Source organism: Agrobacterium sp. S7/73 (assembly GCF_019355535.1).
Lineage (GTDB): Bacteria > Pseudomonadota > Alphaproteobacteria > Rhizobiales > Rhizobiaceae > Agrobacterium > Agrobacterium tumefaciens.
In genome coordinates this window covers 2987501-3045171 of the sequence record NZ_CP072136.1, presented here as the reverse complement: position 1 = coordinate 3045171, position 57671 = coordinate 2987501, and the positions used below count along the sequence as shown (strand labels likewise).

The following is a 57671-nucleotide window of genomic DNA, read 5'->3' as shown; positions in this document are numbered from 1 at the left end:
AACAAGCGCGCCGGCGCCTGATCAGGTGTTCCGTGGCCGGCAATCATGTAGGTTGCAACCGTCCAGGGCGCACCACAAAAACCGAGAAGCGTCGTCTCATCCGGTAAGGTCTGGCGCAAGCGTGAGACGGTTTCGAAAACGGGCGAAAGATGCGCAATGACATTGCTCGCATCCAGCCTGTCGATGCCATCCACATCGATCGGATCCATGGCCGGACCCTTTCCCTCGCTGAAGGAAACATTGCGATCAAGCCCATCCGGTATCACCAGAATATCGGAAAAGAGGATAGCTGCATCAAGACCGAACCGGCGAATGGGCTGAAGGGTCACTTCGGTTGCCAGTTCGGGATTATAACAGAGATCGAGGAAACTGCCGGCGTTCTTTCGCGTTTCCCTGTACTCCGGAAGGTAACGCCCTGCCTGCCGCATCAGCCATATGGGCGGAGGTGTGACCGTCTGCCCGTTCAACACCTTTAAAACCTTACGCTCGCTCATGCCACCCAACTTCCAAAAAATAAAATCTAAGAGATTTAAAAGATTTTCTATTTCTTAGAGTCGGTGAGTAGCAAGGATTAAAATCTTTCCAGTCGATATGCCGCAGCCGGGTGTAAGCGCCAAGACCCGAACACAGCATTTCATCGCTTCATGGCAATGAATTGGATAATAGATATTTATATAATAGTTTCAGATATTTAAGTTCTATCCTCTGAAGCCGTTGCCTGTGGATCATCTGTGGACAGTTTTGAACAAGTTCAGAGTTTCCAGACAATTCACAGGCATGCCTGATAGCAAGGACGCCACTTGCGGATTGTGGAAAAAACCCACTTTATCCACGAGGCGGCTCGGCCCGCGGAACAATTCGGAAGTTTGTCCCGGTTTATCAACAGCGAGAGAAAAACAGCGTGGAGAACAAAAAAAGTTTCTTCCATTTGCACCTGATTTCGGACTCAACCGGAGAGACTCTCATGTCGGCCGGTCGTGCCGTCTCGGCGCAGTTCCACGCTTCGATGCCGGTGGAACATGTTTATCCGATGATCAGGAACCAGAAGCAGCTCGCCCAGGTCGTGGATCTGATCGACAAGGAACCGGGCATCGTTCTTTATACGATCGTGGATCAGCAGCTGGCCGAGTTCCTGGATTTGCGCTGTCACGCGATCGGGGTGCCCTGCGTCAACGTCCTCGAGCCGATCATAGGCATTTTCCAGACCTATCTAGGCGCACCTTCGAGACGGCGGGTCGGGGCGCAGCACGCGCTGAACGCGGATTATTTCGCGCGGATCGAAGCGCTCAATTTTGCGATGGACCATGATGACGGGCAAATGCCGGAAAGCTATGACGAAGCCGATATCGTCATCATTGGGATCAGTCGAACGTCGAAAACACCGACAAGCATCTATCTCGCCAACAGAGGCATAAAGACCGCCAATATACCGGTCGTTCCAAACGTGCCGTTGCCGGAAAGCCTTTATGCCGCCACCCGTCCCTTGATCGTTGGTCTCGTCGCGACATCGGACCGCATATCGCAGGTACGTGAAAACCGGGAACTCGGCACGACCGGTGGATTTGACAGCGGCCGCTACACGGATCGCGCCACCATCATGGAAGAGCTGAAATATGCGCGTGCGCTCTGTGCCCGTAACAATTGGCCGCTGATCGATGTTACACGCCGCTCCATAGAGGAAACGGCCGCGGCAATCCTTGCCCTTCGCCCGAGGACACGATAATCCGGATCGCAACATTCGGAGCAGACAGTCGATGAAACAAGAGTTGATCCTCGCCTCGTCCAGCGCATCCCGTCAGATGTTGATGCGCAATGCGGGGCTGACATTTTCGGCGATCCCGGCGGATATTGACGAGCGCGCGCTCGACGAGCAGCTGGAAAAAAATGGCGCAAAGCCGGAAGAGGTTGCGTTGGAACTGGCGAGGGCGAAGGCGCTTGCGGTAAGTGCCCTGCATCCGCAAGCACTCGTTCTTGGATGCGACCAGACGATGGCGCTCGGTGCCCGGGTGTACCACAAGCCAAAAACCATGGCCGAAGCCGAAGCACATCTGCTCTCATTATCCGGCAAGGTTCATCGCCTGAACAGTGCAGCCGTTCTTGCTCGCGACGGTGATGTCGTATGGCAGACGATCTCCAGTGCCGAGCTTTCGGTGCGAACTTTGAGCGCCGAATTCGTCTCCCGCCACCTGCAACGCGTGGGTGAAAAGGCCTTGAGCAGTGTCGGTGCCTATCAGCTCGAGGGCGAAGGAATCCAGCTATTTACTTCGATAGAGGGGGATTATTTCACCATTCTTGGCCTGCCGCTTCTGCCTCTCTTAATGAAACTGCGCGACATGGATGTCATCGATGGCTGATTCACGTGAAACATTAACTATAAATGCCTTCGTTGTCGGTTATCCGATCAAGCACTCGCGCTCGCCGATCATCCATTCCTACTGGCTGAAGAAATTCGCGATACCCGGCTCCTATAAGGCCATTGAGGTTGCCCCCGATGACTTCCCCGATTTCATCACGGCACTAAAAGAACAGGGACCTGGTGCAGCGGTGGGTGGCAACGTCACCATTCCGCACAAGGAAGCGGCCTTTAAGTTGGCGGACAGTCCCGATGAGCTGGCGGAGGAACTGGGTGCAGCCAATACCGTCTGGATGGAAGAGGGCAGGCTGCATGCCACCAACACGGATGGCTATGGCTTCGTTTCCAATCTCGATGAGCGCCATCCCGGATGGGAGAAAACCGACCGGGCGGTGGTGTTCGGAGCCGGCGGTGCAAGCAGGGCCGTCGTTCAGTCGCTACGGGACCGCGGCATTGCCGAAATCCATGTCCTGAACCGCACGGTCGAACGTGCCCGTGAAATGGCTGACCGTTTCGGTGCACGGGTTTTTTCTCATCCTCAGGGCGCGCTTCATGAAGTCATGCAGGACGCCGGGTTGTTTGTGAACACGACATCGCTGGGTATGGACGGAATGGAAGCGCCCGAGATTGATTTTTCGCCGCTCGCTGCAAGTGCTGTTGTAACCGATATCGTCTATGTGCCGTTGAGAACCCCCATCCTCCAGATGGCGCAGACGCAGGGTATTGCGACGGTCGATGGGCTTGGCATGCTCCTTCATCAGGCAAAACCCGGCTTTAAAAAATGGTTCGGCAAAACGCCGGAAGTTGATGACACTCTTCGTTCCCTCATCATTGAGGATATGGAGAAACATTGATGATCGTCATCGGTCTCACCGGCTCGATCGGAATGGGAAAAACGACCACGGCGAAACTGTTTGCCGCGGAAGGGATACCGGTTCTCGATTCTGATGCGGTTGTGCACGACCTCTATTCAGCAGAAGCCGTGCCGATGATCGAAGCCGCCTTTCCGGGCACGACCATTTCCGGCACGGTCGACCGTCTTGAACTCGGTAACATCCTCAGGGAGAATCCGGCTAATTTTAGCAAGCTGGAAGCAATCGTCCATCCGCTTGTTCGTGAAAGACAGGAAGCTTTTCTCCGTAAGACGAGAGAGGAAGATCAAAATTTCGCCGTTCTCGATATCCCGCTACTGTTTGAAACCGGCGGGGAAACGAGGGTCGATAAAGTAGTCGTTGTTAGTTGCGCGCCGGAAATACAGCGCCAGCGGGTTTTGTCCCGTCCCGGCATGACGGAAGAGAAATTCGAAATGATATTGGCCCGGCAGATGCCCGATGCCGAAAAGCGCCGGCGCGCCGATTTTATCATCGATAGCGGAAATGGTGTCGAAGCTGCGCGGGATCAGGTAAGAGAAATTCTGCAGAGACTAAGTGCCGGTTCGGGCAACGGAGAGAAAAATGCGTGAGATCATTTTCGATACGGAAACCACAGGCCTTGAATCGAAACTGGACCGCGTGATCGAAATCGGCGGAATCGAGCTCAACAACCATTTTCCGACCGGCCGCACATTGCATATTTATATCAACCCGGAAGATCGCAAGGTTCACCCGGACGCGCTTGCGGTGCATGGCATCACCGACGACTTCCTGAAAGACAAGCCGAAATTCGCCGAAGTCGTCGACGAAATCCGCGAATTTTTTGGAGGTGCCCGCTGGGTGGCGCATAATGCGACATTCGACATGGGTTTTATCAATGCGGAATTTGCCCGCCTCGGCATTGCGCCGGTCTCATCTGAATTGGTGACGGATACGCTTTCGCTTGCACGCCGCAAGCACCCGATGGGTCCGAATTCCCTCGACGCACTTTGCCGGCGCTACGGGATCGACAACTCCCACCGCACCAAGCACGGCGCGCTTCTCGACTCCGAACTGCTCGCCGAAGTCTACATAGAAATGATTGGTGGGCGCCAGACAGCGCTCGGTTTCGGTGCCGGCTCCAAACAGCAAGCGGTCACTATCGAGGATGATGATGTTCCGCATGAGCCGCTGCAAAGGCCGCATCCTCTACCATCAAGACTGGATGCGGAGACCATCGCGGCGCACGGCAAGCTCGTTCTCGGCATGGGCGACAAGGCGATCTGGAACCGTTACCAGAATTAAGTGCGCCTGGCGCTTAGATGCGCCGTTGAAAAATGACGAGAACCGTCAAATAAAAAACCCGGGCGATGAACCCGGGTTTTGTTTTGTCTGAACTCTAAAAAGAGCGGCGTCGCGTGCAATTCAGTTCGGTACGGCCTGAACCTTGGCTCTGGCCTGTTCCTCGGCAACGCGCTGCGAAAACATCTGCGCGAAATCGATCGGATCGATCATCAGCGGCGGGAAGCCACCATTGCGGGTGACATCGGCTATGATCTGGCGTGCGAAGGGGAACAGCAGGCGCGGGCACTCAATGAACAGCACCGGCAGCATATGTTCCTGCGGGAAACCGGCAATGCGGAACACGCCGCCATAAACCAGCTCGGCTGCAAACAGAACCTTGTCGCCATCCTTGGCTTCGGCATTCAGCGTCAGCACAACGTCGAAATCCGAACCAGAAATCGGGTTTGCGTTGACATTGACATTGATGTTGATCGACGGCGCATTGTCACGAGCCTGAAGCGAACGAGGAGCACCCGGATTTTCGAAAGAAAGATCCTTGATGTACTGGGTAAGAATGTTGAGGGAGGGACTAACTGCGCCCTGTGCGCCATTTTCAGCGGTCATTACGTTTCCTCGCGGCGTGATTTCGTGGAAGGCGGTCTATCATTTCGACTTGAGCCTTACAACCCTCGTGCTCTCGGCTCTCTAACCCTTTGCCGTGCTTCAGGGTTTGGGCAGGTTGCGATCATCCGGCTTTTGGGACCAGGGAGAATCCTTGGGCCCTTCGCGGTGAAACTCCTGTTCGTCGAGGTCCACGACCTTGGAGCTACCCTTATTTCCCTGACCATTGCTGAACCCGGAAAAGTCACCGGGTTGCGGCCCGGTCTGGCCGCCGGGTTGACCCGACTGGCGAAAAGAACCGGCCACGACGACGCGGGGTCCGAGGATCTTCCAGAAAAAACGTCTCACCGTTTTCGACAGAAGCAGGAGACCGAGTATATCGGTGATGAAACCCGGGATGAACAGCAGGATGCCCGCCACGACGCGCATGGCGCCATTGACCAGCTCATCGGCAGGCTGGGCGCCGGTACGACCTGCGGCCTGAAGATTTCTCACCATGCCGATGCCGCCGAGCCGCAGGATCAGCAACCCCAGAAACGACGTGAACAGGACGAGCGCCAATGTCAGCCACAGACCGATTGTCTTGCCGACGATGATGAAACCGGCAATTTCCAGGATTGGCATCATCAGGATGACGATGGGGAGAAAGGAAAAACGCATCTTCTAGCCTTGCGTGTGCATCTCTGGCAGATTGCCGGTTCCCGAGAACACCGATGATTGAATCTGCACATTTGAATGATGATAAGATGCAGACTATATGATGTTCAGGTTTTTGAATTTAAATGGCGGTTTTGGTAAAAGATGGGCTTTAGCGACTTTATCACATTGTTTTTTCTCGTTGCAGCGGTGCTGATCTTTCTTCAGCTGCGCAGCGTTCTTGGTCGCCGAACCGGCAATGAGAAGCCGCCATTCGACCCTTACACGCCGCGCGATGTCGCGAAAGGCCCCGTCACGGACGATAACAAGGTCGTGACCCTGCCCAAACGCTCTGAGGCGGAGGACGAAAACCGCTTTGCCGAGGCGGATGCTCTGGCACCCGTCGATACTGCCTTGAATACATCCCTGCGCGAGCTGATGACCAAGGACCCGACCTTCCGCCCCAAGGAATTCCTGAACGGCGCCCGCATGGCCTATGAGATGATCGTCATGGGTTTTGCCGATGGTGACCGCAAGACGTTGAAGAACCTTCTGTCGAAGGAAGTTTTCGACGGGTTCGAGGCGGCCATTTCCGAGCGGGAAAGTCGCGGCGAGGTGGTCAAGTCCACTTTCGTGGGAATAGAGAAGGCCGATATCACCCAGGCCGGTATCCGCGATTCCGAAGAGCAGATCACGCTCAGAATAGTCAGCCAGCTGATTTCGGCCACCTATGACAAGGATGGCAAGCTGGTGGACGGCGATCCCGATGCGGTTGCGGAAGTGGACGACATCTGGACCTTCTCGCGTGATGTCCGCTCGCGCGATCCCAACTGGAAGCTGATCGCCACTGAATCCGAGCAATGAATACGCCCTTTTCGTTCGAAGAAGTTTCTTTCGGTGATCTGCCGGGATGGCAGGAGGATGATCCGCGTAAGCTGTTTCCGGCGATGCGGACGATCCTGTCACATCTTCGGAATTCAAAACCCTACAGGACCGGCGCGCTGGGTCTCACCGCCGGCGAACTGGCCTCGCTTCTGGAACTGGCCGATGAGGAACAAGCGGATAGTCCCCAGCAGGCCCGCCGGTTTTTCGAGACGAATTGTGTACCTTTCAAAATTTCACCACCCGGCGGAAAACGCGGTTTTGTAACTGCCTTTTATGAACCGGAGCTTGAGGTATCGTCAGTCCGCGACGATGTCTGGAAGTATCCCGTCTACCGCCGCCCACCGGAGCTGGTGGATATCGATGACGAAAATCGCCCGAGCGGTTTTGATCCGTCCTATGCTTTTGGCAGAGAGGGCGAGGACGGCATTTCCTATTTTCCCGATCGCCGCGCGATCGACGAAGGATATCTGCAGGGCAGGGGGCTTGAGATTGCCTGGGCGAGATCGAAGGTCGATCTGTTTTTCGTCCACGTTCAGGGTGCTGCCCGTCTTCTGTTTCCTGATGGAGAGGTGAAACGCATCACCTATGCCGCCAAGGCCGGGCATCCGTTCTCGCCGATCGGTCGGTTGCTTCTGGATCGTGGGGAACTGGATCCGAAAACGATCTCGATGCAGACAATTCGCAAATGGCTCGCCGACCATCCGGATGAGGTGGATGGGGTGCTATGGCATAATCGCTCCTATATTTTTTTCCGGGAGGCTGATGTTGCCGGTCTGGATATGGGACCGATCGCCGCCGCCAAGGTGCCGCTGGTCGCGGGGCGGGCGCTTGCGGTGGACAGGCTCATCCACACCTTCGGTTTTCCCTTCTTTATCCATGCGCCGTCATTGACCCACCTGGATAATGGCAAGCCCTTCGCGCGGTTGATGCTGGCGCTCGATACCGGCTCGGCCATCGTTGGCCCGGCACGCGGCGACATTTTCACCGGCTCGGGTTTCGAAGCCGGGGAACTTGCAGGCACAGTGCGCAACGACGCCGATTTCTATATGCTGCTGCCGCATGTTGCTGCGAAAAGGTATCGGCGATGAAGGGCAGTCGAAAGCTTGGCAAGGAAGAACGCATTCTGTGGGGTAAGGTCGCAAGAACAGCCAGACCCATCTCCGGCAGGCTGGAAGATTTGCTGGCTTTCGACGATATCGAGGAAGCCGCGGCGGAACCTGTCGTCCCGCAAACGGCAAACGCCGTCTTCCCTAGGATGCTCGCGGAGCCGGTGGACGTTTCGACCTTTACGCCGGACAAGAAGCCAAAAATTCATCAACCGATGGAAAAGCCGGTTAAGCGCAAGTTGACGCGCGGGCGGTTGCCGCTGGAAGGCCGTATCGATCTGCATGGCATGTTTCAGAGCGAAGCCCATGCGGTTCTGCTCGATTTTTTATTGCGGGCGCACGAACGGGGCCTCCGGCACGTGCTCGTCATCACCGGTAAGGGTCGCTCCATCGGCAGCGATGGTGCGCTGAAAAGGGCCGTGCCCATGTGGTTCGCCAAACCGGAATATCGTTACTTGATTTCATCCTATGAGGATGCATCCGCCAATCACGGCGGCGATGGCGCTCTCTATGTCCGTTTGGCGCGCCGCAAGGGTGAAAAATCATGACGCCCTTTGCAGAAGCCGTGCGGCTGCTTCGTGAGCGCAAGGGCGTGACTCAGAAGGAGATGGCAGCGGCAATCGGCGTTTCCCCCGCTTATCTCTCGGCACTGGAGCACGGCAAACGCGGCAAACCGAGCTTCGATCTCCTCCAGCGCATCGCCGGATATTTCAACATCATCTGGGATGAGGCGGAGGAATTGTTTTTTCTCGCCGGCTCCTCCGACCCCAAGGTGGCGATCGACACGGTCGGTCTGCCGCCGCAATATACGGCTTTTGCCAATCGGCTGGCGCGGGATATTCGCAAGCTGCCGCTGAGTGTGATAGAGGAACTGTCAGCGGTGCTACAAAAAAGCCGTTCTTGCGACTGAAACCCCTCTATCCCCTGCTTTATGCAGCGTTCTGAGGCATGTGGCCTTTGGGATTGAGTGTAGAATTTCTATAGTCGTATGTCGGATTTGAGTGATTCGCGGGCTTCAGGCCTTCTCACTGAAAACTTGGCCAGGAAATTTTGGAAAGAGTACTTATGACCGAAACATCGTCAAGCGAAGTCGGCGCCAACACTGAATACGGAGCCGATTCGATCAAGGTCCTCAAGGGTCTTGATGCTGTGCGCAAACGGCCCGGCATGTATATCGGCGATACCGATGACGGCTCCGGTCTGCATCACATGGTCTACGAGGTGGTTGACAACGCCATCGACGAGGCGCTTGCGGGTCATGCCGATCTGGTGACGGTGACGCTCAACGCCGACGGTTCGGTGACGGTAACGGACAACGGACGCGGCATTCCGACTGATATTCATTCTTCCGAAGGCGTTTCCGCCGCGGAAGTCATCATGACCCAGCTTCATGCGGGCGGAAAATTCGACCAGAACTCCTACAAGGTTTCCGGCGGTCTGCATGGCGTGGGCGTTTCGGTCGTAAATGCGCTCTCGGTTTGGCTGAAGCTCAGAATCCGCCGCAATGGTAAGCTGCACGAAATCGGCTTCACCCATGGGGTTGCCGATGCTCCGCTCTCGGTCATTGGCGAATATGAAGGCCGCTCCGGCACGGAAGTCACCTTCCTGGCGAGCCCCGACACCTTCACCATGACGGATTATGATTTTGGTACGCTGGAGCATCGCCTGCGCGAACTGGCGTTTTTGAATTCCGGTGTTCGTATCGTGCTCACCGACAAGCGTCATTCTGATATCAAACAGGAAGAGTTGCTCTACGATGGCGGTCTTGAAGCCTTCGTGCGTTATCTCGACCGGGCCAAGAAACCGCTGGTGGACAAGCCGGTGGCCATTCATGGCGAAAAGGACGGCATCACAGTTGAGGTCGCGCTCTGGTGGAACGACAGCTACCACGAAAATGTGCTCTGCTTCACCAACAACATTCCCCAGCGCGACGGCGGCACCCATATGGCTGGCTTCCGCGCGGCGCTCACGCGTCAGATGACATCCTATGCCGAGACTTCCGGCATCATGAAAAGGGAAAAGGTCAGCTTGCAGGGTGAGGACTGCCGCGAAGGACTGACGGCAATTCTTTCCGTCAAGGTTCCCGACCCCAAGTTTTCTTCGCAGACGAAGGACAAGCTCGTTTCGTCCGAAGTGCGCCCTGTCGTGGAAAGTCTCGTCAATGAGGCCCTGTCCACCTGGCTCGAGGAACATCCGTCCGACGCCAAGATTCTTGTCGGCAAGGTGGTGGAAGCGGCCATTGCCCGTGAAGCCGCCCGCAAGGCGCGCGAACTGACGCGCCGCAAGGGTGCGCTCGATATCGCCTCTCTGCCCGGCAAGCTCGCCGATTGTTCCGAACGCGATCCGGCGAAATCCGAACTCTTCCTCGTCGAGGGTGACTCCGCAGGCGGTTCGGCCAAGCAGGGCCGCTCGCGCGAAACGCAGGCCATCCTGCCACTACGCGGTAAGATCCTGAACGTTGAGCGCGCCCGTTTCGACAAGATGCTGTCCAGCCAGGAAATCGGCACGCTGATCACCGCGCTCGGCACGTCGATCGGCAAGGACGAATTCAACGCAGACAAGCTGCGCTACCACAAGATCATCATCATGACGGATGCTGACGTCGACGGCGCCCACATTCGTACCCTGCTGTTGACCTTCTTCTTCCGCCAGATGCCGGAACTGATCGAGCGTGGCCATCTCTATATCGCCCAGCCGCCGCTTTATAAGGTGACGCGCGGCAAATCCGTACAGTACCTCAAGGATGAGAAGGCGCTGGAAGAATATCTGATCTCGATGGGCATCGAGGATACGTCGCTGACGCTCGGCTCCGGCGAAGTACGCATCGGCGCTGACCTTCGTGAGGTCATTCTCGATGCGGTGCGCATGCGCACGCTGATCGATGGTCTGCATTCCCGCTACAGCCGTTCCATCGTGGAACAGGCCGCCATTGCGGGTGCCCTGAACCCCGAGCTTTCGGCCGATGCCGCCCGTGCACAGGAAACCGTTGCCGAAGTGGCCCGGCGTCTGGACATGATCGCGGAAGAAACAGAACGCGGCTGGTCCGGCATGGTGCTGGAAGATGGCGGCTTGCGCTTCGAGCGCATGGTACGCGGTGTCAAGGAAATCTCGACGCTCGATATGGGCCTGATCGGTTCGGTCGATGCCCGTCATATCGATCAGCTCGCGGCCCGCACGCGCGATATTTACGTCACTCCGCCGGTTCTGCAACGCAAGGACGGCACTATGGAACTGGCCGGACCGCGTGCGCTTCTGGATGCTATTTTCGCCGCCGGCCGCAAGGGTCTTTCCATGCAGCGTTACAAGGGTCTCGGTGAAATGAACGCCGAGCAGCTGTGGGAAACCACACTCGACGCCAATGTGCGTTCGCTGCTGCAGGTCAAGGTCAACGATGCCACGGATGCCGACGGTCTGTTTTCGCGCCTGATGGGCGATGAGGTGGAACCGCGCCGCGACTTCATTCAGGAAAATGCGCTCAGCGTTGCCAATCTCGACATTTAATCCTGTGGGACGTCTCGCGTGACGATTCACGTGAAACGAAACTTTAACGAAAGGCCCGGCGGTCAATTTCCGCCGGGCCTTTTGTCATCTGTGTTGTCGGATATCAATCGGCCTTGCCGGTGAACCGCCCCTTGAAAGCTACGTCCGAAAGGGGGAGGCGCTTGCTGGGCACTTCCCGTTCTGCCAGATCGTCAGGAAGAACAGCCTTGTCGGTCAATGTGCCGATGGCAACTGCGGCCTCCACCTTATATCCATCCGGAACATCAAGCTTTTCCACGATCTGGTCTTTAAATATGCCTGCCATGCCATGGGCGTGGTAACCGAGCAGATGCGCCTGCATGGCGACTGAAAACCATGCCGCACCGGCATCGAAGGAATGGGTCGCTGAAGGTTTTTTCTCACCCTCTCGTGAAATATTGTGGTCGCGGGAAAGTATGAAGAGTAGCACCGAGGCATTTTTTGCCCAGCGCTGGTTTCCTTCCATCAGCAGTTCCACGAAGAGCGGCCAATCCTCGCTATCCTTGTGCGCGTAGACAAACCGCCACGGTTGCTGGTTGGATGCCGATGGCGCCCAATGCGCGGCATCGAGAATGGTCAGCAGATGCTCGTTTGGCATCGCATCTCCATCGAATGCGCGAGGAGACCACCGATCGAGGAAGAGTGGATCGACTGGATATTCGGATTGCCGGGAATTGCTGTTCGTCACGGGCGTGTCCTTTTGATTGTCGGGAGGGAAAAGGTATTTTTCGAAAGTCGAAGCAGTCAAGGGGTGACAAGTATGAATGTATCGTTCATATATGCATCACCTTGTCTGACAACCGGGAGAGAGTTCCATGAAATTGATGCGCGTTGGCCAGCCTGGCCAGGAAAAACCTGCGATCCTCGACGCGGAAGGAAAAGTCCGCGATCTGTCTGCTCATGTCAAAGACATCGGCGGTGAAGCCATTTCTCCGGAAGGCCTGAAGAAGATTGCCGCCATCGACCTCGGCACTCTTCCCGTAATCTCCGAAGAGCGCATTGGCGCTTGTGTTGCCGGAACCGGAAAATTCATCTGCATCGGCCTCAATTTCTCTGACCACGCCGCTGAAACCGGTGCGACCGTACCGCCGGAACCGGTCATTTTCATGAAGGCGACCTCGGCAATCGTCGGTCCGAACGATAACGTTGTCATTCCGCGCGGTTCTGAGAAGACCGACTGGGAAGTCGAACTCGGCGTCGTCATCGGCAAGACCGCGAAATATGTATCTGAGGCCGATGCTCTCGACTACGTCGCCGGTTATTGCGTTTCGCACGATGTTTCTGAGCGCGCTTTCCAGACGGAGCGTGCCGGACAGTGGACCAAGGGTAAATCCTGCGACACCTTCGGTCCGATCGGCCCCTGGCTGGTCACGAAGGACGAAATCACCGATCCGCAGAACCTCGGAATGTGGCTGAAGGTCAACGGCCAGACAATGCAGGACGGCTCCAGCAAGACCATGGTTTACGGCGTGGCGCATGTCGTTTCCTATCTCAGCCAGTTCATGTATCTGCATCCCGGCGACGTCATTTCCACCGGCACGCCTCCCGGCGTCGGCATGGGCCAGAAGCCCCCGCGTTACCTCAAGACCGGCGATGTTGTTGAACTCGGCATTGAAGGCCTCGGTTCCCAGAAACAGACCTTCGTTGCCGACATCTGATTATCAACAAACGTTCAACTGAAATTGAGGCGCCGGAGGGAAACCACCGGCGCCTTCGATTTTGTGCAGTTGCGAAAAGCTGCTATGGTCAAAAAAAGAGCTTGATCCGCGAGGAGGCGTAATCAGTGTTCTACCACCTCTATGAAATGAACCATGCGGCGATGGCGCCACTGCGCGCCGGTGCCGATATGATGCGCCAGGCATGCAGCAATCCTTTGAACCCGCTTTCCAGCACCGCCTTCGGGCGAAGCCTCGATGCAGGCTTTGAGGTATTCGAGCGGCTGACGCGCCGTTACATCAAGCCGGAGTTCGGTTTGGCGACTACCACCGTCGATGACCGGACCGTTGCCGTCACTGAAGAGATCATCTGGTCGCGTCCCTTCTGTAATCTCGTTCATTTCAAAAAAGAACTCGATGCGGCCCGCAAACCAGATCCGAAGGTGCTGCTGGTGGCGCCTATGTCAGGCCACTACGCCACATTGCTGCGGGGAACGGTCGAGGCGCTGCTGCCATCGGCGGATATCTATATCACCGATTGGATCGATGCCCGCATGGTGCCAGTCACCGAAGGGACATTCGATCTCGACGATTACATCAGCTACGTCATCGATATGCTGCGCGAGATCGGGCCCGGCGCCCATGTGGTCGCTGTTTGTCAGCCCTCGGTTCCGGTTCTGGCCGCAGTGTCCCTGATGGAAGCCGATGGTGACGGTTTCGCGCCTGCATCCATGACGCTGATGGGCGGTCCGATCGATACGCGCATCAATCCCACAGCCGTCAACGGTCTGGCCACGGCCAAGCCAATCGAATGGTTCCGCGACAACGTCGTCATGCAGGTACCGTGGCCGCAGCCGGCTTTTGGCCGGAATGTCTATCCCGGCTTCCTGCAATTATCCGGCTTCATGTCCATGAACCTCGACAAGCACATGACGGCACACAAGGATTTCTACCTTAACCTCGTCAAGAACGACGGCGATTCCGCTGAGAAGCATCGCGATTTTTACGATGAATATCTGGCCGTGATGGATTTGACGGCGGAGTTCTACCTGCAGACGGTGGAAACCGTCTTCATCGAACACGCGCTTCCCAAGGGAAACATGCAGCATCGGGGCAGGGCGGTCGATCCCGCTGCCATTCGTAACGTCGCGCTGTTCACCGTGGAAGGCGAAAACGACGATATTTCCGGTGTCGGCCAGACCAAAGCCGCACACGATCTTTGCCGGAACATCCCCGATGAAAAGCGTGGGCACTACATGCAGCCCGACGTCGGTCACTACGGCGTTTTCAACGGGTCGCGTTTCCGCAAGGAGATTGTGCCGCGCATGGTGGAATTCATCCGCAAGAACCAGACTGTCTAGCGCTGGAAGCCAGGCGATGCCGCGCATTTGCGTGGCCAAGCCGGTGTCGAATCGGCTATGAACAGTCCATGTTTTCGTTCCTCAGAAAATCCGTGAAGTCGCCGGCGCCGAAAAAGGTAGCGCCCAGCCAGCGCACCGTCGAGGTGGCTGGCCGTCATGTGCCCATTACGGTGAAGGAAAATCCGCGCGCCACGCGCATCACCTTGCGCATCGAACCCGGCGGCCGGGCTCTGAAGCTGACGATCCCGATGGGGCTTCACCATGGCCAGGTGGATGATTTTCTCGAAAGGCATCAGGGCTGGATTGAAGGCAAGCTTTCGAAAATCAGCCCAGATGACGGTTTGCGTCATGGTGCGTCGGTTGATATTCGCGGCGTATCCCATCGCATCCATCACACTGGCAGCCTGCGTGGCCTGACTCATATCTCCAAAGACGAGGACGGCACGACGGTATTGAAAGTCAGCGGAGCGCCCGAACACCTGCGCAGACGGGTGGCCATTTTTTTGAAAAAGGAAGCGAAGGCTGATCTGGAGAGGCTTGTTGCGGTTCACGCGAGCGCGGCCGGAAAGCCCGTGCGATCCATCAGCATGAAGGACACCCGCAGCCGCTGGGGTTCGTGTTCCCATGATGGAAATCTGAGTTTCTCGTGGCGTATCGTCATGGCTCCGGAAAAGGTCATCGATTATCTCGCAGCCCACGAGGTCGCGCATCTGCGGGAAATGAACCACGGCCCGAAATTCTGGGCTCTGTGCGAAAAACTCTGCCCGCATACGCAGGAAGCCAAGGAATGGCTGAAACGTCACGGCTCTAAACTCCACGCCATCGATTTTGATTGAAAGTGGAGGCGTGCATCGCCATCTGGATTCACGTGAAACATTCCATGGAAAACGGGTGCGATTTGGCTCGACTCTTGTCGCATTTCGTGTCAGGTCGCGGGTATGAAACCGGATATCAAGATTTGCGGATTGAAGACACCGGAAGCGCTGGAGCGTGCCGTCAGGCGCGGCGCCTCCCATGTCGGCTTTATTTTCTTTGAAAAGAGCCCCCGCAACATCGAGCCCGATATCGCCGGCAGGCTGGCGGAAGCCGCCCGTGGCGCCGCAAAGGTTGTCGCCGTTACCGTCAATGCCGACAATGATGATCTGGACGAGATCGTCGATCTGCTGAGACCGGATATTCTGCAATTGCACGGCAGTGAAAGCCCGGAGAGGGTGCTGAACATCAAAGCACTCTACGGACTTCCGGTAATGAAGGCGCTTTCCGTTCGCGACGCCGCTGATCTTGCCAAGATTGATCCCTATATAGGTATAGCCGACCGTTTCCTGCTGGATGCCAAGGCGCCTGCGGGTTCCGATTTGCCGGGCGGCAACGGAGTAACCTTCGACTGGACCATCCTGCGCTCTCTTGACGGAAGTATCGATTACATGCTTTCCGGGGGATTGAACAAGGACAATGTCGCGGAGGCTCTGGCCGAAACCGGAGCTGGCGGACTGGATTTGTCGTCCGGTGTGGAGAGCGCGCCGGGCGTCAAAGATCTTGCGATGATTGATGCATTCTTCGATGTGGTGAATGATTGGTCGAAAGGCCCAAAGGGAGCTTGAAGTGAACGACGCGCCAACACCCAATTCTTTCCGCGCCGGTCCCGATGAGGACGGCCGTTTTGGCATTTACGGAGGCCGCTTCGTTGCCGAAACGCTGATGCCGCTTATTCTGGATTTGCAGGCGGAGTGGGAGAAGGCAAAGACCGATCCCGAGTTTCAGGCAGAACTCAAATATCTCGGCGCTCATTACACTGGCCGCCCCAGCCCGCTTTATTTCGCGGAACGCCTGACGGCCGAACTGGGCGGCGCCAAGATCTATTTCAAGCGCGAAGAGCTGAATCACACCGGCTCGCACAAGATCAACAATTGCCTTGGCCAGATCCTGCTTGCCAAGCGCATGGGCAAGACCCGTATCATTGCCGAAACCGGTGCCGGCCAGCACGGCGTTGCCTCGGCGACCGTCGCCGCACGCTTCGGCCTGCCCTGCGTCGTTTATATGGGCGCGACGGATGTTGCCCGTCAGGCGCCGAATGTTTTCCGCATGAAGCTTCTGGGCGCTGAGGTAAAGCCGGTAACGGCTGGCCACGGCACTCTGAAAGATGCCATGAACGAGGCGCTGCGCGACTGGGTCACCAATGTCGACGACACCTATTACCTGATCGGCACAGCTGCCGGCCCGCATCCCTATCCGGAAATGGTTCGCGATTTCCAGGCCGTCATCGGTGAGGAAGCAAAGGCACAGATGCTGGAGGCGGAGGGCCGTCTTCCGGATATGGTCATTGCGGCTGTCGGCGGTGGCTCGAATGCCATCGGCATCTTCCATCCTTTCCTTGATGACAAGAGTGTCCGTATCGTCGGCGTCGAGGCTGGCGGCAGGGGTCTTTCGGGCGAGGAGCATTGCGCTTCGATCACGGCCGGTTCGCCGGGCGTTCTGCACGGAAACCGCACCTACCTGCTTCAGGACGCGGATGGCCAGATCAAGGAAGGCCATTCCATCTCCGCAGGTCTCGATTATCCCGGCATCGGCCCTGAGCATTCCTGGCTGAACGATATCGGCCGCGTGGAATATGTACCGATCATGGACCATGAGGCGCTGGACGCCTTCCAGATGCTGACGCGCCTCGAAGGCATCATTCCCGCTCTGGAGCCAAGCCACGCGCTGGCGGAAGTCATCAAGCGCGCACCGAAGATGGGCAAGGATGAGATCATCCTGATGAATCTTTCGGGTCGTGGGGACAAGGATGTCCACACCGTCAGCAAGTTCCTCGGAATGGAAATGTAAGACCATGACTGCACGTATGGACAAGCGCTTTGCCGATCTGCGCGCTGAAAACCGCCCGGCTCTGATTACCTATTTCATGGGCGGCGACCCGGATTTCGAAACCTCGCTCGGCATCATGAAGGCCCTGCCGGAAGCAGGCGCCGACGTTATCGAGCTCGGTATGCCGTTTTCCGACCCGATGGCGGATGGCCCGGCGATCCAGCTGGCAGGACAGCGCGCGCTGAAAGGCGGCCAGACGCTGAAAACCACGCTCGATCTCGCCCGCGAGTTCCGCAAGGACGACGACGCGACCCCGATCGTGATGATGGGATATTACAATCCGATCTACATCTACGGCGTCGACAAATTTCTTGACGATGCGTTGGCGGCTGGCGTCGATGGTCTGATCGTTGTCGATCTGCCGCCTGAAATGGATGATGAGCTCTGCGTGCCCGCCTTGGCGCGCGGCGTGAATTTCATCCGTCTCGCCACCCCGACGACAGATGGCAAGCGCCTGCCGACCGTTCTTAAAAACACCTCAGGTTTCGTTTATTACGTATCGATGAACGGTATTACCGGTTCCGCACTGCCCGATCCCTCGTTGATCTCTGGCGCGGTCGGTCGTATCAAGGCGCATACGGAACTGCCGGTTTGCGTCGGTTTTGGTGTCAAGACGGCCGATCATGCCAAAGCGATCGGTGCCGTGGCGGATGGCGTGGTGGTCGGTTCGGCCATCGTCAACCAGATTGCCGGCAGTCTGACGAAGGACGGGCAGGCAACCGCCGATACCGTGCCATCCGTCACGACGCTGGTAAAAGGACTTTCAACGGGCGTGCGTGCGTCGCGCCTTGCCGCTGCGGAATAAGTGCGCGGCCCAGTCAGGAGTAGTCAGTTGAACTGGATCACCAATTACGTACGGCCCCGGATCAATTCCATGCTTGGCCGCCGCCCGGAGGTTCCTGAGAACCTGTGGATCAAGTGCCCGGAAACGGGCGAGATGGTCTTCCACAAGGATCTGGAAGATAACAAGTGGGTCATTCCGGCTTCCGGTTACCACATGAAGATGCCGGCAAAGGCGCGTCTCGTCGATCTTTTCGATGGTGGCGTCTATGAGGCCTTGCCGCAGCCGAAGGTGGCGCAGGATCCGCTGAAGTTCCGCGATTCCAAGAAATACACCGACCGTCTGCGCGACAGCCGCACGAAGACCGAGCAGGAAGATACTATCCTTGCCGGCGTTGGCCTCCTGAAAGGCCTGAAGATCGTTGCCGTTGTGCATGAATTCCAGTTCATGGGCGGTTCTCTCGGCATCGCGGCCGGAGAAGCCATCGTTAAGGCGTTCGAGCGCGCCATTTCAGAGCGTTGCCCGCTGGTCATGTTCCCGGCCTCCGGTGGCGCCCGCATGCAGGAAGGCATTCTGTCGCTGATGCAGCTGCCGCGCACCACGGTTGCTGTCAACATGCTGAAAGAAGCAGGCATGCCCTACATCGTGGTTCTGACGAACCCGACGACGGGTGGCGTCACTGCTTCCTACGCCATGCTGGGCGACGTGCATATTGCCGAGCCGGGCGCCGAAATCTGCTTTGCGGGCAAGCGCGTGATCGAGCAGACCATTCGCGAAAAGCTGCCTGAAGGCTTCCAGACATCGGAATACCTGCTGGAGCACGGCATGGTGGATATGGTGATCGATCGCCGCGAAATTCCCGATACGCTGGCAAGCCTTCTCAAGATCATGACGAAGGCTCCGGCAGAAGCAAACGCGGTCATTCCGCTTGCGGCTTCGGCCTGACGGAAAAATATGTCGCCCGGAGGCGGGAAGCGCCTTCGGGATGACGTTATACGTTGCATGATTTCATCTCGGGTGCGGCGGACAAATGGCCAATACAACGCCTGAAAGGCGAACAGAAGATATGACGAAGCCCGCAATCGGCGAGGCCGAACAGATCATCGAAAAGCTGATGCAGCTTCACCCCAAGGGTTTTGATCTTTCACTGGACAGAATTTCCCGTCTTCTGGAAAAACTAGGCAGCCCTCAGAAAAGGTTGCCGCCGGTTATTCATGTCGCAGGCACCAACGGCAAGGGTTCGGTTACGGCCTTTTGCCGCGCATTACTGGAGGCGGCAGGACTTTCCGTGCACGTTCACACCTCTCCGCATCTCGTGAACTGGCATGAACGTTATCGCATCGGCGTTTCCGGCGAAAAAGGCCGTTATGTCGATGATGCCGTCTTTGCGGATGCGCTGCGCCGCATCGAAGCTGCCAACGGCGGCCAGATGATAACGGTTTTCGAAATTCTGACCGCCGCGATGTTTCTGCTTTTCGCGGAGCATCCGGCGGACGCTGCCGTGGTCGAGGTTGGGCTCGGTGGGCGCTTCGATGCGACCAATGTGATCAACAACCCGGCCGTTTCCGTTATCATGCCGATATCGCTCGATCATCAGGCCTATCTCGGCGACCGGGTGGAACTGATTGCCGCTGAAAAGGCCGGCATCATGAAGTCGGGTTCCCCTGTCGTCATTGGTCATCAGCAGTATGATGCGGCGCTGGATACCCTCGTTTCCACGGCTGAGCGTCTTGGTTGCCCGGCATCAGTCTATGGGCAGGATTTTTCCGCCCATGAAGAATTCGGCCGTATGGTCTACCAGGATGAATTCGGCCTGACCGATGCCCCGCTGCCACGTCTTCCCGGTCGCCACCAGCTTGCCAATGCCGCTGCCGCGATCCGGGCCGTCAAGGCTGCCGGTTTTGAGGTGACGGAGCGGATGATCGAAAAGGCCATGACAACAGTGGAATGGCCCGGCCGTCTTCAGCGTGTCCTAACCGGAAAAATCGCTGAAATCGCTCCGAAGGATGCGGAAATCTGGATCGATGGTGGTCACAACCCAGGCGCGGGCGAAGTCATTGCCGAGGCAATGGCGGGGTTTGAAGAAAAGACACCGCGCCCGCTCTTCATCATTGCCGGCATGATCAACACCAAGGATCCGGTGGGTTATTTCAAGGCTTTCGCCGATATCGCGGAGTATGTCTTCACGGTTCCAATCGGCGGTACAGATGCCGCGATCGATCCCGTCGTGCTTGCCCATGCGGCCTTTGATGCCGGTCTGGTTGCGGCACCTACATCTTCGCTGACCGAGGCGCTGGACGAGCTATCGCGTCGCTTCGATCCCGAAGGGCCGCCGCCGCGCATCCTGATTGGCGGCTCGCTTTATCTTGCCGGAAACGCGCTTGCATTGAACGGTACGGCTCCCGAATAAAAAAGCCCGGCATCGCTGCCGGGCTTTTCTTTATTCCATGGAAAATTGCTTACGCGGCGCCGGAAATCCAGGCCGAAAGCGCTGTCTTGGGCGCAGCGCCGACCTTGATGTCAGCCACTTCGCCGCTCTTGAAGATGGCAAGAGTCGGGATGGAGCGAACGCCGAACTGGGCAGCCAGTTCCGGGTTTTCGTCGATGTTGAGCTTTGCGACCTTGACCTTGCCGGCAAGCTCGGACGAAATTTCTTCAAGGCTCGGCGCGATCATTTTGCACGGACCGCACCATTCGGCCCAGAAATCCACCACGACGGGTTCGGAGGATTCGAGGACTTCGGACTGGAAGTTGGCGGCGTCGACTTTTACGGTAGCCATATCTGGCTCTCCTTTCAGTGAATCTTTTCCACTATCGATGTGATGCGGGCGCGTCGAAATTTCAATGCCCCGGTATCTCACTTTGTCTTTATTGCGGCAAGGGCTTGCATCATGGCATCGTCACCAACCGTCATAAAAGCGGCATTTTCCGTATAAATCAGCGCGCAGACAAATTCCTTGCCGGGATAAAGCGGTGACAGAATTTCGCGATAGATGGCAAGCTGTGCCGTGTGGGAGAAGGGTATCTCGTGCCAGTCGCGCGGCGGAACTCGGTTCGTCTTGTAATCGACCAGAATGACGCGGTCGCCATCCACTGCCAGCCGGTCGATACGGCCGGAAACCGCATAATGCTGCCTGCCGATCGTCATGGTCCCCATAGTGGAAACTTCTGCGCGGCTATTGGGCGAAAATGCCGGCTGCACCGCTGGTTCGGACATGACCCGCAAAACCGCCCGTATCAGATGTTCGCGCTCGGCAGTCGGCCAGAACCGTGCGGCGCGTTCGGCATAGCGGCGGGCTGCCTCTTCCCGCTCACTCTCGGCAAAATCCGGCAGGGCCTGCAGCATGCGATGCACCAACCGACCGCGTTGCAATGCCAGTGAGGAGACATCGGCTTTTTCGCCGAAAAGCGGCGAACGCACAGCAAGATCGTCCGCACCGTCATCAATGATGGTGCCCGCGCCGGAAGGGCTGAGTGGCCTCGGCAATGATGGCAGGGCGGGCAAGGGGGTAAGAAGCCCCGCCGGAAGAGCATATTCTTCTTGCGTCTGTGGTTCAGGCAGCCTTTGCGGAGCGGGGGTCGAACGAGCATCGGACTTGCGCCAGACAAGCCCCTGCCACTCTTCACCATCGGCCATAAACTGTTGCGGTTGGCAGTGCTTTTCATTGTCGGCGAGTGCTGCCTTGACGATGGCGTGCCAGCATTCGGGATTTTCCTTCTGGCCGCGATAACCGCAAACGACCAGATGATCGGCGGCACGTGTCATCGCCACATAAAGCAGCCGGCGATATTCGTCTTCCGCGGCCGTCTTCAGGCGTTCCTCATCGGCGCGAATGAGATGATTGGAAAAACCGCTGCCAGGCAGCCAGACGGGGAAGGCGTCCCCGTCTGCTTCGACGAAGCGCAGTTTAGGGACATGGCTGTGGTTGAAGGCCTTCGAACCGCCATCGACCACAAAAACGACCGGCGCTTCAAGACCCTTGGAGGCGTGCACGGTCATGATCCGCACTTCACCGCGATCCTTGTCCTGTTCGCGTTTCACCTCCGGCGAATCCGTTTCCAGAACGGATAGGAAGGCTTGCAGGCCGGGCAAGCCGGTCCTTTCATGGTCAAGCGCAAAGGACAGGAACTCGTCCAGAACATCGCTCGCCTCGTTGCCGAGACGACCCAGGAATTTTTTGCGCCCGTCATGCAGGGTCAGAACCGCAGCGAAGAAATCATGCACCGTTGCCGTTTTCGAAAGCCCGATAAAGTTCTTAAGCTTGTTGGCGACTGCGAAGAAGCGGCTGTTCTCGTCTTGCGAAAGCGTCTGCAATCTTTGCCACACGCTCTCCGTATCGGATCGCGTGGCAGCGACATCGAAAACATCGTCTTCGGAGAGATTGAAAAGCGGGCTTTTCAACAGCGCGGCCAGAGAAAGGTCATCCTCAGGCAGCACGACAAAACGGCCAAGCGCCAGAAGGTCCTGCACGGCGATGTGATCGGTCAGGCGAAGACGGTCGGCACCGGCGACTGGAATATTCTTGCGCCGTTTCAGCTCACGGGTCAGCGCATTGACGAAAGCATGGCGTTTTCTGACCAACACAAGAATATCGCCGGGCTCAATAGCGCGTTCCACGCCCTTTTCGATGATTGTCTGGTTGCCGATCATGCCGGCAATGCGTGAGGCGATCCGGCGGGCAACGATGGTGGCCGGCGCGCTTTCCCGAAGTGCATCGAAAGGCGCCGTCCAGTCTTCTTCGTCCTCGGCGGTTTCCGGCGCCACCATATCCCAGACTTCCACGGTGCCGGGGTGGCCGGCGCGGTTGGAGCGGTGTTCGACTGGCTCGTTATCGGCGCTGAGGCCGCTGGCATTTTTAGGGTCCGAAAAGACCTGATCGACGGCGGCCAGCACATCTTCCGTGGAGCGGAAGGACAGCGGCAGGCGGATGCGGTGAAATGCCTGCTCCACCGAATCGACACGCCTTTTGGTCTCGTCGCGCTCCTGCGAAAACCGCTCCGGTCGTGCGCCCTGGAACGAATAGATCGATTGCTTTTCATCACCCACGGCAAAAAGCGTGCGCCGCCCCATGCGGGCGCTCTCGCCGCTGAAGAAGTCCGCCGCCAGCGACTGGATGATCGACCATTGCACAGGGCTGGTATCCTGCGCCTCATCGACGAGGATATGGTCGATACCCTGATCTAGCTTGTAATGTACCCAGGCGCCCGCCGTATCGCGGTTGAGGAGATTGGCGGCGCGCTCGATCAGATCCTCAAAATCGAGCTGGCTTCGCTGCTTTTTCAGATCCTCGAAATCGCCGATCAGTCTCTCAGCCAGAACAAGCGCGCATTTCGTCGCCTCCAGCATTCGCACCAGACGATAGCGGTTACGACAGGCCACGACATGGTCCCGCGCAAGCGTCAGCGCGTCGACGAGATCGGGTGCGGATTTCTGCATGCCCTTGTTGATGACATAGGCATCGGATTTTTTCTCGCCCTTGGCTGTCAACAGCGCAGCTTCGATGAATTCCATGCGCCGCACGGAATCCGTCTGCCGTTTCGCTTCCCGCAGGGCATAAGCGACATCTATGACGCGCGATCCGCCCACTTCATCGGCAAGCGTCAGATAGGTATCGAGGGAAAGCCCAGAGAGACCTGGCAAGGGCCAGAATGCCGCCGCTGCCGTTTCTTCGGTTTCACCCGCGTCTATCTGCATTGCCTGCCGCAATTGGGCATCGATGCCATCAGCCTGTTTTGCATCGATCAAAAAGGCACGAAGGGCGCTGCGATTGGCGATGATGGCGGTGAGTAGCGATTCGAGCCCGCTTTCGTCCGCCAAATCAAGCACATAAGCGAGAGACCGCGCGAGATCGGTGTCTCCCTCCGTCGAAACCGCCGTTAAAAGCGACCGACGTGCCTCGGCCAGCAGGGTTGTTGCGGCGCGGTCATCAAGAACGGAGAAGTGGCCGGCGACATTGGCCTCCAGCGGGAACTGATGCAACAAGGCTTCGCAGAAGGCGTGGATCGTCTGGATCTTCAGCCCACCGGGCGTTTCCAGCGCCTTGGCGAACAGCCGCCGCGCTTCGGCCAGCTTGATGCGATCCGGCATCTTTCCTTCGATGGCAGCGACGCGATCCCCAAGATCGTTATCCGGCAACGTAACCCATTCCGCCAGACGGTCGAAAACGCGGCTCGACATTTCGGACGCCGCTGCCTTGGTATAGGTGAGGCACAGAATTGCGGAGGGTCGGCACCCGGCCAGAAGCAGACGGATGACGCGCTGGGTCAGCACATGGGTCTTGCCGGAACCGGCATTGGCCGAAACCCAGGCGGAACTTGCCGGATCGGAGGCGAGCCGCTGCCGGTCGCTCGTCCAGTCTATCCAGCTTTGCGGGGTGTCCGTGGCAGGCCCGTGATCGATAGGGTCAATCATCATCGCCGTCTCCCGGTTCTGCCGTCGACCATTCCGAAACGCGGGCGAGGTGGTCATATTCCCCACCGTAGGATTGTTGCTCCTCCGGCACCAGCCGCGAGGCAAAACCGTTTTCGCCATCACGCAGCGAACGCACGAACTTGGCCAGCTGATCGATTGATTCGGTTGCCAGCTCAATTGCCGATTTCGGGGCTTTTTTGCCACCCCGGTTGGAGTGTTCGTTATTCACCTGGTCGGCAAAAAAACGGGTACCCGGCCGCAGGCGCACATAGATAAGGTTTTCCGGTGTCTGCGAACCCGCCTCGCGGAAGGCGCCCCGCATCAGTGCTGCCGCTTCCAGCGCGAGCTGCGGGTCGAGCAGTGCGCGCGCCTGATTGACTGAAGGCGCAAGCCCCGTTTTGTAGTCGATAATATCCGCCTGACCGCCGGTCTTGATATCTATGCGGTCGGCGATGCCGGTCAGCCTTATGCCTGCCTCGGGAATTTCCTGTCCGGCACGCGCCTCGAAAAAGCTGCGGCGGATGGATGGATGTCGTTCTTTCTCCCAGTCGATGAAGGCGCGTGCCACCGCCTCGAATCGCGGGCGCCAGATGACATCGACATGTGCAGGAAGATCTTCCGCGTCGAAACTTTCATCCAGAATACGCTGCATGGCCGCGAGCGATGCCGGCGTGCCGGGAATATGCCCCTCGCGGGAATAGCGCTCGATGATTGCATGATAGAGCGTGCCACGGTCGGCGGCATTGGGATCGCGGTTGAAGCCATCAAGCGGGTTGAGCTTCAGGATACGCCGCGCGTAGATCGAATAGGGGTCACGGCGCAGCCTGCCCACTTCGCTGAAGGAATAGCTCTTCGGCTGCAAGTCGGCCGGCGGTTTGGGGGCAGGGCGCTTTGCTGCTTCCTGGTCGATGCTCGCATCCATCAGGGCTGCCCAGTGGCGATAGGTCTCGCCGCGCTTCTTCAGCTGGTCGGCAAAATCCTCGCCGCCGAGTGCCAGCAACCGTTGCAGCCAGCGTGATGCGACTGCGGGTGTCGAGCCCTGTCTGAGCGCGCGGCTGTAGAAAATCTGCCGTGTCCCGTTCGCCATCTCGAAATCGTGCGCCAGCTGGCCGATGCGCCGCTCCGGCGGTTCCAGACCGATGGCTGTCTTCATGTTGCGGGACAGAAACGGGTTGTTTGCCGTCTGGCCCGGCCAAAGCCCTTCATTGAGACCGCCGATCACGACAGTGTCGACGCTTTGCAGTCTTGCCTCAAGGGCACCGAAAATGAAAACGCGCGGATGGCGCATGGATCGCGGCTTGATCGATTCGCCAGCAACCAGTGCCGCGAAGATATCAGCCCATTGCGGACCATCCGCATCCAGGATTTCGCCGCTTTCCATCAATTCGCCAAACAGGCCCGAAAGCTTGTCGCCTGCCTCGCCGGACCAGAGAGTGGCAAGATCGTTGTTGTCATCCGCGCAGATGGCTTCGATTACCCGGCCCGTCCGCTCGGCCCAATCGGAAAGCGGCAATTTGTCCGTGAAAGACCGGCCTGAGCGGTCGCGACGAACGAATGCGCTGCCAAGCGGCTCTGTCGAAACGGCGATCCGGCGTGCCAGATCGCGCGCGGCGTCTACGCTTCCCTCGGGCAGTGCCAGCCTCCAGGCAGGCGGATGCCGGTCATCACGCTGCGCCGCCAGTTGCGCATCGAGAACCGCCTCCAGATTGCCGATTTCGGTTTCGACGCGGCCGCCTCTAAGTGCGATCAATTCCAGCGCCTTTGATGCTTTTGTAAAAGCCTCCAGCGAAAGCCCGAAACGGCTGAGCGGATGTTTCAGAAGGGAAATGACCGGCACCGGATCTCCGGGCCTGAGGATCGCTTCCAGTGCGAGTTGCGTCAGTCCGGCCTGCGGCGTGGCGGAAAGCGGCGTACCGGCGGAATCGTCGGCTTCGATACCGAAGCGCTGCAATTCCGTCGCCACGCGCCTGGCCAGTCCGCGATCGGGCGTGATCAGCGCGGCCTGAGACGGGCGGCCAGCGCCCGGCGCTTCAAGCGCCAGCCGCAGCGCCACCGCAATTGCGGTTGCCTCTTCGCGTTCGTTGGCAGCTTCTATCAGGGTCGCTGCCGCAAAAGCATCGTCGAAAAATCCGGGTTGCTTGTCCTCACGCCAGCGGTTCCAGTCACTGGTGGATTTGGCAGGAGCAAGTGCTGCCGAAAAAACCGCCGCGCGTTTTTCAAGATCGCTATCGATAGCGCCAATCTGAACGACATCGTCTCGCATGATATCGAGCTTCTGCAACAGCATGTAGAGCCCGTATTGCGAATGGGTGCGGCTTGAAGGATCGGTAGGGTCCTCGGCAATAGCCTCCCATTGTTCCTCCGGCATCGTGAGATCGAGGCCCGGAAGCACGACGACGCCCTGGGGCAGGGAGGCGACGGAGGCGATAAGGTCTGCTGCTGCCGGAATTGAGCCCGTGGAGCCCGCAACGATGATCGGTCCGGTGTCCGGCAGGTTGGCAAGCCGGTTCGCCTCTGCCCTCAGGATACCGTTGCGATGTCGGCCTGCGGAAGTTCGATTGAGTTCGGCAAGACGGGCGGGCCAGAACACGCTGGCGATTTTCAGGAAATCCGCCGTCAGCTGCCACCATTGGGCGTGATCGCCGGTATCGAGATGCGCGAGCGCCTCCCATTCCTTTTCTTCCGTATCCATCGCATCGATCACTTCGCCAAGCGCGCGCGCCAGCCATATGGCGTCGGCAGGGCTGGCGGGGGCGACCAGTGGTGAGTCCGAATGGATGGCCCTGATGGCGTCCGGCAGGCTGTTGCGCCATGCCAGAATGAGGCGCGCCAGCTCGATTTGCCGGCCGGTGCCGGAAATCGGGGGCGCCAGATCCATGATCTCAGGATTTTCGATCTCGAAGAAGCCGCTGTCGTCATCGGTTTCGCCGAGCGGCCGGATCAGTGGCAAAATGGCGGAACGACCGCCCAGAAGATCGACAAACTCTGAGCGCAGCACGCGGGCGGAGCGCCGGGTCGGAACATAGATCGTCACCTTGGCAAGCGAAAGCGGATCCGCAGGGTCGTATTTATAGCCGGCTGTCAGTGTCCCGTCACACAGCGTTTCCGCGAGCGTTTTGAGGAACGGTGTTCCCGCAGCGATCGTCAGGACGCGCTTTGCGTGATGGGTCAAAGTCATGCAGAGCGCTTTTCCCTGAATTGCCGGATGATACTTTCGGCATCGTCTATCGCATCGGGAGTGCCGACGGTGATCCAGTGGCCATCCAGTGAAAGCCCGAAAAGCCGGTCTTTCTCGATGGCGCTGTCGAAATAGATATTCAGGTTGAAAGCATCCCCCGGCGCATCATCCAGCAGGTGCGAATCCATGGCTATGGCCCCGGCATAAACCACCGGGTTCGTGTCCCCGTCGCGATACCGCGCCAGTCTACCATCCGACGAGAGGTTGAAATCCCTCTTGCCGTTATGACCGGTGGTACGGTCCATATCGACGCAAAGCATCGCCATATCCATGCGCGTGGCATCGAAGAATTGTGCAAGCTTGCGCAGGTTGCTGACGGCATTCAGCTGTTCGCCAATCCAGAAAAGATCGGCATTCATGACGAAGACGGAACCTGGCTCCAGAAGTTTCAGGCCCTTGGCAAGTCCGCCACCGGAATTCATCAGCTGCGACCGCTCGTCGGAAATCAGGATTTCGGCGTCGGTACGGGTTTCAAGATGGGCGATCATCTGATCGGCATGGTGATGGACGTTGACGACGATCTTCTCGGCGCCGGCCTCGACAAGGGCGTCGAGCGCGTAGTCGATCATCGGTTTGCCGGCGATCTTGACGAGCGGTTTCGGGATCGTATCCGTGATCGGGCGCATCCGGGTGCCGAGCCCGGCGGCCAGCACCATCGCGTTCTTGATCGTCATCGTGGTCAACCGTCTTTCAGTCTTTAAAATTCCATGCCCATATGGACGCACCAGTCTTTGAGCGGTGCAAGTTCGGGATGCGAAAGCGCTGCGGAAAGATAGCGAAACGTCCTTGGCATATGTTTCATATAACCGGGTTTGCCATCGCGTTCCAACAGCCTTACCCAGATACCGGCCAGTTTGCAGTTGCGCTGCGCCGACATGATGGCGAAAGCCTTGAGAAAGGACGCCTCATCGAAGGACGGCTCGTCTCGTCTAATGTCGAGATAGTGCGAAAGCAGGCGTTCCTGCAGTTCGGGCGAAATGGTAACCCGCGCATCCTGCACGATGGAGGCGAGATCGTAGGCCGTCGGGCCGATCATCGCGTCTTGAAAATCGATCAGTCCGACTTGCCGGATGCCTGCATTATGCTCTTGCCAGAGAATGTTGGGCGAATGGAAATCGCGCAGAAGTAGCCCGCTTTCGCAGCCACTGAGCGCGTCTATCAGGCCGTCCCAGAGAGCATAATAGTCACGCTTCTCGGTATCGGACAGTGATTTGCCGCGTTTGTGGGGCAGATACCATTCCACCAGCAGCGACACCTCGATCTTCATCGCCGGTCGATCGAAAGGAGGCACTTCGTAGGTGCTGCCGTCACCAACTGGCAGCTTGCGCGGTGTCGGAGCTTTATGAAGGGCGGCGAGGCAGGCGACGCTTTGCAGATAACGTTCCTCAATCGGCGTTCCGTCGGGCGCAAGCACCCCCTCCCGCCCGAGGTCCTCCAGGAGAAGAATGCCCTGATCGGTATCCGCCGCCAGTATTTCAGGCGCGCGAAAGCCGCTATTTCGCAGATAATTGCCGATCGCCACGAAGGAACGGGCATCCTGGGCAAGATGGGCGATTTCCGCATAGGTCTTGCCATCAGCAACGATCGCACCTCTCAAAGGGCGTCGCCAGTCCATCAGGATAAGGTCCGGACCATCGGTGGAAATGGTCTCATAGGCGCGTGTGGAAGCATCGCCGCTTAGGAAATGGCGGGTCGCATCGCCCTTGCCATTTTTCGCAAGAAAATCGCGAATGGCGAAAACGCGCTCAAGCCGTGCTTTCTGTTTCGCGGGAGCATCGATTACAGCCCGACGCCCGTCACCGGAGTGTTCCAGTCGCAGGCTGATGGTCTGGTTTTGCGGGAGGATTTCGGCGGCGATATCAGGCCACTCGATCAGGCAGATACCGTCTTCCAGCATCTCGTCGATGCCGAGTTCGTCCAGTTCCGAGACGTCAGACAGTCGGTATAGATCAAGATGGGCAACGGGAATACGTGTTGGATAGGTCTGGATGATCGTGAATGTGGGGCTTGGAACTTCAAGATCACGTGCATCCGCCATCGCCCGGATGAAGGCGCGGGCGAGAGTGGATTTGCCCGCGCCGAGATCTCCGATCAGCGCGAGGCAATCGCCAGCTCCCAAAGCCAGCGCCAGATCTTCGCCTAACCGGATGGTGTCCTTTTCCCCATTGAGGGAAAGGGTGATCGGCAGGATATCGTCACTCATTCTGCGGCGATGGAATGCGGGTGCACACCCGAAGGAATGCGGCAGGTGACGATGGTCCCGTTGCCGGGCCGGCTGTCGATGCTGACAGTGCCGTGATGCAGGCTGACGAAGCTTTCCACGATAGAAAGGCCAAGGCCAGCGCCGGTCCGCCGCCCGCCGTTGCCGCGCGTCTCGAAGCGGTCAAACACGGCCTTGAGCATGTCTTCGGGGATACCCGGTCCCTTGTCCGCCACCGAGAACAGGAAGTCACCCTCGCTGCGCTGGCATGAAAGCTGAACGGAAGACCCTTCCGGCGCAAAATTGATTGCATTGGTGAGGAGCTTGATGAGGATCTGCTTCAGGCGCTGGTGATCCGCCACCAGACTGCCGAGATGCGCGGGTGCGACGATCTCGAGCGAAATACCGCTTTCCTGTAGCCGGTCGGCAATCTGCACCGAAACGTCGTCGAGCAATTCGTTGAGATCGTTTTCCGAATAGTTCAGCTGCATGATGCCAGCATCGACGGTCGCGAGATCGAGGATGTCGTTCACGATGGTCAGAAGAACCGAGGAAGAGGTGGAAATATGGTCGAGATATTCCGCCTGCCGGTCCGTCAATTCTCCAATACCCGGGGTCTTCAGGAGATCGGTGAAGCCGATGATATTGGTCAGCGGCGAGCGCAACTCATAAGAGACGTGCTGCACGAAATCGTTCTTCAGCTCGTCGGCCTTGAGCAGTGCGTCGTTCTTTTCCTTGAGCGCCCGCTCGGCCCGCACGCTGTCAGTCATGTTGACGAATGTCAGCATGGTCTGCGCATCCGGCAGCGGAATAATGGCGTAGTCGAGGACCAGGCCGGAGAGCAGCTCCAACGTTCCCTGTCTCGACGGGCGTTCATCGTCAAAGCTGGTGATGAACTGGCTGAAAGAGCGCCAGCCATCCGGCTTGTCGTAGGATTGCGTGCAGGCGGCCTCAACGGCGCGGATATGGGTTCCAGTTTCCGCCTGCTCGGCGGTAACGCCCCAGAGGGCCCTGAATGCCGGGTTGGAAAGGCGAATACGTCCGTCCGCACCAAACACGGCGACACCTTCGGCCAGATGGTCGATGGTTTCGCCCTGCACCTTCACCAAGGTGTTGTAACGCATCTGTAGATCGACCTGTTCGGTCAGGTTCTCGAAGACCCATGTCGCGCCGCCCTGCGGGTGGGCGGTCGCGATAACCCGCAACGTCTGGCCGTTGGGCAGGTGCCACAGATCGGTCTTGGTATCGAGAGAGCGGTAAACGGAGAGTGCCGTCTCTTTCCAGTTTTTCCAGTTCAGCTGCTCGGGCAATTTGCCGGCGGTGCGCAGCCTGTCGAGAAGCTCGGAATTATCTGGGCCGGATTCCAGAAAAACCAGATCGAAGCCCCACAGGGTGGCAAAGGCCTGATTGTAGAATTGCAGCCGCTGCCGGCCGTCGAAAATGGCGACGGGCGTTGCGAGATGATCCAGCGTTTCGGCGTGGCTTTTCAGAACCCGCTTCATTTCCTCGCGGGTGGTTTCCGCTTCGGTGGCATCGATGGCGATGCCTGCAGAACCGCCCGCCGTCTTGATATCGACAACGTCGAAGAAGGTACGGTTTCCGGAAACCACCGTCGAAATGCGATCGTGGTAGGGGGAACTCGGCGTGGCAGCCGCACGTATCTTCTGCCGGGTAACGGTGTTCAGAAGCTCGCGTTTCTCCTGAATGGTCTGTTCGGCATCGCGCGCATCCACAGCGTGCGCATAGGCGTGGTTCACCCATATGAGTTCGCCTTCGCCATTGCGCCGCCAGACGGGCTGTTCGATCGAATCGAGAAGTTCCTGAAAGGTGGAGACCGAGGCGATCAGGCGCTCGCGCTCCACCTGCAATTCGGCCAGTTCGGCGCGCAGGTTGTTGAGGGCGACGAAACGCGCGAAGGCATTGCCGCCGGAAACCCGGCCTTGAACTTCAATGACTTCGCCGCGCTGCGTCTCGATCGTCAGATCGAAACTCTGTGCGTGGCTGCGAAGTTTTTCGAGGGATTTTTCAAGCTGGCTCGCGGATGATGGCTTCAGCCAGCGCCCGAAGGCCAGAAAATCGTGATCCGCCTGCGGTGCGCCCGTCTCTACGGGCAGCTGCCCCAGAAATTCGGGGCGCTTGTCCACGCCGTCCCAGATGACGATGCGCCGGCTCTTGTCGGAGATAAGCGCCTCGTATTTCGCGATCTTGTGGTGGGATTCTGCCAGCGCCTTGCGGTATTCACCGCTCTCCGCCTCGATATTACCGCGCTGGCGCACCAGCCAGACGACGGAAAACAGCGTTGCCGAAAGCATGCCGACAAAAAGCGAATAGGTGATGGTTTCTCCGGATGAAAACAGCCGCGCGCCGGTCTTTGCGATAAGACCGTCCTGCGCCAGCGCCACATTTGCAGAGCCGGCGAGAACCGTGCCGGACATCAGGACGGGAAGCCGCGAAAAGCCTGTCCGCACAGCACTGATCGCCAGCCGGCAACGCGCCATGGCCGCGCCCAATGCCACGCCAGCATGCGTGTTTTCAACGCGTTGAACTGTCTGCTCGCGCAGATCCGAATTGTGAACCGTCATCCCCGGTCTGTCTCCGTCCTATGTGCCGCATCTTCGACAAGACATCCCATTTCGTCCCCGCCGCCCTTTGGCGTGTCCGAATCAAGTTCGATGACAATACCGTCTTCATAAATCTGCGGAAAGGGAGCGCGCAAAAAAGATGCCGCGCGCTTTGTCAAGCGCACGGCATCTACATATTGTGTAATTTCAGTGGATATTAACTATGAAATTAATATCTGTAGTGTTCTGCCTTGAACGGACCCTGCTTCGAGATGCCGATATAATCAGCCTGAAGGTCGGAAAGTTCTGTCAGGCGCACGCCAAGCTTCTCGAGATGAAGGCGTGCGACCTTTTCGTCGAGGTGCTTCGGCAGCACGTAGACTTCGTTCTTGTATTCACCCGGCTTGGTGAAAAGCTCGATCTGGCCCAGCACCTGGTTGGTGAACGACGCCGACATGACGAAGGAAGGGTGACCTGTGGCATTGCCAAGGTTCAGCAGGCGGCCTTCGGACAGCAGGATGATGCGGTTGCCCTTCGGGAACTCGATCATGTCGACCTGCGGCTTGATGTTTGTCCACTTGAGGTTACGCAGCGAAGCGACCTGAATTTCATTGTCGAAATGGCCGATATTGCCGACGATGGCCATGTCCTTCATCTCGCGCATGTGCTCGATGCGGATAACGTCCTTATTGCCGGTGGTGGTGATGAAGATGTCAGCGGAAGACACAACGTCTTCCAGGCGAACGACCTCGAAACCGTCCATGGCGGCCTGAAGCGCGCAGATCGGGTCGATTTCCGTGACCTTCACGCGGGCGCCAGCGCCCTGCAGCGAGGCGGCGGAACCCTTGCCGACATCGCCGTAACCGCAGACCACGGCAACCTTGCCGGCCATCATCACGTCGGTGGCGCGGCGAATGCCGTCTACCAGCGATTCCTTGCAGCCGTATTTGTTGTCGAACTTGGACTTGGTGACGCTGTCGTTAACGTTGATGGCCGGGAAGGGCAGGAGGCCCTTCTTGGCAAGATCGTAGAGACGATGAACGCCTGTCGTCGTTTCTTCCGTCACGCCCTTCAGCGCGTCACGCTGCTTGGTGAACCAGCCGGGGGAAGCCTTGAGGCGCTTGTTGATCTGCGCGAAAAGAATTTCCTCTTCTTCCGAACCGGGGTTGGAAAGAACGTCCTCACCGGCTTCGGCGCGCGCGCCGAGCAGAATGTACATGGTGGCATCGCCGCCATCATCGAGGATCATGTTGGAGAGGCCGCCATCGGTCCACTGGAAGATCTTGTCGGTATATTCCCAATATTCCGTCAGGCTCTCACCCTTTACCGCGAAAACAGGAATGCCGGCCGCTGCAATAGCTGCTGCGGCATGGTCCTGCGTCGAGAAGATGTTGCAGGACGCCCAGCGGATGTCCGCGCCCAGTTCCTTCAGCGTCTCGATGAGGACACCGGTCTGGATCGTCATGTGAAGAGAACCGGTAATACGTGCGCCCTTCAGGGGCTTGCTCTCGCCGAATTCCTTGCGGCAGGACATAAGGCCAGGCATTTCGGTTTCGGCGATGTCCAGTTCCTTGCGGCCGAATGCGGCAAGGTTGATATCGGCGATGATGTAGTCCTTCTCAAGGCTCATGAAGTTCTCCAGATCAGAAATGCCATGCCTGCTGGCCCGGCTTTTAAACGTAGCAGCGGTTTAGCAGGCCAAAAACGATCTGGCAATAACGATATAAAGAAGTCTTTATGTCTTTATATGGAGGTGGGGTCAGGCTTCTTCGCCGAAGCGGTCGGCAACAAGTGCCTCGAGTGCGGCGAGCGCCTCTTCCGCCTGGTTGCCGCTCGCCTCGACATAGACACTGCATCCCGGGCTGGCCGCCAGCATCATCAGACCCATGATGGAGGTGCCGCCAACGGTCATTCCGTCCTTCGACACCGTAATCGTCGCGTCGAAACCCTCGACCATCTGCACGAATTTTGCAGATGCCCGGGCGTGGAGACCGCGCTTGTTGATGATCGGCAATTCCCGGGAGTGAGGCGACATGGGGCTGACTTCTTATTTGCCGCTTAAAACGCGGCTGGCGACGTTGATGTATTTGCGACCGGCGTCGGATGCGTCCTGGAGCGCCTTGTCCATGTTGTCTTCGCTGCGAACGCCTGCGAGTTTTATCAGCATGGGAAGATTGACCCCGGCGATGACTTCGACATTGCCGTTGTTCATGACGGAGATGGCAAGATTGGACGGTGTGCCACCGAACATATCCGTCAGAATAATGACGCCATTTCCATCATTGACGCGCGTAACGGCGTCGATGATATCCTGCCGGCGCTGATCCATGTCGTCTTCGGGACCGATACAAACCGTCTCGATCAATTTCTGGGGACCGACGACATGCTCCAACGCATGGCGAAACTCCTCAGCCAGCTTGCCATGGGTGACAAGCACTAGTCCGATCATGAAATGCTCCCTTGCACACGCACTCTCATTGCCGACTATCGCAACGCGGCAATCCTGTCCATCGGTGGGATTTCATCTTGATGAGGAAAATGCGAATCGCAAGCCTAAAATCGCCTGAATCATGGTCACTTCACGTTCGTTTTAAAAAGATTTTGAGCAAGTGCAGCAAATTTTCCATAGGGCGTAAGACTGGAAAGCGGAATACGCAGAAGCGGAAGATGCCCGCCGCAGGGCAGCAACAACACCTCGTCATCTTCCGGAAATCTTGGATTTTCCGGTGAAAGAACTGTCGTAACAGCGAAATTTAGTCCGGCGCTCGGGACGCTGTTGACGTTAACGATGCCGCTGCCGCGCAATTCCAGTAGTCCGGCAATCGCTTCCGGCCGCTCGGCGATAATGTTTTCGCCGTCGCGATACACGAAAATCTGATCATCCGCGATCAGTGCCGCCGGCAATCCGCATCGTTGCGCCTCCGTCAGAAAGCTGAAAGCAAGCTCGCTTTTGCCGCTGCCGGACGGTCCGGTGAAGAGAATGCCGGTGTTGTCGACGACAATGGCGGTTGCGTGCAGGTTGAAGCGTTCAGCGTTCATGGGTTTCGGCCGCCGGCAGCGACAGGGTGAAGCGCGCGCCTGATATCACACCGTATTTGTCGACGACATTTTCTGCCCTCAGGCTGCCGCCATGGGCTTCGGCGATCTGGCGGCTGATGGAAAGGCCAAGGCCGGAATTCTGGCCGAAACCTTCGCTTGCCGGTCGGTCGGTGTAGAAGCGCTCGAAAATCCGGTCGATATCCTCGGCCTGAATGCCGGGGCCATTGTCTTCCACCTGCACGATGCAGCGGTCCTTGTGACGGGAAAGGCGCACGGTGATGCGGCCGCTTTCCTCGGAAACGAAAGAGCGCGCATTCTCGATCAGGTTGGTGACGATCTGCCCGATGCGAAGATCGTGACCGTTCACGACGAAGGAGGTTTTGGCTCCCGCCTTCCGGTCGGCGACATAGTCGATCGCCACGCTCTTTTTCTTTGTGCTGATCTGGCGGGAGATATCCACCAGACCCTTCATAAGAACGTCGAGATCCAGCGGCGATGCATCGACACGCGCCAGTTCGGCATCGAGCCGCGAGGCATCCGAGATATCGCTGATGAGGCGGTCGAGGCGGCGGACATCGTGGAAGATGATCTCGGTCAGCCGCTGTTTGGACTCTTCCGTCTTGGCACGCGGCAGGGTTTCCACGGCGCTGCGCAGCGAAGTCAGCGGGTTCTTGAGCTCGTGGCTGACATCGGCGGCGAAACTTTCGATTGCGTCGATACGGTCGTAAAGCGCCGTCGTCATTTCACGAAGCGCTATGGAAAGGTTGCCGATTTCATCCTGACGCGCCGAAAAGTCCGGTATTTCTTCACGGGTTCTGGCCCCGCGACGCACGCGGATCGCAGCCGCCGAAAGCCGCCGGAGCGGCGTGGCGATGGTGGAGGACAACAACAGGGAAAGTACGATGTTGACGAGCGTGGCGATGCCGAACACGCGCATGATGGCAAGGCGCTCCGCATGCACGATCTTGTCGATATCGCCGGCCTGCGTGGACAGGAGCAGAACCCCGAGCACGGCCCGGAAGCGCTGCACCGGCACGGCGACCGAAACGATCAGCTCACCCTTTTCGGTAACGCGAACGACTGCGCCGCGCACGCCGGTCAGCGCATTCATTACCTCCGGATAGATCGAGCCGTCGCCACCTGGCGCTTCCTTGTATTGCGGCAGGCTGCTCGGTTGCAGCATGCGGTTGAACATGCTGGTGAACCATTCACCCCAGGTCTGGGTTTCCGGCGTCACCGGCGGCAGATCGAAGCGCAGGACCTGGCCGCGGGAATAGAGATGGCGGGAATCGAGAAGCAGGTTGGCATCGGCATCGAAAAGCCGAGCGCGGGTCCGTGTCGGCGAAATCAGCCGGCGCAGCACCGGCGCCACCCGTTCCGGATTGATCGGGAAACTCAAGTCCTCGTCATTGGGGGCGGGCGTTATGCTTTGCCCCGCCTGCAATTCCAGCAGCTTTTCCGGATTGATGGTGATGGAGTTGGTATCCACCGAGGCGGAGGCCGAGATGGCGCCGGCGATGATCTCGCCCTGCGTCAAAAGGCTTTCCACCCGCGCATCGATCAGCCCCTCGCGGAACTGGTTGAGGTAGAGAATGCCGCCGACCAGAACGACCGTCGCGGCCACGTTGAAGAAGAGGATGCGGCGCGTGAGGCTGGAAAACACCGCATTGCCAAAAATGCGTCGGACGATCGTCAGCGGATGGATACGATGGCGGCGTTCGCTGCCGCGATCTTCGGCATCGTCACTGTCCGAGACGTTTTCCGGCGTTTTCTTCAACAAGTCTATGTCCTCGCCACCACAATTCCGGTGGTCTCTCCCGATTGCGGCTCGTTCAAGCCGCTTCGCGGAAGCGATATCCTACGCCATAAAGCGTTTCAATCATATCGAAGTCACCATCGACCAGTTTGAACTTCTTGCGAAGGCGCTTGATGTGGCTGTCGATCGTGCGGTCGTCAACATAGACCTGTTCGTCGTAGGCCGCATCCATCAGCGCGTCGCGGCTTTTCACCACGCCTGGCCGCTGTGCAAGCGAATGCAGGATAAGGAATTCGGTAACGGTCAGCGTCACCGGCTCGCCCTTCCAGGTGCAGGTGTGGCGTTCCTGATCCATGGCCAGCTGGCCGCGTTCGAGCGTGCGCGCCTGTTGATCAGCCGTCGGCTTCAGCGTGCTGCCGCCGGTCGCAGCGGAAGCCTCGCGGCTGCTGGCGCGGCGCAGGATGGCCTTGACGCGTTCCACCAGAAGGCGCTGCGAGAAGGGTTTTGTGATGAAATCGTCAGCACCCATCTTCAGGCCGAACAATTCGTCGATCTCTTCATCCTTGGAGGTCAGGAAGATAACCGGAATATCCGATTTCTGGCGAAGACGCCGCAAAAGCTCCATGCCGTCCATGCGCGGCATTTTGATGTCGAAAATGGCAAGCTGCGGCGGACGGGCAATCAGTCCGTCAAGCGCGGAGGCGCCGTCCGTATACGTTTCGACCCGGTAGCCTTCGGCTTCGAGCGCGATCGATACCGAAGTGAGAATATTCCGGTCGTCGTCGACAAGCGCGATCGTCTGCATGTAGTTGGTCTCCATCGTCATTTTCTCGTAACTCCCGACATCCACCCAGCCAAGGTTGCGCGCCGCGAGCCACTCTCATGAGTATAAAGGTGGAACAAATTGTGGCAAAGGAAAACTCACAACCAAATCGCCTGGTGTGACTAGGTCAATTCCGGGAAAACGCCGCAGCTGGATTCTAATGCGTCTTCAACCGATTTAAAAAGAAATAAAATCTTTTAAATCGATTAATATATTGAAATCACTAAGTTATTTAAAGTTTCACTCTTGCGTTTCTAAAAGCCGCCACGTATTTTCCGTGAAAATTTCAACGGCCTTATCGTCATTTACAAGGAACGCGTCATGAACGAGCTTGGGGTTCATAATCCTGCCAATGGAGTTGCGGAACTCGGACTGGGCGAGGCCTCCCGCGTCTTTTATAACCTCAACGAAAGCGAATTGTACGAAGAGGCGATCCGCAACGGCGAAGCCGAGCTGACGGCGGATGGCGCACTTCGTGCCGTTACCGGTCAGCATACGGGCCGTTCTCCGAAGGACAAATTTGTCGTCCGCGATGCTTCCACCGAAGACACTATCTGGTGGGACAACAATAAGCCGCTGTCGCCGGAAAACTTCGAGCTGCTGCGTCAGGACATGCTTGCGCACGCCGCCGGCAAGACGCTCTATGTTCAGGACCTGATCGGCGGTGCCGATGAGGAAAACGCCCTGTCGACCCGTGTCGTCACTGAGCTTGCCTGGCATTCGCTGTTCATCCGGAACCTGCTCATCCGCCCGAAGCGGGAGAAACTGGCAGGCTTCAAACAGAAGCTGACCATCATCAACCTGCCGAGCTTCAAGGCTGATCCGGCGCGTCACGGCGTCCGTTCGGAAACCGTCATCGCCTGCGATCTCACCAATGGTCTCGTCCTCATCGGCGGTACCTCCTATGCCGGTGAAAACAAGAAGTCGGTCTTCACGGTGCTGAACTACCTGCTGCCGGCCAAGGGCGTCATGCCGATGCATTGCTCGGCCAATGTCGGTCCCGAGGGTGATTCCGCCGTGTTCTTCGGCCTGTCCGGCACCGGCAAGACCACGCTGTCGGCTGATCCGTCGCGCACGCTGATCGGCGACGATGAGCACGGCTGGGGCGAACACGGCATCTTCAATTTCGAAGGCGGCTGCTACGCCAAGGCGATCAAGCTGTCGGCCGAAGCTGAGCCGGAAATCTATGCCGCGACCCGCCGTTTCGGCACCGTTCTCGAAAACGTCGTGCTGGACGAAAACCGTGTTCCGGATTTCAACGACAACTCGCTGACGGAAAACACCCGCAGTGCCTATCCGCTGCACTTCATTCCGAATGCATCGGAAACGGGCATTGCCGGTCATCCGAAGACCATCATCATGCTGACTGCGGATGCCTTCGGCGTGCTGCCGCCCATTGCCCGGCTGACGCCGGAACAGGCCATGTACCACTTCCTTTCCGGCTACACGGCAAAGGTCGCCGGCACGGAAAAAGGCGTGACTGAGCCGGAAGCGACATTCTCCACCTGCTTCGGCGCACCCTTCATGCCGCGCCACCCGGCGGAATACGGCAACCTGCTGCGTGAGCTGATCGGCAAGCATGGCGTGGACTGCTGGCTGGTCAACACCGGCTGGACCGGCGGTGCTTACGGCATCGGCAAGCGTATGCCCATCAAGGCGACCCGCGCGCTTCTGACGGCAGCCCTCACCGGCGAGCTGAAGGGTGCCGAATTCCGCACCGATGCGAATTTCGGTTTCGCCGTGCCCCTGTCGCTGGAAGGCGTCGATGCCGCTATCCTCGATCCGCGTTCGACCTGGGCCGACGGCGCAGCTTACGACGCGCAGGCGAAGAAGCTTGTGTCGATGTTCGTTACGAACTTCACCAAGTTCGAAGATCACGTCGACAGGAAGGTGCGCGATGCAGCACCGGGACTGCTGCTCGCGGCAGAATGAATAAGCCTCGTTTATGAGGAGGAGGGGAACCCGGCCTTGTGCCGGGTTCTTTCGTTTCGTGCCTTGTTTTCATTTTTCCCGATCTGTGGCATCACCGGCGCGGAGAAAAAACATGGCCAGCGCCCCGCTTTACATCAGCAATCGAATTACCATCGCCGGCTGGGAGCTGACGGAGCAATTCGTGCTTGCCGGCGGGCCGGGTGGCCAGAATGTCAACAAGGTCTCGACGGCGGTTCAGCTGTTTTTCGACATCGCCAATTCTCCCTCACTGCCGGAACGGGTGAAGGCGAATGCCCTGCGTCTGGGCGGGCGGCGTGTTTCGAAAGAAGGCGTGCTCATGATCGAGGCGAGCCGGTTTCGAAGCCAGGAGCGCAATCGCGAAGACGCGCGTGAACGGCTGAAGGAACTGATTCTTGAAGCGGCAGCGCCGCCGCCGCCGGTGCGCAAGGCTACCAAGCCGACCAAGGGTTCCGTCGAGCGCCGCCTCAAGGCGAAATCCGGCCGGTCGGATGTCAAGAAAATGCGTGGCAAGCCATCAGGCGACTAGGTCGCAGCTGGATGGCAAAATGTTTCGCACTTGTCATAGACCTTCAGATATCGTCTGGTAGACCTCCTACAACCAAGGAGGGTGCTATGGGTCTGTTCAATTTCATCAAGGAAGCGGGAAAGAAGCTTGGTATCGGTGGAGATGATGCCCCCGATGTCGAAGCTGTCAAAAAAGAACTCGCTTCCCACGATCTCGGCACCGACAAGGTTCAGGTCGAGGTGGTGAACGATAAGGTCGTTCTGAAGGGCGAAGTGGCCGACCAGTCGATTTTCGAAAAAGCGGTCATCGCCGTTGGCAATACGCTCGGCATTTCCAAGGTCGAGGCCGGCGAACTGACGGTGGCAGAAGCGCCGGCGAAGGAACCCGTTTTCTACACGGTCAAGAAGGGCGATAATCTCTGGAAGATCGCTGAAGCCCAGTACGGCAAGGCAAATGGCGGCAAGAACAACATCATCTTCGAAGCCAACAAGCCGATGCTGACCCATCCCGATAAAATCTATCCCGGTCAGGTTCTGCGCATTCCCGACCTTGCCTAATAACGGATTTTAACCGCTGCGATGGAGATGCCGCTTTTGCGGCATCTTTCACAATTTGCGAAGCGCAACCGTGTCGATCAGGTGGTTTTTGCCCTTGCGCAGGATAAGATCGGCGCGTGGACGCGTGGGCACGATGTTCTGGCGCAGGTTCTTCAGGTTGATGTTCTGCCAGAGGCCCTCGGCAATGCTGAGCGCCGCCTCTTCGCTGATCGACGCATAGCGATTGAAGAATGAATTCGGGTCCCGGAAGGCGGTTTGCCGCAGATTCATGAACCGGTTCACATACCAGTTGTGAATGAAGTCCTCATCCGCATCGATGTAGATCGAGAAATCGAAGAAGTCGGAAACGATCGGCACGATCCGCCCGCCCGCCGGCAGGTCGCGTGATTGCAGCACGTTGATGCCTTCGAAGATGAGGATATCCGGCTGGTCGATGACAGTGAATTCGTTCGGCAGCACGTCATAGGTCAGATGCGAGTAGCGTGGCGCCTTCACATTCGGCTGGCCCGCCTTGATCGCCGAGAGGAAACGCAGCAGCGCACCGATGTCGTAGCTTTCCGGAAAGCCCTTGCGCTCCATCAGGTTTTCGCGCCGCAGCACCTCGTTCGGGTAAAGAAACCCGTCGGTGGTGATGAGATCGACCTTCGGGCTGGAAGGCCAGCGGGCCAGAAGCTCCTTCAAAATGCGCGCCGTTGTCGATTTTCCAACCGCCACCGACCCGGCAATGCCGATGACGAAGGGCGTCTTGTTGACATCCGCCATGTTCAGGAAGCGGTTGCGCTGTTCGAACAGCAGCTGCGATGCTTCCACATGCGATGACAGGAGGCGCGACAGCGACAGATAGATACGCCGCACTTCGTCCAGATCGATCGGGTCGTCCAGCGAACGCAGTCTTTTGACCTCGTCGGCTGAAAGGGTGAGTGGTGTGTCGGCGCGAAACTTTGCCCATTCTTCCGAGCTGAAGAAGTGATAGGGCGAATATTCATCCGGGCGGAAATGATCGAGTGTGCTCGGCATGCCTCTCTCCCCGCTGCCTGCCTTGACATTCATGATGTCGGCCTCGCTGCCTTTTCCGCAAGTCCGGTCTGTCCGGTCCGGCGCTCCAGCTCGGCAAAGACGTCGGCAAGGGGAATGTCGGCGATCTTCAACACCACCAGCAGGTGATAAAGCAGATCGGCGGCCTCGTTTTTTAGCCCGTCGCGGTCTTTCGCGATGGCGGCGATGACGGCCTCAACAGCCTCTTCGCCCAGTTTTTTCGCCGCACGTTCCTGGCCCGCCGCAACAAGCTTGGCCGTCCAGGATTCATCGGGGGAGGCGGCGGCGCGTGTCGCGACGATGCGTTCCAGATCGGAAAGGGAAAATGCGCTCATGGAAAGGTTCCTGCAATCAGTCGAGACGCATGGCGATGCCATGCTCGGCCATGTAGCTTTTGGCTTGCCCGATCGAATAGGTGCCGAAGTGGAAGATGGAAGCGGCAAGCACTGCGGTCGCATGGCCATCGCGAACGCCGGCTACCAGATCATCCAGCGTTCCGACGCCACCCGAGGCGATGACGGGCACGCGAACCTGATCGGCAATGCTGCGTGTCAGGCCGATATCGTATCCGCTTTTGGTGCCATCGCGGTCCATCGAGGTGACGAGCAATTCGCCGGCACCGCGTTCGACCATCTTGATGGCAAATTCCACGGCGTCGATTCCGGTTGGCTGACGTCCACCATGCGTGAAGATCTCCCAGCGGCCGTCTTCCCCGTCCTTCGAAACCCGCTTGGCGTCGATGGAGACGACGATACACTGGTTGCCGAATTTGTCGGCAGCCTGCGCGACGAAATCAGGATCTTTCACCGCTGCGGAATTGATGGAGACCTTGTCTGCACCGCAGAGAAGCAGCTTGCGGATGTCAGCCACGGCGCGGACGCCGCCGCCGACGGTCAGCGGCATGAAGCAATGGTCGGCCGTGCGCGATACCACGTCGAAAATCGTGTCGCGATTGTCGGACGAGGCGGTAATGTCGAGAAAGCAGAGTTCGTCCGCTCCCGCCGCATCATAGGCCTTCGCCGCCTCGACTGGGTCGCCGGCGTCGATAAGATCGACGAAGTTCACACCCTTGACGACTCGGCCGTCTTTTACATCGAGGCAGGGAATAACGCGGGCTTTGAGGGTCATGCGCTTACCTCCTTGGCAGCCTTGATGAGGGCGAGCGCCTCGGCAGGATCGATGCGCCCGTCATAAAGCGCGCGGCCTGAAATTGCGCCCTCTAGCTTTGCGGCATCCGGCTGCAACATGCGCTTGATGTCGTCGATCGAGGCAAGGCCGCCGGAGGCGATGACGGGGATCGACACGGCATCTGCCAGTTCGAGTGTCGAGGCCCAGTTGATGCCAGCCAGAATGCCGTCGCGATCGATATCGGTGTAGATGATGGCGGCAACGCCGGCACCTTCGAAACGTTTGGCAAGTTCGATAACGCCCAGTTCTGAGGCTTCCGCCCAGCCCTCAACAGCAACCTTGCCGCCTTTGGCGTCGATGCCGACAGCGACCTGACCGGGGAAACGCTTGCAGGCTTCGATAACCAGAACGGGATCGCGCACCGCCACGGTGCCGAGAATGACGCGGGCAAGCCCACGGCTGAGCCACGCCTCAATATGATCGAGAGTGCGGATGCCGCCGCCAAGCTGCACCGGGTTTGTCGTGGCCTTGAGAATGGCATCGACCGCTTCGCCATTCACCGTCTGGCCAGCGAAGGCGCCGTTGAGATCGACGACATGCAGCCACTCGAAGCCTTGGTCCTCGAAGGATTTCGCCTGCGCGCCGGGGTCCGTATTGTAAACGGTTGCCTGCTCCATATCGCCGAGTTTCAGGCGAACGCACTGGCCGTCTTTAAGATCGATTGCGGGAAAAAGAATCATGTCAGGGCTTCCAGCGCAGGAAATTGGAAATCAGGGCGAGGCCGAGCGTCTGGCTTTTTTCCGGGTGGAACTGCGCGCCAGCCATATTGTCGCGACCAACGAAAGCCGTCATCGCGCCACCGTAATTGGTGGTGGCGATGACATCCGCCGGATGTTTCGCCGCCAGATGATAGGAATGCACGAAATAGGCATGCAAGCCGTCAGCGCCGGTTCTGATACCGTCGAACAGGGGATGCTGATGCCGGATTTCCAGCGTATTCCAGCCAATCTGCGGGATTTTAAGCGTCGGATCGGAGGGCGTCATTTCAATGACATCGCCTTCGATCCAGCCAAGCCCCGTGCTGACAGTCTTTTCGAGACCGCGCGAAGACATCAGCTGCATTCCGACGCAGATGCCGAGGAAGGGATGAGCTTTTTTCTCGACGGCTTCGATAAGCGCCTCATGCATGCCGGGCACAGCTTCGAGACCGGCGCGGCAATCGGCATAGGCGCCGACGCCTGGCAGTACGATGCGGTCCGCAGATGCGACGTGATCCGGCTTATCGGTCAGGTCAATGGTTGCATTGATGCCGGCTTCGCGGGCGGCGCGCTCGAAAGCCTTGGTGGCCGAACGCAGGTTGCCAGAACCGTAGTCGATGATCGCGACGCGCATGTCAGCGCCTTCCATTCAAGTCGAAAAGAAACGATCCGGAGGGATCGTTGACGAAGTTTTTGTCACCGCTCTTCTGCGGCGAGGGGGTCCATACCGGCTGCGACAGCTGTCCCGACGGCTCGGTATTTTCGGAAAGATCGGAGAAATATATCTCTTCGGCACTCGAAAGATCAGGGGCGGAAATGACCGAGGTCATCTTCCAGCCCTTGCCTATCAGGTGCCGGACGAGAAAATCGCGCCCCTCCAGTGCAGTGATGAGGGCAATGGCGACGCTGCACAAAATGCCTACCGGTTCGAATCCGGGTAACATTGATGCCCAACCGGCCAGAACGAGAACTGCAAATACGACGATCGCGGCCAGCCACAGCCGGTTTACGGCCAGCCACAGCCAGGGCGCAATAAGTGCTAGCCAGACGAAACGGTCTGCTATGAAGCGGGTCGTCTTGTGGTCCCTGTCCGGCCCGTTGGGGGCTTCCAGAACGAGATAGCTTGTCATGGGCTTCCTGACAGCTTTGGCGGTCAGGCCAGCATACCCTTTGTCGAGGGAACGCGGCCTGCCTGCCGGGGGTCGATCTCGGTTGCCGCGCGAAGAACGCGGGCAACGGCCTTGAAGCATGTTTCGGCGATATGATGGTTGTTGGCGCCGTAATGGTTCAGGATATGCAGCGTGATGCCGGCATTCTGGGCCAGCGCCTGAAAGAATTCGCGCACAAGCTCGGTGTCGAATGTGCCGATCTTCGGCGCGGAGAAGTTAACATTCCACACGAGGAAGGGACGGCCGGAAATATCCACGGCAGCCTTGGTCATCGTCTCATCCATGGCAAGATCGAGCGAGGCGTAGCGGGTAATGCCGCGCCTGTCGCCCAACGCCTTCGCGATGGCCTGGCCGATGGCGATGCCGGTATCTTCCACCGTATGGTGATCATCGATATGCAGGTCACCTTGAACCTCGATATCCATGTCGATCAGCGAATGGCGGCTCAGCTGGTCCAGCATATGATCGAAAAATCCCACCCCGGTGGAAATTGTCGACTTGCCGGTGCCGTCGATATCCACGCGCACCGAAACCGAGGTTTCGTTGGTCTTGCGGATGATCTCGCCTTTACGTTCTGCCATCTGTGGCCGCTCCGTGAAAATGTCGCCGTTCCTTATCAGCACGAGACACAAATATCCAGTTGTTCCATCGTCTTGCATGATCTGCGCAAAACAGTGCAGTGCGGGCAGGATTTGCAATCGTGAAAAGCAAACTTACATAGATGCCGAGAAGGGCCGGATGCCGGCCCGTTAACCGCAGGCCCGGTAGGGCAGACAGGTGTTTGATGACAACGATTATTACGGTCAGGAAGGGCGGCAAGGTCGTCATGGCTGGCGATGGTCAGGTAAGTCTTGGCCAGACCGTCATGAAGGGCAATGCCCGCAAGGTTCGACGCATTGGCAAGGGTGAAGTGATTGCCGGTTTTGCCGGCGCAACGGCGGATGCCTTCACGCTGCTCGACCGTCTCGAAAAGAAACTCGAGCAATATCCCGGTCAGCTCATGCGCGCGGCCGTAGAGCTTGCAAAGGACTGGCGCACGGATAAATATCTGCGCAACCTCGAAGCCATGATGCTGGTGGCCGACAAATCCACGACACTCGCCATCACCGGTAATGGTGACGTGCTGGAACCTGAACATGGCGCGATCGCCATCGGCTCCGGCGGCAACTACGCCTTTGCGGCTGCCCGCGCCATGATGGATACGGACAAGTCGGCAGAGGAGGTGGCGCGCAAGTCGCTCGATATCGCCGCCGATATCTGCGTTTACACCAACCATAACCTCGTCATCGAAACCCTCGACGCCGAGTAAGCATATTTCTCACCCCCATTTCTCACCCAAGGGTCCTGTGGGCCGGGCCAGAATGGCCGGCCGGAACAGGAAAGCCGAGAGGACAGAATGACCACTTTTTCTCCCCGGGAAATTGTCTCGGAACTGGACCGCCACATCATCGGCCAGCATGATGCGAAACGTGCGGTCGCGATTGCGCTGCGCAACCGTTGGCGTCGCCAGCAGCTCGATGAGAGCCTGCGCGACGAAGTGATGCCGAAAAACATCCTGATGATCGGACCGACCGGTGTCGGCAAGACGGAGATTTCGCGCCGTCTCGCCAAGCTTGCCGGCGCGCCCTTCATTAAGGTCGAAGCGACCAAATTTACCGAAGTCGGTTATGTCGGTCGCGATGTCGAGCAGATCATCCGCGATCTGGTCGAGATCGGCATTGGCCTCGTGCGTGAAAAGAAGCGCGCGGAAGTACAGGCCAAGGCGCATCAGAGCGCCGAAGAGCGGGTGCTCGACGCACTGGTCGGATCGACCGCGTCACCCGCGACACGTGAGAGCTTCCGCAAGAAGCTGCGCGATGGCGAGCTGGACGACAAGGAAATCGACATCGAAGTGGCCGACAGCGGTTCGGGCATGCCCGGTTTTGAAATCCCCGGCATGCCGGGCGCCAATATCGGCGTTCTCAACCTGTCGGAAATGTTTGGCAAGGCGATGGGCGGACGTACGAAGAAGGTACGCACCACCGTCTCGAAATCCTATACCGATCTCGTTCGCGACGAATCCGACAAGCTGCTCGATAATGACATGATCCAGCGTGAAGCGGTGAAGTCGGTGGAAAATGACGGCATCGTCTTCCTCGATGAGATTGATAAGATTGCCGCCCGCGACGGCGGCATGGGTGCCGGCGTCTCGCGTGAAGGCGTGCAGCGCGATCTTCTGCCGCTCGTTGAAGGCACGACTGTCTCGACCAAATACGGGCCGGTGAAAACCGACCACGTTCTGTTCATCGCTTCCGGCGCGTTCCATGTGGCAAAGCCGTCCGACCTTCTGCCGGAGCTTCAGGGCCGCCTGCCGATCCGTGTCGAGCTGAAGCCGCTGACGAAGGAGGACTTCCGCCGTATCCTGACCGAGACGGAAGCAAGCCTCATCCGCCAGTACAAGGCGCTGATGGCGACGGAAGAACTCGATCTCGACTTCACGGACGATGCGATCGACGCTCTGGCCGACGTGGCTGTTCATCTCAACTCGTCGGTCGAGAATATCGGTGCGCGCCGCCTGCAGACGGTGATGGAGCGTGTTCTCGACGAGATTTCCTTCAACGCACCCGATCGTGGTGGCTCTGCCGTCAAGATCGATCAGGAATATGTCAAAAAGCACGTCGGCGATCTTGCCGCCGATACGGATTTGTCCCGCTATATTCTCTGAATATCTTGGAGAGCAAAGACACGAGAGTGCGGCCACATTTGCCGCACTCTTTTATTTTATGGCCTTGTCTCGCATTCAGCCCCCTTTTTGTTTATGGGAAAGGCTGCATTCCGGTTGGAACCGCTTTATGGAATGGTCCGGTTTTCTCTTGGTTCGGGAGAGGTCGGCTTGAGAAAAGGCATTCGCTCGTGCGCAAAACTCTTCTGGCATTTGCCGCCGCTTTGACGTTCACCGTCGTCTCGTCTTCTTATGCCGAGGCCGCGACGGTCGTCCCGCCTGGCAATCGCAATGCCGAACAGCCGGGCATTCCGGGGGCTTCCGCACGTCGAACCAAGGGTTCCAATACGTCTTTCGAGCGTAAATACCAGAAGGTGATCGACCTCCTGTCTTCCGACAAGGCACTGATCGGCAAGATCAAGTCTACTGCCGGGCGCTACGGTATCGATCCGATCCACATGATCGGGGCGATTGTCGGCGAGCATACCTATAACGTCGACGCCTATGACCGCCTGCAATCCTACTACGTCAAGGCCGCCTCCTATGCCGGCAGCAGCTTCCGTTTCGGCTACAAGGACGAAACCATCGCGCAGTTTCTGACGCATTCGCAATTCGCCAGGTGCCAGTCGAAAAAGGATTCCTATAGCCTTTGGAACTGTCGGGAAGACGTCTGGGACGACAGCTTCCGCGGCAAGACGGTAGATGGCGTTGCCTATCCGAACAATCGTTTCAGCGCTGTATTTTTCCAGCCCTTTTATGCCGGACAGACCTTCGGTCTTGGCCAGATCAATCCGCTCACGGCATTGATGTTGTCCGACATGGTGTCGAAAACCTCAGGTTATGAGAAGCTCGACGAAAACGATGCGACCGCCGTTTATACCGCGATCATGGACCCGGATCGCTCGCTCGCCTTCATGGCAGCTTCCATCCGCAAATCGATCGACGACTACAGGTCGATTGCCGACATGGATGTTTCCAAAAATCCTGGTGTAACGTCCACGCTTTATAATGTCGGCGGATCCGCGCAGCGCGCTGCCGCTCTCGCCCAGAAAAATCGTCAGCGCGCCGCAGGGGGGGAACAGCCGCTTTTGCCGGAAGAAAACTATTACGGCTGGCTGGTGAACGATCGCATCAAGGATTTGCAGGCGCTGTTGTAGAAAAAGACGATTATCGTCGGCATTCTTTCCAAAACGGAAATAATATTTGGTTGCCTCTCGCAATTGACGAGCGCCTGCCTCAGCGTCCAATCTGCGCCCTTGAGATAAAGAGGAGGCGCATGTGAGCCGCACCAATAAATTCGGTCTTTCCATTGATGACAGGCTTTATGCTTTTTTGACGGATGACGTTCTGCCGGGCACGGGTCTTGATGCAGAAACCTTCTTCGAAGGCTTTTCCGCCATCGTCCACGAGCTTTCCCCTAAGAATCGTGAATTGCTCGCAAAGCGCGACGCCTTGCAGGAAAAACTGGATGGCTGGTACCGGCAGAATGGCGCCCCGACGGATTTTGATGTCTATGAGGGCTTCCTGAAGGAAATCGGCTATCTGCTGCCGGAAGGACCCGGCTTCAAGGTCGAAACCAGCAACGTCGATTCGGAAATTGCCGCTGTCGCAGGCCCGCAGCTTGTCGTGCCGGTCATGAATGCCCGTTATGCGCTGAACGCCGCCAATGCCCGCTGGGGTTCGCTTTACGATGCACTTTACGGCACGGATGCCATTTCTGACGCCGATGGTGCGGAAAAGGGCAGGGGCTATAATCCGAAACGCGGCGAAAAGGTCATTGCCTGGGCGCGGAACTTCCTCAACGAATCAGCTCCGCTCGAAACGGCAGGCTGGTCGGATGTGACCGGATTCAAGATCGTTGACGGCCTCTTGCAGCTTGCAATCGGTGACAGCAAAACGGGCCTGAAAGATGCCGAGCAATTCAGGGGCTTTACCGGCGATGCGGAAAAGCCGGCAACGATCCTGCTTGGCAAGAATGGTCTTCACACCGAGATCGTCATCGATCCCTCGACGGAAATCGGCAAGGGTGACAAGGCGGGCATCTCTGATGTCATTCTCGAATCGGCGCTGACAACCATCATGGACTGCGAGGATTCCGTTGCCGCTGTTGATGCCGAGGACAAGGTGCTGGTTTATGGCAACTGGCTTGGCCTGATGCGCGGCGACCTGACGGAGAAGGTTTCCAAGGGTGGTAACACCTTCACCCGTAGTCTCAACCCGGATCGTTATTACACCGCCCCCGATGGTGGAGCACTTACTCTGCCGGGGCGCTCCCTGATGCTGGTGCGTAATGTCGGTCACCTCATGACCAATCCGGCGATCCTCGACAAGGATGGCCGCGAGGTGCCGGAAGGTATCATGGACGCCGTCGCCACAGCGCTGATTGCGCTTTACGATGTCGGCCCCTCCGGCCGTCGCCAGAATTCCCGCGCCGGTTCCATGTATGTCGTCAAGCCGAAGATGCACGGGCCGGAGGAAGTCGCCTTCGCCAACGAGATTTTCACGCGGGCCGAAAAGCTTGTCGGCATGGCGCCGAACACCATGAAAATGGGCATCATGGACGAGGAACGCCGCACCACGGTCAACCTCAAGGAAAGCATTCGCGCGGCAAAAGACCGGGTCGTCTTCATCAATACCGGCTTCCTCGACCGCACGGGCGACGAAATTCATACCTCGATGGAAGCGGGTCCGATGATCCGCAAGGGTGATATGAAACAGGCGGCCTGGATTGCGGCTTACGAGAACTGGAACGTCGATATCGGTCTGGAATGCGGCCTTTCCGGCCATGCGCAGATCGGTAAGGGCATGTGGGCCATGCCTGACCTGATGGCCGCCATGCTGGAGCAGAAGATCGCGCATCCGAAGGCAGGCGCCAACACCGCCTGGGTACCTTCACCCACGGCTGCGACGCTGCATGCCACGCATTATCACAAGGTCGATGTCGCAGCCGTTCAGGACGACCTGAAAAGCCGCGGCCGGGCAAAACTCTCCGATATTCTATCGGTGCCGGTCGTGCCGCGTCCCAATTGGACGCCCGAGGAAATCCAGCGCGAACTCGACAACAACGCGCAGGGTATTCTGGGATATGTCGTGCGCTGGGTCGATCAGGGCGTCGGCTGCTCCAAGGTGCCTGACATCAACAATGTCGGACTGATGGAGGACCGCGCCACGCTGCGCATCTCCGCGCAGCATATGGCCAACTGGCTGCGCCATGGCGTGGTTACGCAAGAGCAGATCGTTGAGACCATGAAACGTATGGCCGCCGTGGTCGATAGCCAAAATGCCGGAGATCCGGCCTATCTGCCGATGGCGTCCAACTTTGAAGGATCGGTCGCTTTTCAGGCCGCCGTCGAACTTGTGCTCAAAGGCCGGGAGCAGCCTAACGGTTATACGGAACCGGTTCTGCACCGCCGTCGCCTCGAACTGAAGGCGAAGCAGGCGGCTTGAGGCCGACAGGCACTCCAGAGCACGTCTTGTCTGAATGCAATGTTCGACGTGCTCTACCTTAAAACTGCTATGCACTTTTACTGGGAATGCTCCAGAAACAAAAAAGCCGCCGGGAATTCCACGGCGGCTTTTTCTTTGTCTGGTATCTGATCTTACTGGATCACGACAACCTTGGTGCTGCGGCCGGGACGGACGCGGCTGTAAAGGTCGATGACGTCCTGGTTGATCATGCGGATGCAGCCGGAAGAGGCGGCGGTGCCGATCGATGCCCATTCAGGCGAACCGTGGATACGGAACAGCGTGTCCTGTCCCTTTTCGTTGAAGAGATACATGGCGCGCGCGCCGAGCGGGTTAGAAAGACCCGGACCCATGCCTGCCTCGACATACTTTGCGACTTCCGGCTTGCGGTCGGCCATTTCCTTCGGCGGATGCCACATCGGCCATTCCTGCTTCCAGGCGACATAGGCTTCGCCGGCCCAGGCAAAACCAGCCTTGCCAACGCCGATGCCGTAACGAACTGCGCGGTTGCCGGGCAGGATATAATAAAGGAAACGCTCACGCGTATTGACGATGATCGTGCCCGGCCGTTCGTTATTCTGGAATTCGACGATCTGACGACGGAACTTCTCGTTCACACGATTGATCGGGATGGCGGGCAGCGCATAGCCCGCGTCGGTCACAGGGCCGTAAACATCGTTGAAGATCTGGACGGTTTCGACCTTTGCCGGAACCGGGTTAGCGACCGGCACTGACGCCGCTACCTGGCCGGATGATTGGGATGTGGTTTCGGCGCAGCCGGCCAGAGCCAGTGCTGCCGTCAGACCGAGTGCAGTCAATGAGGTACGGATGCGCATATCGTTCTCGCGGAAAATTCGCCAAATTGTGCGAAGGAGTAGGCTTAATTGGATAAATCGGTTATTTTCCATTAAGCCGTTCTTGGCAAGCCGATACGCTGCTGCAGGACGAATGTGACTTTAAAATTGCCGGTTGATTGCCTTTTTGCAACAATAGGCCAAACGCCTCAGTAGCCTTTATCCATGACTATTCTTTCGCTTACCAACAATAATCCGTTAATCGACGGTCGCCAGTCGGACAAGGCGATGCTGGTGCGCCGCGGCGTTCAGGTGCTTTTGCACGAGATGCGACATTCGGTTTTGCCGGAACTGCCGCTTGCAAGCGGACGACGGGCCGATCTCATCAGCCTTTCGGCAAAGGGTGAAATCTGGATTATCGAAATCAAATCCTCGATCGAGGACTTCCGCGTCGATCGCAAATGGCCGGAATACCGCCTGCATTGCGACCGGCTGTTTTTTGCCACCCATCCGGAAGTGCCGGTCGAAATCTTTCCGGAAGAATGTGGGCTTATCCTGTCGGATGGCTATGGCGCCCATATGCTTCGCGATGCGCCGGAGCATAAATTACCGCCCGCAACCCGCAAATCGGTGATGCTGGATTTCTCGAGAACCGCTGCAACCCGGCTGATGCTGGCGGAGTGGACGACGGGGCGCAGCTTCGGAGAGTGATACCCGGTTCCAGACCATATCCAGACGTAAACCGCTTCTCACTTATACTGTAAATGCTCTACTTCGGCGCGCGTTTCGCCAGAATGCGCTGCAGCGTTCTCCGGTGCATGTTAAGCCGGCGGGCGGTTTCCGAGACGTTGCGCTCGCACATTTCATAAACGCGCTGAATATGCTCCCAACGAACCCGGTCGGCCGACATCGGGTTTTCGGGCACTTCAGTCTTTTCTCCCTTGCGCTGCGTCAGCGCATTGAAGACATCGTCCGCATCGGCCGGTTTGGCAAGATAATCCAGCGCCCCAAGCTTCACGGCGGTAACGGCGGTTGCGATATTGCCGTAGCCCGTCAGGACGACAATCTGCGTATCGTCCCGGTACTGCCGGATGGCTTCGATGACCTCGAGACCATTGCCATCCGTAAGCCGCAAATCAACGACCGCATATTTGGGCGGCGCAGCCTTGGAACGGGCAATGCCTTCGCTGACCGTCTCGGCGGTATCGACGATAAATCCGCGTGTTTCCATGGCCCGGGCAAGCCGGCGCAGGAAGGGACCGTCGTCATCGACGATCAGCAGCGATCTGTCAGCTCCGATCGGGTCGTCGTCATCCGTTGTCGCGCTGATGGGGGTCTGGTCTTCTGTCGTCATGTCTCAGGCCTTTCGGCAACTTAGTCGGTTTTTTCTTCTTATCGCCGCTTCCACGTGGATGGTAAAGTCAACGGTCTCTTTTATCGTCCATAAGCGCTCGAGGCCAGATGATTGTGACCCGCGCTCCGGTTCCGCTCAAACCGCGATTTTCGAAGGTAACGGTGGCGCCGGAGCGTTCCAGCAATGTCTTTGCAATGAAAAGCCCGAGTCCCAGCCCTCCCGCCCGGGTATCGTTGTGACGTTCGGTCACATAGGGTTCACCAATGCGGGCAAGCACGTCATGGGCATAACCCGGTCCATCATCCTCAATGGTGACGGCGACATTCTGCGAATCGTAGTCCACGGTCACGGTCACTTTTTCCCGCGCATAGTCCACGCCGTTTTCGATGAGATTGCCCAGCCCGTAAATAACGCCTGCATTCCGGATGCCAACCGGCTCGTCGATCCGGTTGTTCTTTTCGACGAGATCGAGACGGATGCCGAATTCCCGGTGCGGCGCCATCACCTCCTCAATCAGCGAGGAGAGCGGCAGGCGGCGCATATGTTCTTCATCATCGGTGGAAAGTGATGTAAGGCGGCGCAGAATATCCCGGCATCTTTCGCTCTGGCTGCGCAGCAGCGCTATGTCTTCGCCAAACCTTTCATCATTTCCGAGTTCCCGTTCCATTTCCTTGGCGACGACGCTGATTGTCGCCAGCGGCGTGCCCAACTCGTGTGCCGCAGCGGCGGCCAGACCGTCTAGCTGCGAGAGATGTTTTTCCCGCTCCAGCACCAGTTCGGTCGCAGCCAGCGCATCGGCCAGCTGATTGGCCTCGTGTGAAACGCGATAGGCATAAAAGGCCGCGAAAGAGGTCGTGGCAATGATCGCGACCCAGGTGCCCACATGCAGCAGAAGCTGGATCGGCAGCACCTCACCGGGATACCACGGAACCGGAAACGGCGAAAAAGCGATTGCCGTCGAGCAGATGACGGCAAATGCGAGCAGAATAAGCGAGTGCCGAAGCGGCTGCGACGCGAAGGCGATGATGACCTGCACGCAGATCAGCGGTGCGAAAGGATTAGAAAGACCACCGGTGATGTAGATGAGCGCCGTCAATTGCAGCAGGTCGAATGCCAGCAGCAATGTCGCTTCCCACGGCTCCAGACGATAGGTGGAGGGAAAACGCGCAGTGAGAAACAGGTTGGCAAGCGCCAGTGCACCGATCAAAAGGCTGCAAGCCAGAAGTGGCAGGGGGAAGTTCAAGCCGAAAGCAACAAGCAGGATCGTCGCACTTTGCCCGGCCACCGCCAGCCAGCGCAACCATACGATGGTTTGCAGCCTTATCCTGCGGCTGGCGCGGCCAAGCCTTGTTGTTTCGATCGGATGGCCAGCCACCTTCATCTCCTTTGTGCTTTTCATCGTCATCACGTTCCGCGCGGTTTTGCGCGGCTGGTCGGCAATGCCGATGCCGGGTCCTCAGGCCATGGATGGCGCGGATACCTCCCGCGCATGTCCGCCCGCACATCTTTCCACGATCCTGCCCAGAAACCGGGAAGATCGCGTGTCGTCTGTATCGGCCTGTGCGCCGGCGAGGTCAATTCCAGCAGCAGCGGCAACCGCCCCTGCGCGATGGCGGGATGAGCCGTCAGCCCGAAAAGCTCCTGCACACGAATGGAAAGCGTCGGTTCGCTGGCATCGTAACGAATAGGATGCCGCTGGCCCGTCGGCGCTTCGAAATGCGTCGGCGCAAGCCTGCCGAGATCGCGTGCGACCTCATAAGGCACCAGGGCTAAAAGTCCCTCGGAAAGGCTGCCGGGCCGGATATCCTGAAGGCTGCGGGCGCCGTGCTGGAAGGGCACGAACCATTCATCCAGCCGTAAAAGCAATGCAGCATCGCTGACATCCGGCCAGGGGTCGCCGATGCTGGCATTCAGAAAGCCTATCCTGTCGCGCAACTGCTGGGTTTCTTTTGTGAACGGAAGAATTCCGACACCAAATTCCCGAACGCCGTTGGCAAGTGCCTGCGCCGCCTGTTCACCCTCCGGGCGGGGTAGGGGCGTTTCGTCGAGGATGATGGCGCCTAGGCGCGTGACGCGGCGTGCACGCGCCTGACCGCTTGCCTTGTCAAACAGCAGCTGGTCCTGCTGCACAATAAGATGCGGCATCCGCTCTTCTATATCGGTGCGCTCGATGCTTGCTGCGGAAAGGATGCGCGGCTGTGCCGCACGCCCGGTAATATCGGCAACCACCAGCATCCTGCTCGCCGCCAGCCGTTCGGTTTCGGCAAGTTCTGCACCCCGGCCGTTCGCCATCACATAACGACCGCGCGCTCCTCGCTGAAGCGCAATCCGGTCCGGATAGGCGTGGAGCAGCAAGGGGCCAGCCTCGCTTGGCTGTTCATTCATAGTCTGCGCATCGCCGATCGCATCTAGAAGTCTCGAAGCCAGCTTGCGTGCCGCTTGCGCTCTTTCGCTTCTCTCGGAAAGAAAGCGGCGCAATCTTTCATCGAGATCAATGTCGGTTCCGCCCAGTCCCTGTTCCGTCAGCATGACAGCGAGCATCGCCGCCTTTTTTCCCGCACCTTCGCTCCCCGCTGCAATTACCATTGCCGCAAGCCTTGGCGGTAGTGAGAGGCTGCGCATCAGGTGGCCGCGTCGCGTCAGCGCGCCGCTTTCATCGAGTGCGCCCAGATTTTTGAGAAGCGCGATCGATTCCTTCAATGCCGCTTCGGGAGGGGCATCCAGAAATGAAAGCGCGGAAGGATCATGAACGCCCCAATGGGCGAGGTCGAGTGCAAGGCCGGAAAGATCACTCGCCAGAATTTGCGGTGGCGTGAAGGCGTTGAGCGCTGCCGTCTGTCCCGGATGCCACAGGCGGATCGCAACGCCGGGTTCCGTTCGTCCGGCTCGGCCCGCCCGTTGGTCGGCGGAGGCGCGCGAAACCCGCACTGTCTCCAGTCTCGTGATTCCCGTTGCCGGTTCGAAAACCGGTACTCGCTGCAACCCGCTATCAATCACCACACGCACGCCATCTATGGTGATAGATGTTTCTGCGATCGATGTGGCAAGCACGATCTTGCGCCGTCCGGCCGGTGCCGGCTTGATCGCCGCATCCTGCTCCTTTTGCGAAAGATTGCCGTAAAGCGGGATGATATCTGTATCGTCGGAAAAGCGCCCCTCCAGCCGGTTGGCCGTGCGAGTAATTTCTGCCTGCCCCGGAAGGAAGGCAAGAATGGAGCCTGTTTCCGATGCATGAGCTTCGGTAATCGCCTTTGTGACTTTCTCGTCGACAGGCACACCCTGCCAGCGGTCCTCGTAGCGGATGTCGATTGGATACGTGCGGCCGAGGCTCTGAATGACAGGGGCATCGCCCATCAGCGCACTGATGCGTTCCACATCAAGGGTGGCGGACATCACGAGGATCCGCAGATCGTCTCTCAATCCCTCCTGAACGTCGAGCGCAAGAGCTAGTCCGAAATCGCCATCGAGTGAGCGTTCGTGAAACTCGTCGAAAATCACCGTCGAAACGCCGGCAAGTTCCGGGTCGTCCAGAACCATCCGGGCGAAGACACCCTCAGTCACCACTTCAATCCGGGTTCTTGAGGAGATGCGATTGTCGAGCCGCATACGATAGCCAACGGTTTCTCCAACATTCTCCTGAAGAAGATCAGCCATGCGTCCAGCCGCGGCCCGGGCGGCAAGCCGACGTGGTTCGAGAAGAATGATCTTGCCGTCGCCCCGCCATTCCTCACGCAGGAGATGAAGCGGCACCAGCGTCGTTTTGCCCGCACCCGGAGGAGCCGAGAGAACGGCACGCTTTGACCCGTCCAACGCTTGGGCAATCTCGGCCAGAACGTCGCTGACGGGAAGTACGGGCAGATCGATCTTTATATGGGCTGGCGTTCTGGTCATGCAAACAGGCCTGGGGCAATCGGGTTGATGTCTAAGCGTCTCTTTTGCCGTTTCTAAAGCACGGCCCGGTGCTTTGACAGCCGGCGGAGAGGGTTTCGCAAGAGCTCTTCCGGCAAAATTGCGGTTCTTCGCAAGCTATCTGTCGTGAAGGGTGGGAAGGGGTTCCCGCATGCGCCGCCAAAAGAGACGAGGATTCCGTCCTTTCTATGCCTCCCTTGCGGTCCGCCTTGAAACTATCTTTTATTTTCATAGGTTTAGCAAAAATGTCAGTTTTTTGACGATAGGTGTGTTGACTTGTTTGAGGGTGATCTCTTATAAGTCCGCTCACTGAACGAGGGCGGCGGCGCTGCTGGCGACGAAGTCTTTCGTTCTAAAGAAATCATGTTGATGAGCTGACTGCTTGTTGTTTTCCAGGGGC

General features: G+C 58.1%; 53 protein-coding genes (1 of these 53 cut by a window edge). 26 read left to right on the top strand and 27 right to left on the bottom strand.

Annotation, left to right across the window (positions count from 1 at the left end; genetic code table 11):
- A protein-coding gene (gene hemE / locus J5276_RS15075) for a uroporphyrinogen decarboxylase (protein ID WP_112153937.1) crosses the window boundary here: on the bottom strand, positions 1-494 show its 5' end (the start). The gene continues 541 nt to the left of window position 1, outside the view; 494 of the gene's 1035 nt are visible here — the first part of the coding sequence; it begins with the start codon at positions 492-494; the stop codon falls past the left edge of the window.
- 407 nt (positions 495-901) lie between these two features.
- Here hemE and J5276_RS15070 point away from each other — a divergent pair, with 407 nt between their 5' ends.
- From J5276_RS15070 to dnaQ, 5 genes are read left to right on the top strand one after another with little or no spacing between them, the layout of a single operon-like run.
- On the top strand, positions 902-1723 hold the full coding sequence (locus J5276_RS15070; RefSeq protein WP_003516369.1) for a pyruvate, water dikinase regulatory protein: 822 nt from the start codon (positions 902-904) through the stop codon (positions 1721-1723).
- A 31-nt stretch (positions 1724-1754) separates the two neighbouring features.
- Complete coding sequence (locus tag J5276_RS15065) at positions 1755-2354, top strand: Maf-like protein (RefSeq protein ID WP_111796793.1); 600 nt, start codon at positions 1755-1757, stop codon at positions 2352-2354.
- A complete protein-coding gene (locus J5276_RS15060) occupies positions 2347-3207 on the top strand; it encodes a shikimate dehydrogenase (RefSeq protein WP_112153938.1) in 861 nt (286 codons plus the stop codon). The genes J5276_RS15065 and J5276_RS15060 overlap by 8 nt, the downstream gene beginning before the upstream one ends.
- Positions 3207-3815 (top strand): dephospho-CoA kinase, encoded by a 609-nt coding sequence (gene coaE, locus J5276_RS15055; RefSeq protein ID WP_112153939.1) that lies wholly within the window; start codon positions 3207-3209, stop codon positions 3813-3815. The genes J5276_RS15060 and coaE overlap by 1 nt, the downstream gene beginning before the upstream one ends.
- Complete coding sequence (gene dnaQ / locus J5276_RS15050; protein WP_112178789.1) at positions 3808-4509, top strand: DNA polymerase III subunit epsilon; 702 nt, start codon at positions 3808-3810, stop codon at positions 4507-4509. Before coaE ends, dnaQ begins: the two co-directional genes overlap by 8 nt.
- 120 nt (positions 4510-4629) lie before the next feature.
- Here dnaQ and secB read toward each other — a convergent pair whose 3' ends face one another.
- Together secB and J5276_RS15040 are read right to left on the bottom strand one after the other, a co-directional pair.
- Positions 4630-5112, bottom strand: coding sequence for a protein-export chaperone SecB (gene secB, locus J5276_RS15045; RefSeq protein WP_003516359.1), 483 nt, complete (start codon positions 5110-5112; stop codon positions 4630-4632).
- Positions 5113-5211: 99 nt separating this feature from the next.
- Positions 5212-5769, bottom strand: a complete 558-nt coding sequence (locus tag J5276_RS15040) for an FxsA family protein (protein ID WP_065705053.1) — start codon at positions 5767-5769, stop codon at positions 5212-5214.
- A gap of 141 nt (positions 5770-5910) precedes the next feature.
- Here J5276_RS15040 and J5276_RS15035 point away from each other — a divergent pair, with 141 nt between their 5' ends.
- From J5276_RS15035 to gyrB, 5 genes are all read left to right on the top strand, one after another.
- Positions 5911-6609, top strand: coding sequence for a Tim44/TimA family putative adaptor protein (locus J5276_RS15035; protein ID WP_003516349.1), 699 nt, complete (start codon positions 5911-5913; stop codon positions 6607-6609).
- Positions 6606-7718: a murein transglycosylase A gene (locus J5276_RS15030; RefSeq protein WP_038489214.1), complete on the top strand. Its 1113-nt coding sequence runs from the start codon at positions 6606-6608 to the stop codon at positions 7716-7718. Before J5276_RS15035 ends, J5276_RS15030 begins: the two co-directional genes overlap by 4 nt.
- Complete coding sequence (locus tag J5276_RS15025; RefSeq protein WP_003516347.1) at positions 7715-8284, top strand: Smr/MutS family protein; 570 nt, start codon at positions 7715-7717, stop codon at positions 8282-8284. The genes J5276_RS15030 and J5276_RS15025 overlap by 4 nt, the downstream gene beginning before the upstream one ends.
- Positions 8281-8646: a helix-turn-helix domain-containing protein gene (locus J5276_RS15020; protein WP_003516346.1), complete on the top strand. Its 366-nt coding sequence runs from the start codon at positions 8281-8283 to the stop codon at positions 8644-8646. The genes J5276_RS15025 and J5276_RS15020 overlap by 4 nt, the downstream gene beginning before the upstream one ends.
- Positions 8647-8801: 155 nt before the next feature.
- A complete protein-coding gene (gene gyrB, locus J5276_RS15015; protein WP_003516345.1) occupies positions 8802-11237 on the top strand; it encodes a DNA topoisomerase (ATP-hydrolyzing) subunit B in 2436 nt (811 codons plus the stop codon).
- Positions 11238-11340: 103 nt separating this feature from the next.
- Here the strand turns inward: gyrB and J5276_RS15010 are convergent, their stop codons facing one another.
- Positions 11341-11943, bottom strand: coding sequence for a nitroreductase family protein (locus tag J5276_RS15010; RefSeq protein WP_112153950.1), 603 nt, complete (start codon positions 11941-11943; stop codon positions 11341-11343).
- A gap of 127 nt (positions 11944-12070) precedes the next feature.
- Between J5276_RS15010 and J5276_RS15005 the strand changes: the two genes are divergently transcribed.
- From J5276_RS15005 to J5276_RS14970, 8 genes are all read left to right on the top strand, one after another.
- Positions 12071-12913, top strand: coding sequence for a fumarylacetoacetate hydrolase family protein (locus tag J5276_RS15005; protein WP_209159557.1), 843 nt, complete (start codon positions 12071-12073; stop codon positions 12911-12913).
- Positions 12914-13038: 125 nt separating this feature from the next.
- Complete coding sequence (locus tag J5276_RS15000; RefSeq protein WP_038489221.1) at positions 13039-14271, top strand: polyhydroxyalkanoate depolymerase; 1233 nt, start codon at positions 13039-13041, stop codon at positions 14269-14271.
- Positions 14272-14339: 68 nt separating this feature from the next.
- Positions 14340-15107 carry a M48 family metallopeptidase gene (locus J5276_RS14995; RefSeq protein ID WP_019565941.1) on the top strand — a complete coding sequence of 256 codons (768 nt, stop codon included), beginning with the start codon at positions 14340-14342 and terminating at the stop codon, positions 15105-15107.
- Positions 15108-15209: 102 nt separating this feature from the next.
- On the top strand, positions 15210-15872 hold the full coding sequence (locus J5276_RS14990) for a phosphoribosylanthranilate isomerase (RefSeq protein WP_003516340.1): 663 nt from the start codon (positions 15210-15212) through the stop codon (positions 15870-15872).
- A 1-nt stretch (position 15873) separates the two neighbouring features.
- Positions 15874-17094 (top strand): tryptophan synthase subunit beta, encoded by a 1221-nt coding sequence (trpB, locus tag J5276_RS14985; RefSeq protein WP_019565940.1) that lies wholly within the window; start codon positions 15874-15876, stop codon positions 17092-17094.
- A 4-nt stretch (positions 17095-17098) separates the two neighbouring features.
- Positions 17099-17938, top strand: a complete 840-nt coding sequence (gene trpA, locus J5276_RS14980; RefSeq protein ID WP_112153941.1) for a tryptophan synthase subunit alpha — start codon at positions 17099-17101, stop codon at positions 17936-17938.
- Positions 17939-17965: 27 nt separating this feature from the next.
- Entirely contained in the window at positions 17966-18859 is an 894-nt protein-coding gene (gene accD / locus J5276_RS14975; protein WP_013635186.1) for an acetyl-CoA carboxylase, carboxyltransferase subunit beta, read from the top strand.
- 85 nt (positions 18860-18944) lie between these two features.
- Positions 18945-20324: a folylpolyglutamate synthase/dihydrofolate synthase family protein gene (locus J5276_RS14970; RefSeq protein ID WP_174002930.1), complete on the top strand. Its 1380-nt coding sequence runs from the start codon at positions 18945-18947 to the stop codon at positions 20322-20324.
- A gap of 49 nt (positions 20325-20373) precedes the next feature.
- Here J5276_RS14970 and trxA read toward each other — a convergent pair whose 3' ends face one another.
- From trxA to chvI, 12 genes are all read right to left on the bottom strand, one after another.
- On the bottom strand, positions 20374-20694 hold the full coding sequence (gene trxA, locus J5276_RS14965) for a thioredoxin (protein WP_003516334.1): 321 nt from the start codon (positions 20692-20694) through the stop codon (positions 20374-20376).
- A gap of 77 nt (positions 20695-20771) precedes the next feature.
- The gene (addA, locus tag J5276_RS14960) at positions 20772-24329 is read right to left on the bottom strand and encodes a double-strand break repair helicase AddA (RefSeq protein ID WP_112178791.1); all 3558 of its coding nucleotides are present in this window, start codon (positions 24327-24329) and stop codon (positions 20772-20774) included.
- Positions 24319-27504, bottom strand: coding sequence for a double-strand break repair protein AddB (gene addB, locus J5276_RS14955; protein ID WP_111803836.1), 3186 nt, complete (start codon positions 27502-27504; stop codon positions 24319-24321). The genes addA and addB overlap by 11 nt, the downstream gene beginning before the upstream one ends.
- A complete protein-coding gene (locus J5276_RS14950; protein ID WP_111790529.1) occupies positions 27501-28238 on the bottom strand; it encodes a nucleotidyltransferase family protein in 738 nt (245 codons plus the stop codon). The genes addB and J5276_RS14950 overlap by 4 nt, the downstream gene beginning before the upstream one ends.
- Before the next feature lie 23 nt (positions 28239-28261).
- Entirely contained in the window at positions 28262-29767 is a 1506-nt protein-coding gene (gene tsaE, locus J5276_RS14945; protein WP_065705037.1) for a tRNA (adenosine(37)-N6)-threonylcarbamoyltransferase complex ATPase subunit type 1 TsaE, read from the bottom strand.
- Entirely contained in the window at positions 29764-32346 is a 2583-nt protein-coding gene (locus tag J5276_RS14940; RefSeq protein WP_112153943.1) for a PAS domain-containing sensor histidine kinase, read from the bottom strand. Before J5276_RS14940 ends, tsaE begins: the two co-directional genes overlap by 4 nt.
- 208 nt (positions 32347-32554) lie before the next feature.
- A complete protein-coding gene (ahcY, locus tag J5276_RS14935; protein ID WP_003516323.1) occupies positions 32555-33955 on the bottom strand; it encodes an adenosylhomocysteinase in 1401 nt (466 codons plus the stop codon).
- 129 nt (positions 33956-34084) lie between these two features.
- Positions 34085-34360 carry an HPr family phosphocarrier protein gene (locus J5276_RS14930; RefSeq protein WP_003516321.1) on the bottom strand — a complete coding sequence of 92 codons (276 nt, stop codon included), beginning with the start codon at positions 34358-34360 and terminating at the stop codon, positions 34085-34087.
- A 12-nt stretch (positions 34361-34372) separates the two neighbouring features.
- Positions 34373-34774: a PTS sugar transporter subunit IIA gene (locus J5276_RS14925; protein WP_003516318.1), complete on the bottom strand. Its 402-nt coding sequence runs from the start codon at positions 34772-34774 to the stop codon at positions 34373-34375.
- A 125-nt stretch (positions 34775-34899) separates the two neighbouring features.
- Positions 34900-35364, bottom strand: coding sequence for an HPr kinase/phosphorylase (locus J5276_RS14920; protein ID WP_065705034.1), 465 nt, complete (start codon positions 35362-35364; stop codon positions 34900-34902).
- Positions 35354-37144, bottom strand: coding sequence for a two-component system sensor histidine kinase ChvG (chvG, locus tag J5276_RS14915; RefSeq protein WP_112153944.1), 1791 nt, complete (start codon positions 37142-37144; stop codon positions 35354-35356). The genes J5276_RS14920 and chvG overlap by 11 nt, the downstream gene beginning before the upstream one ends.
- Positions 37145-37196: 52 nt before the next feature.
- A complete protein-coding gene (chvI, locus tag J5276_RS14910; RefSeq protein ID WP_003516307.1) occupies positions 37197-37925 on the bottom strand; it encodes a two-component system response regulator ChvI in 729 nt (242 codons plus the stop codon).
- A 339-nt stretch (positions 37926-38264) separates the two neighbouring features.
- On the opposite strand from chvI, the gene J5276_RS14905 reads away from it, so the two are divergent.
- The 3 genes from J5276_RS14905 (at position 38265) to lysM (ending at position 40958) form a co-directional block, all read left to right on the top strand.
- Positions 38265-39875 (top strand): phosphoenolpyruvate carboxykinase, encoded by a 1611-nt coding sequence (locus J5276_RS14905; RefSeq protein WP_112153945.1) that lies wholly within the window; start codon positions 38265-38267, stop codon positions 39873-39875.
- Between the two features lie 112 nt (positions 39876-39987).
- Positions 39988-40422 (top strand): alternative ribosome rescue aminoacyl-tRNA hydrolase ArfB, encoded by a 435-nt coding sequence (arfB, locus tag J5276_RS14900; RefSeq protein WP_019565930.1) that lies wholly within the window; start codon positions 39988-39990, stop codon positions 40420-40422.
- A gap of 86 nt (positions 40423-40508) precedes the next feature.
- The gene (lysM, locus tag J5276_RS14895) at positions 40509-40958 is read left to right on the top strand and encodes a peptidoglycan-binding protein LysM (RefSeq protein WP_003516300.1); all 450 of its coding nucleotides are present in this window, start codon (positions 40509-40511) and stop codon (positions 40956-40958) included.
- A 48-nt stretch (positions 40959-41006) separates the two neighbouring features.
- Here the strand turns inward: lysM and coaA are convergent, their stop codons facing one another.
- From coaA to hisB, 7 genes are read right to left on the bottom strand one after another with little or no spacing between them, the layout of a single operon-like run.
- A complete protein-coding gene (gene coaA, locus J5276_RS14890; protein ID WP_019565929.1) occupies positions 41007-42008 on the bottom strand; it encodes a type I pantothenate kinase in 1002 nt (333 codons plus the stop codon).
- Complete coding sequence (locus J5276_RS14885; protein ID WP_003516295.1) at positions 42005-42328, bottom strand: phosphoribosyl-ATP diphosphatase; 324 nt, start codon at positions 42326-42328, stop codon at positions 42005-42007. The genes coaA and J5276_RS14885 overlap by 4 nt, the downstream gene beginning before the upstream one ends.
- A gap of 16 nt (positions 42329-42344) precedes the next feature.
- Positions 42345-43121 (bottom strand): imidazole glycerol phosphate synthase subunit HisF, encoded by a 777-nt coding sequence (gene hisF, locus J5276_RS14880; protein ID WP_003516294.1) that lies wholly within the window; start codon positions 43119-43121, stop codon positions 42345-42347.
- Positions 43118-43861, bottom strand: coding sequence for a 1-(5-phosphoribosyl)-5-[(5-phosphoribosylamino)methylideneamino]imidazole-4-carboxamide isomerase (gene hisA / locus J5276_RS14875; protein WP_111782503.1), 744 nt, complete (start codon positions 43859-43861; stop codon positions 43118-43120). The genes hisF and hisA overlap by 4 nt, the downstream gene beginning before the upstream one ends.
- Position 43862: 1 nt before the next feature.
- Positions 43863-44513, bottom strand: a complete 651-nt coding sequence (gene hisH, locus J5276_RS14870; protein ID WP_003516289.1) for an imidazole glycerol phosphate synthase subunit HisH — start codon at positions 44511-44513, stop codon at positions 43863-43865.
- Between the two features lies 1 nt (position 44514).
- The gene (locus J5276_RS14865; RefSeq protein ID WP_025594749.1) at positions 44515-45009 is read right to left on the bottom strand and encodes a DUF2628 domain-containing protein; all 495 of its coding nucleotides are present in this window, start codon (positions 45007-45009) and stop codon (positions 44515-44517) included.
- A gap of 23 nt (positions 45010-45032) precedes the next feature.
- On the bottom strand, positions 45033-45629 hold the full coding sequence (hisB, locus tag J5276_RS14860; protein WP_003516285.1) for an imidazoleglycerol-phosphate dehydratase HisB: 597 nt from the start codon (positions 45627-45629) through the stop codon (positions 45033-45035).
- A 203-nt stretch (positions 45630-45832) separates the two neighbouring features.
- Here hisB and hslV point away from each other — a divergent pair, with 203 nt between their 5' ends.
- The 4 genes from hslV (at position 45833) to J5276_RS14840 (ending at position 51196) form a co-directional block, all read left to right on the top strand.
- Positions 45833-46357 carry an ATP-dependent protease subunit HslV gene (gene hslV / locus J5276_RS14855; RefSeq protein ID WP_003516283.1) on the top strand — a complete coding sequence of 175 codons (525 nt, stop codon included), beginning with the start codon at positions 45833-45835 and terminating at the stop codon, positions 46355-46357.
- Positions 46358-46444: 87 nt separating this feature from the next.
- Positions 46445-47752, top strand: coding sequence for an ATP-dependent protease ATPase subunit HslU (hslU, locus tag J5276_RS14850; RefSeq protein ID WP_003516274.1), 1308 nt, complete (start codon positions 46445-46447; stop codon positions 47750-47752).
- Positions 47753-47940: 188 nt separating this feature from the next.
- Complete coding sequence (locus J5276_RS14845; protein ID WP_003516272.1) at positions 47941-48906, top strand: DUF1402 family protein; 966 nt, start codon at positions 47941-47943, stop codon at positions 48904-48906.
- A 121-nt stretch (positions 48907-49027) separates the two neighbouring features.
- A complete protein-coding gene (locus tag J5276_RS14840; RefSeq protein WP_112153946.1) occupies positions 49028-51196 on the top strand; it encodes a malate synthase G in 2169 nt (722 codons plus the stop codon).
- A gap of 152 nt (positions 51197-51348) precedes the next feature.
- Here the strand turns inward: J5276_RS14840 and J5276_RS14835 are convergent, their stop codons facing one another.
- A complete protein-coding gene (locus tag J5276_RS14835; RefSeq protein WP_003516268.1) occupies positions 51349-52050 on the bottom strand; it encodes a L,D-transpeptidase in 702 nt (233 codons plus the stop codon).
- Positions 52051-52233: 183 nt separating this feature from the next.
- Here J5276_RS14835 and J5276_RS14830 point away from each other — a divergent pair, with 183 nt between their 5' ends.
- On the top strand, positions 52234-52719 hold the full coding sequence (locus J5276_RS14830) for an MmcB family DNA repair protein (protein WP_013635204.1): 486 nt from the start codon (positions 52234-52236) through the stop codon (positions 52717-52719).
- Positions 52720-52777: 58 nt separating this feature from the next.
- Here the strand turns inward: J5276_RS14830 and J5276_RS14825 are convergent, their stop codons facing one another.
- The 3 genes from J5276_RS14825 to hrpB all read right to left on the bottom strand — a co-directional run bounded on the left by J5276_RS14825 (position 52778) and on the right by hrpB (position 57253).
- Complete coding sequence (locus J5276_RS14825) at positions 52778-53362, bottom strand: ActR/PrrA/RegA family redox response regulator transcription factor (protein ID WP_003516258.1); 585 nt, start codon at positions 53360-53362, stop codon at positions 52778-52780.
- 67 nt (positions 53363-53429) lie between these two features.
- Positions 53430-54737: an ActS/PrrB/RegB family redox-sensitive histidine kinase gene (locus tag J5276_RS14820; protein ID WP_080800691.1), complete on the bottom strand. Its 1308-nt coding sequence runs from the start codon at positions 54735-54737 to the stop codon at positions 53430-53432.
- A gap of 29 nt (positions 54738-54766) precedes the next feature.
- The gene (hrpB, locus tag J5276_RS14815; RefSeq protein WP_112155690.1) at positions 54767-57253 is read right to left on the bottom strand and encodes an ATP-dependent helicase HrpB; all 2487 of its coding nucleotides are present in this window, start codon (positions 57251-57253) and stop codon (positions 54767-54769) included.
- Positions 57254-57671: the final 418 nt, after the last annotated feature.

Excerpts from the sequence above, each read along its gene's own strand:
- J5276_RS15065 (WP_111796793.1), top strand. The coding sequence starts at position 1,755 with ATGAAACAAGAGTTGATCCTCGCCTCGTCCAGCGCATCCCGTCAGATG.
- J5276_RS15060 (WP_112153938.1), top strand. The coding sequence starts at position 2,347 with ATGGCTGATTCACGTGAAACATTAACTATAAATGCCTTCGTTGTCGGT.
- coaE (WP_112153939.1), top strand. The coding sequence starts at position 3,207 with ATGATCGTCATCGGTCTCACCGGCTCGATCGGAATGGGAAAAACGACC.
- dnaQ (WP_112178789.1), top strand. The coding sequence starts at position 3,808 with ATGCGTGAGATCATTTTCGATACGGAAACCACAGGCCTTGAATCGAAA.
- secB (WP_003516359.1), bottom strand. The coding sequence starts at position 5,112 with ATGACCGCTGAAAATGGCGCACAGGGCGCAGTTAGTCCCTCCCTCAAC.
- J5276_RS15040 (WP_065705053.1), bottom strand. The coding sequence starts at position 5,769 with ATGCGTTTTTCCTTTCTCCCCATCGTCATCCTGATGATGCCAATCCTG.
- J5276_RS15035 (WP_003516349.1), top strand. The coding sequence starts at position 5,911 with ATGGGCTTTAGCGACTTTATCACATTGTTTTTTCTCGTTGCAGCGGTG.
- J5276_RS15030 (WP_038489214.1), top strand. The coding sequence starts at position 6,606 with ATGAATACGCCCTTTTCGTTCGAAGAAGTTTCTTTCGGTGATCTGCCG.
- J5276_RS15025 (WP_003516347.1), top strand. The coding sequence starts at position 7,715 with ATGAAGGGCAGTCGAAAGCTTGGCAAGGAAGAACGCATTCTGTGGGGT.
- J5276_RS15020 (WP_003516346.1), top strand. The coding sequence starts at position 8,281 with ATGACGCCCTTTGCAGAAGCCGTGCGGCTGCTTCGTGAGCGCAAGGGC.
- gyrB (WP_003516345.1), top strand. The coding sequence starts at position 8,802 with ATGACCGAAACATCGTCAAGCGAAGTCGGCGCCAACACTGAATACGGA.
- J5276_RS15005 (WP_209159557.1), top strand. The coding sequence starts at position 12,071 with ATGAAATTGATGCGCGTTGGCCAGCCTGGCCAGGAAAAACCTGCGATC.
- J5276_RS14995 (WP_019565941.1), top strand. The coding sequence starts at position 14,340 with ATGTTTTCGTTCCTCAGAAAATCCGTGAAGTCGCCGGCGCCGAAAAAG.
- J5276_RS14990 (WP_003516340.1), top strand. The coding sequence starts at position 15,210 with ATGAAACCGGATATCAAGATTTGCGGATTGAAGACACCGGAAGCGCTG.
- trpA (WP_112153941.1), top strand. The coding sequence starts at position 17,099 with ATGACTGCACGTATGGACAAGCGCTTTGCCGATCTGCGCGCTGAAAAC.
- J5276_RS14970 (WP_174002930.1), top strand. The coding sequence starts at position 18,945 with ATGGCCAATACAACGCCTGAAAGGCGAACAGAAGATATGACGAAGCCC.
- trxA (WP_003516334.1), bottom strand. The coding sequence starts at position 20,694 with ATGGCTACCGTAAAAGTCGACGCCGCCAACTTCCAGTCCGAAGTCCTC.
- addA (WP_112178791.1), bottom strand. The coding sequence starts at position 24,329 with ATGATGATTGACCCTATCGATCACGGGCCTGCCACGGACACCCCGCAA.
- addB (WP_111803836.1), bottom strand. The coding sequence starts at position 27,504 with ATGACTTTGACCCATCACGCAAAGCGCGTCCTGACGATCGCTGCGGGA.
- J5276_RS14950 (WP_111790529.1), bottom strand. The coding sequence starts at position 28,238 with ATGACGATCAAGAACGCGATGGTGCTGGCCGCCGGGCTCGGCACCCGG.
- tsaE (WP_065705037.1), bottom strand. The coding sequence starts at position 29,767 with ATGAGTGACGATATCCTGCCGATCACCCTTTCCCTCAATGGGGAAAAG.
- J5276_RS14940 (WP_112153943.1), bottom strand. The coding sequence starts at position 32,346 with ATGACGGTTCACAATTCGGATCTGCGCGAGCAGACAGTTCAACGCGTT.
- ahcY (WP_003516323.1), bottom strand. The coding sequence starts at position 33,955 with ATGAGCCTTGAGAAGGACTACATCATCGCCGATATCAACCTTGCCGCA.
- J5276_RS14930 (WP_003516321.1), bottom strand. The coding sequence starts at position 34,360 with ATGTCGCCTCACTCCCGGGAATTGCCGATCATCAACAAGCGCGGTCTC.
- J5276_RS14925 (WP_003516318.1), bottom strand. The coding sequence starts at position 34,774 with ATGATCGGACTAGTGCTTGTCACCCATGGCAAGCTGGCTGAGGAGTTT.
- J5276_RS14920 (WP_065705034.1), bottom strand. The coding sequence starts at position 35,364 with ATGAACGCTGAACGCTTCAACCTGCACGCAACCGCCATTGTCGTCGAC.
- chvI (WP_003516307.1), bottom strand. The coding sequence starts at position 37,925 with ATGCAGACGATCGCGCTTGTCGACGACGACCGGAATATTCTCACTTCG.
- J5276_RS14905 (WP_112153945.1), top strand. The coding sequence starts at position 38,265 with ATGAACGAGCTTGGGGTTCATAATCCTGCCAATGGAGTTGCGGAACTC.
- arfB (WP_019565930.1), top strand. The coding sequence starts at position 39,988 with ATGGCCAGCGCCCCGCTTTACATCAGCAATCGAATTACCATCGCCGGC.
- lysM (WP_003516300.1), top strand. The coding sequence starts at position 40,509 with ATGGGTCTGTTCAATTTCATCAAGGAAGCGGGAAAGAAGCTTGGTATC.
- coaA (WP_019565929.1), bottom strand. The coding sequence starts at position 42,008 with ATGAATGTCAAGGCAGGCAGCGGGGAGAGAGGCATGCCGAGCACACTC.
- J5276_RS14885 (WP_003516295.1), bottom strand. The coding sequence starts at position 42,328 with ATGAGCGCATTTTCCCTTTCCGATCTGGAACGCATCGTCGCGACACGC.
- hisF (WP_003516294.1), bottom strand. The coding sequence starts at position 43,121 with ATGACCCTCAAAGCCCGCGTTATTCCCTGCCTCGATGTAAAAGACGGC.
- hisA (WP_111782503.1), bottom strand. The coding sequence starts at position 43,861 with ATGATTCTTTTTCCCGCAATCGATCTTAAAGACGGCCAGTGCGTTCGC.
- hisH (WP_003516289.1), bottom strand. The coding sequence starts at position 44,513 with ATGCGCGTCGCGATCATCGACTACGGTTCTGGCAACCTGCGTTCGGCC.
- J5276_RS14865 (WP_025594749.1), bottom strand. The coding sequence starts at position 45,009 with ATGACAAGCTATCTCGTTCTGGAAGCCCCCAACGGGCCGGACAGGGAC.
- hisB (WP_003516285.1), bottom strand. The coding sequence starts at position 45,629 with ATGGCAGAACGTAAAGGCGAGATCATCCGCAAGACCAACGAAACCTCG.
- hslV (WP_003516283.1), top strand. The coding sequence starts at position 45,833 with ATGACAACGATTATTACGGTCAGGAAGGGCGGCAAGGTCGTCATGGCT.
- hslU (WP_003516274.1), top strand. The coding sequence starts at position 46,445 with ATGACCACTTTTTCTCCCCGGGAAATTGTCTCGGAACTGGACCGCCAC.
- J5276_RS14835 (WP_003516268.1), bottom strand. The coding sequence starts at position 52,050 with ATGCGCATCCGTACCTCATTGACTGCACTCGGTCTGACGGCAGCACTG.
- J5276_RS14830 (WP_013635204.1), top strand. The coding sequence starts at position 52,234 with ATGACTATTCTTTCGCTTACCAACAATAATCCGTTAATCGACGGTCGC.
- J5276_RS14825 (WP_003516258.1), bottom strand. The coding sequence starts at position 53,362 with ATGACGACAGAAGACCAGACCCCCATCAGCGCGACAACGGATGACGAC.
- hrpB (WP_112155690.1), bottom strand. The coding sequence starts at position 57,253 with ATGACCAGAACGCCAGCCCATATAAAGATCGATCTGCCCGTACTTCCC.